Origin of the sequence: Peptostreptococcus anaerobius 653-L, from assembly GCF_000178095.1 — a bacterium.
In the GTDB taxonomy this organism is placed as follows: Bacteria; Bacillota; Clostridia; order Peptostreptococcales; family Peptostreptococcaceae; genus Peptostreptococcus; species Peptostreptococcus anaerobius.
In genome coordinates, this window is sequence record NZ_ADJN01000059.1 from 1 (window position 1) to 56,211 (window position 56,211).

The window sequence follows — 56,211 nt, forward strand, 5'->3', positions numbered from 1 at the left end:
AAATTAATATTATTTGCATAACTTTTTATTTTAGTGTTGACATTGTTAGGCTAGTAATATACAATGAATTTAAATCCTAGTATTTTACTCGGGTTTAATAAAGACAAGGAGACGACGTAAAATGAGAAATATTAAGAAAAAAATCGAATACTCAAATTCATACGGGGGAGTCTCTTCTTGTTGCTGTTGTTGCTGCTCAAGTGTATAAGTAGATAAATCTAGGCTAGACCACTTCTTTATTGTCAATATTGACAAAATCTAGGTGGTATAAATTTTTAGCCAATCGGACAACAATGATAGTAAAACAAGGGGTTTTTACTAAACTAGCATGTAAAAGACAAGGAGAATATAATAATGAAATCAAATGTAATAGATTTAATAGGAAACACACCAATAGTAAACATATCAAAAATTAATAAGAACATTTTTGTTAAACTTGAAAATAAGAATCCCGGTGGTTCTATAAAGGACCGTGCCGTTCTTGGAATGTTTTTAGGAATGGAAAAAAGAGGTCAGATAGGTCCTGGAGACAAGATTGTAGAAGCAACAAGTGGCAACACAGGTATAGCCACTGCTATGATAGGCAGGAGCAAGGGCTATGGTGTAACAATCATCATGCCTGATACAATGAGTCTTGAGAGGCGTTCTCTAATCAAGGCCTATGGAGCTGAGTTGATACTTACTCCTGGATCTTTAGGTATGCAGGGGACTATCGACAAGATGAATGAACTTCTTGCTACAGGCGACTACAAGGCCCTAGGTCAATTTGACAACAAGGACAATCCCGATTTTCACTACAAGACTACAGGACCTGAAATCTACAATGATATCAATGATGTCGATATATTTGTAGCAGGTGTAGGTACTGGTGGAACAATATCTGGTATTGGTAGATACTTAAAGGAAAAAATCCATCTGTAAAGATAGTAGCCGTTGAACCTGAAACATCACCAATGCTGACACATGGAACTGCTGGACCTCATAAGATTCAAGGAATAGGAGCTAATTTTGTGCCTAAAAATTATGCAGCTGACATAATAGATGAGGTAATACTTATCTCTAATGAAGAGGCTTTCGATGCTGTTAGAGAACTTGGTAGCAAGGAAGGTATCCTACTTGGTATATCTTCTGGAGCAAATATCGCCGCTGCTAAAAAGTTAGCAGAAAAATATCCAGACAAGAAGATAGTTACGGTAGCCCCAGACGGAGCTGAAAAGTATATGTCAATGGAGATATTTTAATTAAGAGTTAGGCGTTTAAGAGTTAAGAGTTTATTAGTTTTTATTATGTTTGACGAGGTATAAAAATGAAGTTAATAAAGAATATAGATTTTATATTGGAAAATGATGCCGCTGTTATGGGTGATGGTATAAAGTTTTTTTCTAGACTAAAGGTATTTATCATATATCCATGTGTACACGCATTGGTAGGACATTCTATTTCGCATCCACTGCACAAGGCTGGATTTAAATTTATAGCTAGGTTTATATCCCAAGTGTTTAGGTTTTTCACTGGCATAGAGATCCATCCAGGTGCACAAATTGGTCACAGTATATTTATTGACCATGGTATGGGAGTTGTCATAGGTGAAACAGCTGAAGTTGGTAATAGGGTTGTCATATACCATGGAGTAACTCTTGGTGGTACAGGCCACCACACTGGCAAGAGGCATCCTACTATAGGTAACGATGTGTTCATAGGGACTGGTGCCAAAATACTAGGTCCCATTACAATAGGAGACCACACAAAAATCGGAGCAAATTCCGTTGTCCTAAAGGATATGCCAGAAGGGGCTACAATAGTAGGTGTACCAGGTAAAGTAGTGAAAATGACACCGGTAACAGACCAAACATCTGAAACTGCTGCTATAGACGACGCCTTTAAAATAGAATACAATATTTAGTAAGTAAATTTAGGTGGTTTATCAAGCCATTTAGACCAACCTAACAGTTATTATAAATTAGCAATCAACAAATTCGATAAATATATTAAGAAGCAGGCGTTTTCGCCTGCTTCTTTACTTTTTCTATTTACTTGTGAATTTTTTCTAGCCCCTCCACGATCTTGTCCCTATCACAAGTAGATATAATACCGCAGGCAGCAAGCATCTTGGCATGAGCCTTACTCCCCATAATATCGTAGTGGTATAATTTATAATCAAAGCCTATGGAGGCAACTGAGACTATCTATACACATTAGTTGACAATTTTATTGACTCATTTGCGTTTATAGCTAGTAAAGCTGGGTAGAATATATAATATATTAAGCTACTTTACGTAAAATAGAAACTAAGCCTTTTTAAAAAAGAGAACCTGGGAAATCCCGGTTCTCTTTTTTTTAATATATTATATTTTTTATTTAGGTCTTTTTTATTTGTTTGTACTCAGCTCGTGGCTTATCTTGTGGACTAGCATCTCAAGGGCAACCTTGTTCTCTCCACCCTCTGGTATTATTATATCCGCCTTTCTCTTACTAGGCTCAACAAACTGCTCGTGCATAGGCTTTACAGTTCCTAGGTACTGGTTTATTACGCTCTCCAGGCTTCTACCACGCTCGCTTACATCCCTAGTCATCCTCCTAAGTATCCTTACATCTGCATCTGTATCTACAAAGACCTTTATGTCCATTTGATCACACAGGTCAGGCTCTGAAAATATCAAGATTCCCTCTATGATTATAACCGGAGCAGGATGGACTTCTACGACCTGGTCAGACCTTGTGTGAGTAGTAAAATCATACACAGGCATCTCTATCGTCCTACCCTCTTTTAGGTCTTCAAGATGTCTACATAGTAGGTCAGATTCAAAGGCATCTGGGTGGTCATAGTTTACATTTTCCCTCTCACTTGGTGGAAGATGAGCCTGTCCCCTGTAGTAGTTGTCGTGACGTAGTATACTTATCTCGTTTTCTTTAAATGTTTCTATCAGCTTGTTTGCAATGGTAGACTTACCACTTCCTGTCCCACCTGCAATTCCTATAATAACTGGTTTCATAAATTCTCCTCTCATAGCAAAAATATCTATTTTTTAAAAATAGTAGTTTCCATATATTGGCTAATTGATATTATAGCACAGAAATTCTTATAAAAGATACAAGAAAGTGTACAAATTGATATTGCAATTTTGGAATATTTTTTTAATATATTTTTTCTTGTGTTTATATCATTATGCATTATAAAAAGTCCTTCCACAGGTAACTTTCATTACTAAGGAAGGACTTTTCTCTAATTGCTCACTTAATCAATTACTTATTTAATTATTTATCTCTCTTAAGCTATAAACTTTCTTAGCCTCTGAGTCTATATGTCTTCTATTTACTGCAACCATAGCCTTTAGGGTATCTAGAGATGTCATAATCTCTGTCTGGAACTCTATAGCAGTTCTTCTCATCTTAAAACCGTCTCTTGTAGAGTCATTACCCTTTGTTGGAGTATTTATCACTATATCCACCTGCTTGTTTCTGATTACATCTAGGATATTTGGTCTAGGTTCTTCAACCCTGTTTACAGTGTCACACTCAACTCCTGCTGCTCTTAGGGCATCTGCTGTTCCCTGAGTTGCTATAAATGTATATCCTATCTCGTACATATCCTTGGCAAGCTCTATAAATTCTTCCTTGTCATTGTTGTTTACAGTAGCAAGTACCTTCTTATTTTCATCGGATATTCTCTGACCTGATGCCAAGAATCCCTTGTATAGGGCTTCTTCTAGAGTTTCACCTATACCTAGTACTTCACCTGTAGACTTCATTTCTGGTCCTAGGCTGACCTCAACCCTAGATAGCTTAGACATTGAGAATACTGGTACCTTTACGCATATATGCTTTGGTGTCTTGTACACTCCAGTTCCATACCCTAGGTCTTCTAGCTTTTCTCCTAGCATACACTTAGTCGCAAGGTCTACTATTGGCACACCACTAACCTTTGAAATATATGGTACTGTACGGCTGGCTCTTGGGTTTACCTCTATGATGTATAGGTCGCCCTTGTATTCTATAAACTGGATATTTACCATACCTACAACATTTAGGTTAAGGGCCATCTTCTTTGTATAATCGTATATCTTTTCCTTGATATTGTCAGATATTCTCTGGCTTGGATACATTGTTATAGAGTCTCCAGAGTGAACTCCTGCTCTTTCAAGGTGTTCCATGATACCTGGTATAAGTATGTCCTTACCGTCGCATATAGCGTCTACTTCTATTTCCCTACCTGTCAGGTACTTGTCTATCAGTACTGGGTTGATGGCATCTCTTTCAAATGCATCTTCCAGGTACTGGACTAGTCTAGTCTCGTCATATGTTATCTCCATACCCTGACCACCAAGTACATATGAAGGTCTAACTAGGACTGGGTAGCCAAGTTTAGTAGCTACTTCTACACCCTCTGCTACTGACCAAACACCCTTACCCTTAGGTCTATTGATATTTAATTTCTCTAGTAATTCCTCAAATTTTTCCCTGTCTTCTGCTGCATCTATATCCTTGAAGTCTGTTCCAAGTATCTTTACACCCTTTTCACTTAGGAACTTGGCTAGCTTGATAGCTGTCTGGCCACCGAACTGTAGGATTACACCCTCTGGCTTTTCCTTTTCTATGATGTGGTATACATCTTCTTCTGTAAGTGGCTCAAAGTATAGCTTGTCTGAAGTATCAAAGTCTGTACTTACTGTTTCTGGGTTGTTGTTTATGATTATAGTCTCTATTCCTAGTCTTCTTAGGGCCATTACTGCATGAACTGAGCAGTAGTCAAACTCTATACCCTGACCTATTCTTATAGGACCTGAACCTAGAACTATTACCTTCTTCTTGTTGCTTATTTCAACTTCATCGTATTCTTCATATGTTGAGTAGTAGTATGGAGATACTGCATCGAATTCACCTGCACAAGTGTCAACCATCTTGTATGAAGGTCTGATCTTGTATAGCTTTCTAAGCTCTACTAGGTCTTCTGTATCTATCTTCATAAGCTCACTCATACCCTTGTCTGAGAATCCCTTCTTCTTTAGCTCTAGTAGGTATTCCTTTGAAAGGTCTTCTATATTCATCACCTTTAGCTTTTCTTCCTGGTCTACAATCCACTTGAACTTGTTTAAGAACCAAGCATCAACACCAGTTATTGTAGATATCATGTCTAGCTTGTAGCCTCTTCTTATCATCTCAGCTAGGTCAAATATTCTCTCATCATCTGGCACTACTATACTAGCCTTTAACTGGGATAGAGTCTTTCCTTCTGATGCCTTGTGGACTAGTGAGAACTTGCCTGTCTCAAGAGACCTGATACCCTTTAAGAAGGCTGACTCGAAGTTTGAGCCTATACTCATGATTTCACCAGTTGCCATCATCTTTGTTCCAAGCTTTCTGTTGGCGTGCTTGAACTTGTCAAATGGCCACTTAGGAATCTTGACTACTACATAGTCTAGGGCTGGTTCAAAGCAGGCACAAGTCTTCTTTGTAACAGCGTTCTGGATTTCATCTAGGCTGTATCCTAGGGCTATCTTGGCTGCAACCTTGGCTATTGGATATCCTGTAGCCTTTGATGCTAGGGCTGATGACCTAGAAACTCTTGGATTTATCTCTATTATTGCATATTCAAGGCTCTCTGGGTTTAGGGCCATCTGAACATTACATCCACCCTCAACTCCTATTGCATCTATTATCTTTAGAGATGCACTTCTAAGCATCTGGTATTCTAAGTTTGATAGGGTCTGGCTAGGAGCAACAACTATTGAGTCTCCTGTATGAACTCCTACTGGGTCTATATTTTCCATGTTACAAACTGTTATACAGTTACCCTTAGAGTCTCTCATTACTTCATATTCTATTTCCTTCCAACCCTTGATTGATTTTTCAAGTAGGCACTGGCTAACTGGGCTCAGCTCTAGTCCGTGAGTTAGGATTTCTCTTAGCTCTATTTCATTTTCGGCTATACCACCGCCAGTTCCACCTAGTGTGTAGGCTGGTCTTACAACCACTGGATAGCCTATCTTTAGGGCGTATTCAAGTCCAGCATCAAGAGTTGTAACTATATCACTCTCTATTACTGGCTCTCCTATTTCCTTCATCACTTCTCTAAATAGGTCTCTGTCTTCACCCTTTTTGATTGACTCAACTGATGTTCCTATTATCTTGACATTGTACTTGTCTAATATACCTGCCTCATGTAACTCTATAGCTAGGTTTAGACCTGTCTGACCACCCATACCTGCCAGTATTGAGTCCGGTCTTTCTTTTTCTATTGTCTTTTCAATAAAGTCTAGTGTTAGTGGCTCTATATATATATGGTCTGCTATTTCCTGATCTGTCATGATTGTTGCAGGATTTGAATTTATAAGTACTACCTCTATGCCTTCTTCTTTTAAGGCTTGGCAGGCCTGTGTTCCAGAATAGTCAAATTCTGCAGCCTGTCCTATAATAATTGGGCCTGAACCCAAAACTAATGTTTTCTTTATTGTATCTATCTTAGGCATAATTGGTCTCCTTTACTCTGCTATTTCTAAAAACTTATCAAATACGTACTCGCTGTCAAATGGTCCTGGGCAAGCCTCTGGATGGTACTGCACACAATATATTGGCATAGTCTTGTGTCTCATACCTTCTACTGTGTCGTCGTTAAGATTTACCTGTGTTATCTCCATATCATTTGGCATCTCTGTAACATAGTAACCGTGGTTCTGAGAAGTTATAAATATCTTGTCTTCTTCAAAATCCTTTACTGGGTGGTTTCCACCTCTATGACCAAACTTTAGCTTTCCAGTCTTTCCTCCTAGGGCTATAGCCAGTATCTGATGACCTAGGCAAATACCACATATAGGTTTCTTACCTATCATCTGTCTTACATTTTCAACTATATCTTCTAGGTCTGCTGGGTCTCCAGGTCCGTTTGATAAGAATATCAGGTCTGGATCTGCTGCAAGTACCTCATCTGCCTTTGTAGTAGCTGGGAATACCTTGATATCACAGTCTCTCTTCTTGAAATTTCTGATGATATTTTCCTTTACACCGAAGTCCATGATAGCAACTTTCTTGCCGCTACCTTCATGGTGCTCTACTTCTTTTCTAGATACTATCTTAACTGCCTGGCTGATGTCATATTCATCTAACCTATTCTTTATATCTGATAACTTAGTGTGTTCTGTAGTTATTATTCCCTTCATTGTACCCTTGTTTCTAAGAATCTTTGTAAGGGCTCTTGTATCTATACCTTCAAGTCCTATTACCTTCGACTGCTTTAAGTATGTGTCTATGTCCATCTCACACCTGAAGTTTGATGGCATATCTGATTTCTCCCTAACTATAAATCCACTTACATGGACATTAGATGATTCTAAGTCCTCCAAGTTGATACCGTAGTTACCAACAAGTGGGTATGTAATTGTAACTATCTGTCCATAGTATGATGGGTCTGTAAGTATTTCCTGATAGCCTGTCATAGATGTGTTAAATACTACCTCACCTACGCTATCCTCAGTATAACCAAAGGCCTTGCCTTCAAATATTGTTCCGTCCTCTAAAATTAATCTTCCCTTCACGATTGAGCTCCTTTCAATGAGACCACGATTTTAACTACTGCTTTTCTATTTATTAGCAAGTCTTTCTTGTATGGTCAAATTAATGCAGAAATTTATTTAAAATATCATCATCTATCTTAGTCTTGACTAAACTTCTGTAGTCCTTGCTATCTCTTCTACTATCATATCCGCTGCCTTTGCTGGATCCTCTGCCCTTGTTATAGGTCTTCCAACAACCAACAACTTTGCTCCATTTTCTATCGCCTGAGCCGGAGTAACAACTCTTTTTTGGTCTCCTACTTCAGCTGTAGCTGGTCTTATACCTGGACAAACTGTGACAAAATCAGGACCACAGGCCTCTACTATATCTGCAACCTCCCTAGCTGAACAAACAACTCCGTCAAGTCCAGCCTCTTTGGCAAGTTTTGCCCTCTTAATAGCTGCTTGCCTAGTAGATAGGTTACAACCTATGCTCTCCAAATCTTCATCGCTTAGAGAAGTCAATACTGTCACACCTACTATAAGTGGCTTTTCTATTCCCAATCTCTGGGCCTCTTCCTTAGCTATGTCAGCACATTTTTTCATACCTTCATAGTCTGAAACGTGTATAGTCATCATCCATACCCCGTCCTTTATGCAGGCCTTAACAGCCGACATCATTGTATTTGGTATGTCGTGGAACTTAAGGTCCAAAAATACTCTTTTTCCCTTTGACTTTAAATAATCTAGAGTCTTACCCCTAGATGCTATATAGTTTTCAAGTCCCAACTTGAATATCTCAACACTGTCTTCTAACTTGTCTATAAGTTCTACTGCCTTTTCATAGTTGTCAGTATCAATCGCTACCATCAACTTGTCTTTACCCTTTAACATTTATATACTCCTGTCCGATTAAGGCTTTTAGATACAAAAAAAATCCTCATACCAGGCTGAGATAGCATGGTATAAGGATAATATAAACTCTATATGTCGGACTGTATGGCTACAATCCTACTGTTATTAGACCCATCAGGTCTTATCCTTACCAGTCTCTCTGGACCAGCTTAAAAGACTTAATCAATTTTTTAGTGTAATCGCATCTCTGCACGACCTTTCCTACACCTTATGGATTATAATATCACATATTCATATTCATTTCAAGAAATTTTTGACCTATTTGATATTATTTATTTGTATTTTTTAACCACCTATAGCTTACTTTTTAAATTTATTTTTTTGTGGTTTTTTCAAATCCTTTTATAGTGAATTTTTTTCACTTTTGCTTTTTAAACTAGGCTCTTTCTGCTTGGCCTTCTTCAATTTTTTGTGGAGGTCTTTTTCTCTCTTGACCCTGGATGCACTCTCAAATAGCCTGTAGACAACTCCGTACATTATCTCCCTTTTTTCAGGATCTAGCCCCTTCATATTCCTTATAAAGTTCATAGTCAACCTCAGTTTGCTCTCAGATATGTCAGAGAGTTTCTTGGCATCTGTCGTCATAAGTATGATATTGTACATTTCGTTGACAAAGAGAGCTTTTTCCATATCGTTCAAGGTAGATAACCAACACCTTATGGTATCGTCTAGAAATTGGGCTTGTTCACCACACTCTTCTTCTACAAATTCATTGCCCATGACCTCCCAATTTTGAGCATCATGTTGGATAAAGCCAGTTGAGCCTAGGGCGTTCACCCTCTTGGTTTCCTCTTCATTGTCCATCAAGATACCTACTATAGAGTCCTTTGGTATTATCTTCTTGACCTTGACCGATGTATCCTTGTAGGCCTTTGTCTCTACAAAAGCCTTGGAAAAACCAGGCCCGTCATTATTAAATATCCTTATGACCCTATCTCTTTTGTCCTCTTTTAAGCCACATACAGAGTATACGGCAAAGTTTCCTCCCTTTGAATGGCCACCTACATATACATCGCTGCCCTTGTACTTGTCCATTAGATAGTCTAGGTATTTGACAGCCTCTAGTTGGCCTTGAACATGTTGGGAATAACTCATATTAAAATCTTCCTTAAATCCTACAAAACTATTATCCGTTCCCCTAAAGGCTACAAATATACCCGTATGTCCAAGTATAAAGCACATAGCGGAAAACTGGGTCTGGTTTTTTTCGTCTAGCATATCACAGTAGTCAGACACCCATACATCCTTGAACCTATTAGTTGTGGACATCTTTTCTAAAATATCCTCTATGCCCTTTATAAACTTGCTATGGTAGTAGGAGCTCTTGGTCTTATCCATATATCTACTGTACATATTAACTAGGTCTTTTATTTTTGCACTTCCAGATACCACACTAAAATCAAGGTAAGCCAATAGTGAAAATATAGCATTGTCGACTTCATTTAAGGGATCCTGGTCAAAGGTCAAGTCCCCCCTCCAATTTAGATAATTCTTTATTGTATTCATGTCCTCACCTACCTAATCCAGTCCACAGCAGTCCTCATATTATCCAAATAAGTTCTTCCACCCTCGGCTCCTATTGTCACAGGTGTTATCTTACCTGAGTATACCCTGATGTATCTTCCATTTTCATAGTGGCCTGCATACTGGTGAACCATCTGGTGTTTACCACTTTTATCCTTGCCTATATACAGCATAACATGGCCCTTCATATAAAGAGCAGTTCCCGGCTTCATACCATCCAACTTGGCTAGCTTTAAAGCCCCCCTCATAGACATCTTATGACCAAAATTCACAGCTTCCTGGTCTTTTGAATCTCTTGGAATCATGACTCCCATAGACTTAAATACATCTTGGACTAGGGATGAACAGTCATGAGCATTCTTACTTCCACCCCAACCGTAGACCTCATTTTGGAACTTGAGAGCCTGCTTTACTATATTGGCCCTTGTAAGAGGAAGGTAACCCCTGTTCATAGACCCGGAATCAAAGTTTATCTTTCTAGTTGTAAGCTTACCATTGGCCATTCTTACAGGCAATAGGACCATATTTTTTTCCATAGGCATCCTATTCCCCATATCTATCCTTGTAGTACCATTTAAGTACTGTCTATTCTTTATTATTGAAAAAGGCATTGCTTCATAGGTCCTTATGTCCTCTTTGCTGGTTATGGCAAAAGAATCAACTGGCAACCATCCATATGAATTGTATGACTTAACATATGCCCACTGTCTATTAGGAGAATAGGACTCAATATATATGGTCTCCCATGGGTTAAGGGCTGTATTGGCAGTAGAGTCAAATGAAACATTACCCGGATAACCTGGTTTTAGTCTTGCTATTTCCCTTCTAGTCATCACTCCATAAGTCTTATTGGCAACAGATAGGGGATCTCTTAAAAGACCTGTTTTTTTAAGATTTTCTCTGTTCCATGCCCTTATCTTCTCACTTGTCATCAATATGTCATTAGAATACTTGTTGGCTTCATTCCAATAGTCAAAGCTTGCCCTATCTTTTGTACCTGTACTTGGTCTAGGCTTTTGAATTGGTCCTTCTGATGGTTTTTCTATTGGTAGGACTATATCTGTATTTCCCAACATCTGGTCAACCTGAAGATCAATTCCACCACTGATCTTAACTACCCTATCCAAACTTTCTCCTATCAAGCCCTTGGTACTTGCCTCTACATTCAAATTAGGATTTAAGAGTATTACAGGTGCAGACTCTCTAGCAGCAAGTCCTCCAATAGCAACTGAATCTATAAGTTCAGATGGATTATTTTTTCCGTCCTTGGCAATATATGCTTTTGTGAAACCTTCTGGATAAAATTCCTTTATTAGGTTTACATTTGTCCTGGTCCTATTTGATCCAGATATAAGAATCGGACTCTTAAAGTAAGATGACAAGCTAGACGCCACTCCACCTACTATATAGACCTTTGCCCTATCTAAACCATTGGCTATACTTTGGTTTAGGTTTTCTGTCTTAGATGCCATCAAGAGTGGATAGCCAAGCCTTGCTGCAATTGCACCAGCCCCAGCAGCATCAGCTAGTCCCTTGTAGCCATCAACTACCATTAGACCATCTATAGACATATTCTTTTCATCGTATACTTCCTTTATCTTATCCGCTATCTTATAGGAAGTATCGTTCCTGTTTATTCCTGCTATTCTATCAACCTTATATCCCTTGGCCTCTAAACTTAGGGCAAGAGACCTTGAAAGAGACCCCTCTCCTCCTATAAGGGTGATACTTTCTGGCTTTAACCTATCTATCTCAGCCATACTTTCACTGCCTATCCCATCCCTAGCGCTCAAAAGAACAGGAGCATCCTTAATCCTAGCTAATGGACCTACAGCTAGAGCATCTGCAACTGAATCCGAATTTACTATTATGACATCCTTACTTGTGTCCTGCCATCCATATCTAGATATGCCAATAGCTGTTCCATACCTATTCTTACCAGACAAACTCTCAATTTCTACCTTATTTTTTGCAAATGTAGATAGACAACTTGAAGACACCATAACTCCTGCTAGAAATAAACCTACGCATTTTCTCCTCATTTTTACACCTTCTTTCCTAATTAATGAGTTTAATTTTGATTGATTTATTTTATTGTTAATCGTTTTGATAATAAATACCTTATCTTTAGTACATTATACTTCATATAAGCAAATCATTCAATCTATAAGGCCAATAAGGCTTATATTACATATTCTAATCTATATATATTTTTTATTGTTAGTTGTTGTCATATTTTATTTTTCTATTTATATAAATTTTTCTAATAACCTTTACAAATTTAATAGAAAATACTATATAATAGTATGCAATAATGTTAAATATTTTATATATAACTTTTTAGGAGGATTAACATGAAATTAAAAAAATCTAAGTATTTACTAGCCGCTCTACTAATGGCTACATCAATCGGAGCAACTGCATGTTCACAGAAGCAGGAAGCTAAGCCAGAAGCTAAGCAGGAAGAAACTAAGCCAGCTGAAGTACAGGCTATGAAGGGTGAAGACCTTGCAAAGATTGAAGCTGACAAGAAGCAGAAGGAAAACTACCTAGTAGTTGACGTTCGTGCAGCTGAAGAATACAAGGCTGGACACATCAAATTTGCTATAAACATGCCTATAGACTCATTTGAAAAAGACTACAAGAAGATAGAATCTTTCAAGGACAAAGATGTAGTACTATACTGCAACTCTGGAAAGAAGAGTGGTAAGGCTGCTGAAATCCTAGTAAATAATGGATTCACTAAGGTTTACAATGCAGATGGAGTTAAGCAGTTCAAGTATGACCTAGTAACTTTCACAAACCTTATGGGTGCTGATTTTGAAAAGGATATAGCTGACGGTAAGGCTGGTCTAGTAATAGATGCTAGAGATGAAAAAGACTTCAAGGATAAGACTTTCAAGGATGCTGTAAATATAGGTCCTGACTCTTTCGAAGCTAACAAGGATAAATTACCTAAGGATAAGAACACAGCTATATATGTATTCTGCTACTCAGGAAACAAGTCAGCTACAGTTGCTGGTGAGTTAACTAAGTTAGGTTACACTAATGTATTCAATGCTTTAGATGGTAGCAAGGAATATGCATTCAAGTTCTAATTAGGACACCATAAACTTAATATTAGATAGACTAAGAGGGGTGGATTTTCGCCCCTCTATTTTTATTGGTAAATATAAAAGAGCCTAGCTTTAAGCTAGACCCTATCATAAATCATCTGCATATATTCTAATTCTTCAAATCCGCCTGCCTTATACAACTTGATGGCCCTCTTATTATTTCTGGCAACCTCTAACCTAAACCTTTTGGCTTCTGGGAATTTGTCCTTTATCCTCCTGAAATACTCCTTGGCTATACCCTTGCTCCTGTATTCCTCTTGGATAAATAAATCTTCCAACTGGATAGTAATACCTGCAACCTCTGATGCATAGTATCTAGTCATAACACCAAAGCCAACCAAGTTGTCGTTGTAATACACCTCATATCCTCTTATAGTATAGTCTCCTGTCAATATATCCTCCAACAACCTCTTAATAATATCCAAGTCTATTGGATGGTCAACCGCATCAGACCTATAAAATTCAACCATCATACTATAGAGTCTGTCATAATTTTCTTTTGAGAACTCCTTAAATCCAATCATACATACCTCCTCCGTAATCACATTGTAAATCATATAAAATTATATTAATCTTGACCTAGGCACTCCTTTTGAAGATCTTTTGATAGATCCATTATCTTTCTTATCAAGGCCTCTGCATAGTCTACATATTCCACCTTAGACACCGAGGACCTCCACTTATCTACAACTGCCTCTTCCCTATCAGGATGGAATATCTCAAGTCCATTGTCTCTTTTATAAGAGGCAACTTTCTTAGATATATCAAGCCTAGCCTCAAATAATTCAAGCATTTTTCTATCTATATCGTCAATTTCTCTCCTGTATTCTTCTAGCATAGTACCTCCTGCATATATCTATATACTATTATCATACATCAAGGAGTCCAATATGGCAATGGCAAGTCCCGCCTCCAAGACTGGTCTTACCCTGGCTATAATTATTGGATCATGCCTTCCCTTAACTTCTATACAGGTCTCTTTTCCCTTCCTAAAATCCACTGTATTTTGTAGCTTACCTATAGATGGGGTCGGTTTAAGAGCTACAGACAAGCTAAGAGGCATACCATTGGATATTCCCCCATTTATACCACCGTTATGGTTTGTCCTAGTCCTAATATTTCCATCTTCATTTATGTAAAATTCATCATTAGCCTGAGACCCATACATACTAGCAAGGTCAAAACCTGATCCAAATTCAAGTCCCTTTACAGCTGGTATTGAAAACATCATAGAAGATATACTTGACTCTAGACTGTCAAAAAACGGGTCTCCAATCCCAGCCTCAAGACCAGTCAAGCCCAGCTCTATTATACCTCCTAAAGAATCTTGGTTTTTCCTAGCATCAACTACCATATCATGGGCTTTATCTTCAAGCCTATCATCCAAAAATCCTAGCCTCTTAGACTCCAGTTGCTTAAATACTTCCCTAGTCATGTCATCTAGGCAAAACCTCCTATCTTTCAAGTCCTTTATTGACCTGACATGGCTGCCTATATATATGCCCCTGTCCTCTAAAATCTTCCTAGCTATAGATCCGGCAAACACTAGACCTGCTGTAATCCTACCAGAAAAGTGACCTCCACCCCTATAATCATTATAACCCTTGTATTTAACAAAGGCTGAATAATCTGCATGGCCTGGTCTTGCTAGGTCCTTGATGTTTGAATAGTCCCTGGATTTTTTATCTTGGTTCTCAATTATCATATAGAGTGGGGCACCAGTGGCCATTCCTTCAAATACACCGCTGATTATATTGGGTCTATCTGGCTCTTTTCTTGCTGTACTCATCAAGTCTTGGCCCGGAGACCTCCTCTTCATCTGGTCCATTATATAGTCCACATCTATCGGAGTTCCTGCTGGTATCCCGTCTATACCAACTCCTATATGGCTACCGTGAGATTCCCCAAATATAGATACCTTAAACTTTCTACCCCAAGTCGAACTCATATACTTCACCTCCAAGCTTTTTATAGTCATCCCAAAAATTTGGATATGACTTGGACACCACATGGGCATCTTTTATCACAAGGTCTTTGTCGGACACAGTAGCTGCAATCGCAAGTGTCATAGCTATCCTATGATCCTTAAAAGAATCCACCAAATAGTAGTCATCACCAGTAGATTGGTCCTTGTTGCCCCTATCCAGATTCCCATTTATAAGTAGGCTTGTTTCCTCTTTTTCACCTATTATTTCAATGTCCTTTCCCAGTATCCTCAACTGGCTACTAGTAGCTTGAAGCCTGTCCGATTCCTTTATCCTAAGCCTTTCTACTCCACTTATCTTGCTAGGATATTTATAGTTTGTAGCCAGTAAGGACATTATAGGTACAATATCCGGTATATTGGTCGCATCTATACCTATGGCTAAATCACTAGCTATACACCTGTCTCCACCCTCATTGCAATAATACTTGTCATATCTGTCTATGATATCTACTATCTCCTTGTCTAGCTGGAGACTGCCTGGATCTAGTCCCTTGATTTGGACCTTGTTACCCAGAGCATTGGCCACAAGGAAGAAGGCCGCCTGTGAGTAGTCACCCTCTACGCTTGCCTTTACTGGCTTGTAGCTTTGATTGCCCTTTATTTTAAAGGTCTTGTAGTCAATATTTTCTACCTCTATTCCGTACTTATAAAGGGCATCAAGGGTCATATCGACATAGCCCCTTGACTCTAGCCTGTTTTTTATAACTATATCAGTATCAAAGTCCATAAGAGGTAGGCTAAACAAGAGACCCGATATAAACTGTGAGCTAATTCCCCCATCAATTTCATATGAGGACTGGCTAAAGCCCTTCATGCCCCTTATATATAGGCTGGTCCCATCTATATTATAGTCTATGCCTTCTCTATCAAGTATATCAAAGTAAGGATCAAGAGGTCTTTGAAGTAGTCTTCCCCTTGTATCCAACCTGTAATTTACAAGTCCATACCTCTTGGCAAAAACGGACAAAATAGGAATAATAAACCTAAGAGTAGAACCTGATTCTCCACAATCTATAGTCAGGTAATCATCTGCTAGTCCATCATTTCTTGACCCATCTATGCCGGATACTTTCAACCTATACCTTCCACCTTCCAGTAAGTCTTTTTCTATTTCTAAGCCCAAGGACCTCATAGCACCTATGGTAGCTAAAATATCATCTGACATGGCTATATTTTCAATATTTGTATCATGGTCACAAGATAAGGTTGCTAGACTGGCACATATTATCATCCTGTGGGCCATGCTCTTTGAAGGTGGTATATTTATACTCCCACAAAGTTTCTTGGGTCTTATTCTGATATCCAAATTGCCACCTCCTATATAAATTCTATTTCCTTACAACTTACCAAGGCCTTTTTTATAGAAACACTGCCGATTTCTTCTACAAGAATCAAGTTTAAATAACCATCCAAGACCTTCTTGTCCTTGCCTATAAAGTCGACTAACTTGCCTATTGCTACTGGTGACTTGGCTTTTAGACCGTACTTGATCAGTATCTCCTCCAGCCTTTTTACTAGTCCTATATCAACCATAGCTTGAGAATATGCCAGGCTTGTAACTTCATACATACCTATAGCAACTGCCTCTCCATGGTTATAGGTCTTATAGTCATAGTAAGACTCTAAACCGTGTCCTATTGTATGCCCAAAATTAAGGACCATACGACCACCCCTATCAAACTCGTCTTCTTCTACTATGGATTTCTTTATAGAGCAAGACCTGTATACAATCTCATCCATCTTATCAAAAATAGCCTGGTCCATATGGTCATTTCCTATTTTTTCAAGACTTTCAAACAAGTCCCTATCGCTTATCATACCATACTTTATGACCTCTGCCATGCCCGACCTAAACTCCCTAACAGGTAGGGTCTTGAGCACATTAGTATCTATCAAGACTAGACTAGGATGGTAAAAAGCACCCACTAGGTTCTTGCCTGAGTCAATGTCTACTGCAGTCTTGCCACCTACACTGGAGTCTACCTGGGCTAGGAGGCTAGTAGGAACTTGAATATAGTCTATGCCTCTTAGGTAGGTTGCCGCTACAAAACCAGCAAGATCTCCAACAACTCCACCACCTAAGGCTATTATTATATCAGATCGTGTGATCCCCTTTTTAGATAGGTCATCATAAATACCAGAAAGATTTGATATATGTTTTGAAGCCTCACCCGCTTGTATAACTCTCTTGTAGACCTCATAGCCAGATTCTTTTAGGCTATACTCTAGCACCTGTGAATAGCTATATTCACTTGTAGCAAGTCCTTGTCTATCTATATTAGTATCTGTTAGTATATATATCTTACTCAATGACCTAGTCTTTAGATAGGCTATGAGATGTTCTCCTATTCCATCCCTCGATGTAGCACATCCTTTTTCTATTATTATATCATAGTCGCCTGATGACGCTCTTAAGTTAAGTCTCATAATATCACCTCGATATTTGTATTTTAAAATAAGGAGTGCAGCCAATATTTCCGTCACTCCTTATCTTTGTATTTTATATAAGTTCTATCCACCTACTAGCAATTGTAAAGGCCACAAAGGCAAACATTATAAAATCCGCTATGTAGTCTTGCCTAGTAAGTATGGACTGCTTCATCTTAGTCCTATTTTCTCCTCCCCTGTAGCACCTAGCCTCCATGGCCATAGCGAGTTCATCAGCCCTCCTAAAGGCACTGACAAATAGGGGTATTAGTAGTGGTACCATATTCTTGGCACGGTTGATGATATTGCTAGATTCAAAGTCTGCCCCCCTAGACATCTGGGCCTTCATTATCTTGTCGGTCTCGTCTAGAAGTGTAGGTATAAACCTAAGGGCTATAGTCATCATCATAGCCAGTTCATGGGCTGGAAAACCAATCTTTTTAAGTGGTCCACAGGCGTTTTCTATACCATCAGTCAGCTCTATTGGAGATGTCGTAAGTGTTAAAAGAGACGTAGCGACAACCAACAATGTCAACCTAATGGCCATAAATATAGCTGTATGTAGACCCTTATCACTTATCTTCAAAAATCCAAACTGCCAAAGTATATGGTCTCCTTGAACAAAGAAGATATTTATTACAAATGTGAACAGGATAATCCACCTAAGCGGCTTTAATCCCTTCATAATATATGAAACTGGTATTGTTGATAGCTTGGTAATAAACAGCAAGAATAAGAACAATACTGAATATGGCCAAAACTGGTTTATAGTAAATATCGCCACCATCAAAAGTAGGGTAGCCAGTAATTTTGTCCTAGCGTCTAGCCTGTGTATAACAGACTTGGAAGGGTAGAACTGGCCTATAGTAATATCTTTAAGCATTATTTCTATCCTCCTTGATACATCTTAATATTTCTTTTTCTATCTCATCTACAGTTATGACATCATCACTAATTTCAAAGCCATTTTCTCTAAGCTTCTTAGCCAACTGAAGTACTTGTGGAACATCTAGACCCATAGACTTTAGCTGGTCTGCATGGTCCCTAAATATCTCTCTTGGACTTCCCATAAGCTCTAGCCTACCCCTGTTCATAACCATAAGGGTATTGACTAGTTTGGCCATATCATCCATGCTATGAGAAGATAGGATTACCGTCATATCGTTGTTTTCATATAGGTCCTTGATCAGCTTAAATATCTCATCCCTTCCACCAGGATCAAGTCCAGCAGTAGGTTCATCCAGTATCAAGACATCGGGCTTCATAGCTATCACTCCTGCTATAGCAACCCTTCTCTTTTGCCCACCTGATAACTCGAATGGAGACTTTTGAGCATAGTCATCATAGGAAAGACCTACATCTTCCATGGCCTTTTTAACCCTTTGGCTTATCTCTGCCTCATCAAGACCTAGATTGGTAGGACCAAAGGCTATATCCTTTTCAACAGTTTCCTCAAATAGCTGGTATTCAGCATACTGAAATACTATACCAACTCTCTTTCTTATATCTGTCAAGTTCTGATTTTTCTTGGTAATCTCGTAGTCATTGATAAATATTGACCCTGAGCTAGGCTTCATAAGTCCATTTAAGTGTAAAATCAAGGTAGACTTACCTGATCCCGTATGGCCTATAAGACCTACAAAGTCCTTGTCCTTGATCTCAAAAGAAACATTGTCAAGGGCCTTGTGGGCAAATGGCATACCCTCATCGTATATATATGTTAAGTTTTCTATTTTAATCGACATAGTTCACCCACCATTTCATCAACAGTTAGAACGTCAGATTTAATATCTATACCCTGGCCAACCAACCTCTTGGCTAGGTCAGTCATATAAGGTACATCAAGCCCTATGCTTTTTAACTCATCAACATGAGAAAACACCTCTTTTGGACTTCCCTCTAGTATCTTTCTTCCCTTCTCCATTACTATCACCCTATCAGCCTCAACAGCCTCCTCCATAAAGTGAGTGATATGTAATACTGTTATATTGTATTCTTTATTTAACTTTTTAATTGTAGACATGACTTCTTTTCTACCTGATGGGTCAAGCATGGCTGTTGCCTCATCAAATATTATACACTCAGGTCTCATAGCGATTATACCCGCTATAGCTACCCTCTGCTTTTGTCCACCTGATAATAGGTGGGGCTGTCTTTCCCTGTATTCGTACATATCTACACTCTTTAATGCTTCATCTACTCTTTTTCTTATCTCACTTGATTCAATTCCTAGGTTCTCACATCCAAATGCAACGTCTTCTTCAACAATAGTAGCAACTATCTGGTTGTCTGGATTCTGAAATACCATTCCAGCTGTCTGTCTTATATCCCATAATCTATCATCATCCCTAGTATTCATGCCACCTACCAAAACATCCCCCTTAGTCGGAACTAAAATAGCATTTAGATTTTTTGATAGAGTTGACTTTCCAGAACCGTTATGCCCTATTATGGCAACAAATTCACCCTTGGTAATATCTAGGTTAAAATCGTCGATCGCACGATGGATATCCTCATCACTGGTATATTCGAATGTTAAGTTCTTTACTTCGACTATTTTATCGGTCATCCATTTCCTCCGTATTAATTGTTTAATATATTGTATAAGTCCTATTATACCCATAGACAATATTTATAAGTAGTCTCTTGTATTCTAGGATTATTTTTTATAATCTACTCTTCATTATACCATATCTAGGCCCTTTATTGACTAAATATTCCTTTATATGAGCCTTTAAAATCTATATTATTCCTAAAAATAATCTCAAAATAATTAAGAGAGACCACTAGGCATACACCTAAGCGGTCTCTCTCAAAACTTACATCATAGTTTGTCTTTCCGTTTATCTTTGGATACTTGTATATCGAGTCCATTATTGAAAACTTCCTGATCTCCTAGTATCCTCTGTTTATATCCTCGACCCAAGTCTTTGGTCTACCAGTCTCTATAAATGATTTTAAGTTTTCGTATACTATGTCTCCCAACCTCTCTATATTATTTTCAGACACCCAACTGTTGTGGGGGCTGACTATAATATTATCTAAATCCCAAAGAGGGCTATCTGCTGGTAGTGGCTCACAATCTGCAACGTCTATTACAATCCCCCTAAACTTAGGTCCATACTTGACCAAGTCCTGGTGGTTGACTAGGTTACCCCTGCCTATATTAAGGAAAGTAGTCCCTTTCTTCATCAGCTCAAATTTTGAACCATCTATTAGGCCACTCGTCTTTTCTGTAGCTGGCATCAGGCCTATAATTACATCACACTCTTTGAAAAACTCATCAGATTCTCCAAGGGAAAAAGTCCTATCAAAGCCCTCAACAGACCTACCGTTTGTATTGACTCCCCATATCTCGACATCAAAGGCCCTGAGTCTCTTGGCTGTTTGGTAGGAAATATTTCCTGTCCCCAAAAATCCTACTCTTTTTCCAGCTAGTTCTATCCAGTTAGAATCCATCTTCCATAATCTCTTGTCCTGCTTGTCAAACATAGTCCTAGTATTCTTAAAGACCTCTAGTATATACATAATTATTGATTCAGCCATGGGTACTGAGTATCCTGTAGTATTACAAGAAAGATAGCATCCCCTATCCACTACAAAATCCTTGGGTACCTGGTCTATCCCCCTACTAGTAGTGTGAATATATTTTAAGTTTGTCCACCTGTCCATATCTACCTTGGAAAATCCCTGGTAGGTAAACCAAACATCTGCATCATAATAATCATCTCTAGACTTTAAATCCTTTTCAAGTATCAACTCCACATCATAACCCAAGTCTCTTATCATATCAATCTTTTTTTGACCTAAATCCCTATTTAGTATAACTTTCATAGCAACCTCCAAATGCAATATATTTACATATTAAAATATCACTACCCTTATTTTACCAAAAATAGAATAATTTGCCTATTGGATTAACTATGACATATATTTGTGGTAAAATTATATACAGAAGAATAGGGGTGAAATTATGACTGACAAAAGACAGATGTCTGAATCCGTCCGTGTGGGTATGTTTCTGACCCTTGCTGGAGGCTTTATGGATGCCTACTCCTATATCTGTAGGGGAAAGGTCTTTGCCAATGCTCAGACCGGCAATATAGTCCTCCTGGGTCAAAATCTTGCTGAAGGAAACATCCACAGGGCACTTAACTATATACTTCCAATATTTACATTCGCACTTGGCGTATATCTGTGTCAGAGGATTCAAATAAAGTACAAATACACAAAGAAAATACACTGGAGACAAATAATACTAGCTATTGAAATACTCTTTATTATAGCTATAGGGTTTTTGTCCAAAAACTATGATAGTCCTGCAAATATGCTAATATCATTTGTATGTGGTATGCAGGTTATAGCCTTCAACAAATTTCATGGTAATTCCTATGCTACTACTATGTGTACTGGCAACCTAAGAAGTGCTACAACCCTCCTATGCAAGTATCACACAAGTGGAGACAGTGATCTCTTGATAAGAAGTCGTTACTATTTTTTAATCATATTGGTATTTTCACTTGGCGCAGGATTTGGAGCACTTATCTCAAGACATATGGGACTTCACTCTATATGGCTAGTGGCTCTACTCCTAAGTGTTGGACTTGTCATGATGTTTAAGGAAAATATAGGTTAAATAGGTACTTGCATATTCTGTACAGTATTCTATGCAGTAAATTTCTAAAAAATTTCTATAAAAGAAAAAGATGGAGCAAACAGCTATAACTGATTGCTCCATTCTTAATGAGATTATATGTTTTATGTATTAATAACCTATTAGCTAAGATCTTTTAAATAAACCTATTCAACAAGGCTTGGTGTTTCTGGATCAACTATTTCAGCAGTTGGTGATGCTGGACTAACTGGAGAAACAACTGGCTTTGATGATGCTGCAGGTGATACAGGAGACTGTACTACATCTCTTGATGCTGCAGGTGATACTGGTGATTCACCAGGTGAGTTTGGCACTACAGGATTAGTAGATTCAGCTGGCATAACGATAGCATTATTGGTCGCTACGTATGCCTGCGACACTGGTAAAACATTCGCCGCACATATACCCATAACCATAAAACCAACAATAACTAAGACCATCTTACTCTTCATCATAATACCTCCTCAATGTTTTTTAATAAGCAATAACTTTCAAATATTTAAAAGTATAATTCCTTTGCTCACATAGATTATACAACGAATAATATAAAATATCTAGGGGTTTTTACTAAATATTTTTTTATTTTTTAAATGTGAAATTACTCTTGCATAAAGTGGTCTTAGCCCTTGTTTTTCAGTGGTTTCAGACCTGTTTATTGAATCTATTTATTCATTCGTTAAAGTTTATTTTATAGTCAATATAATCACGATTACTTTAAAATATTCAATTTATAAAACTATAGCTTTTTATAGATATTTTCTATATATTGCCATATCACCTATATATAGAAATAAAAAACCGTAGCTCCCCTATATGTAGGTTGCTACGGTAATTTTATCTATTGAATATATATTATACTAATTCGATGAATGCCATTTCAGCACAGTCGCCTCTTCTTGGTCCCATCTTTATTATTCTAGTATATCCACCATTTCTTTCAGCATACTTTGGTGCTATGTTTTCAAATAGGTCAGTCACTACTGTTTCATCAAGGATGTAAGCAAGTGCCTGTCTTCTAGCGTGAAGATCTCCTCTCTTTGCAAGAGTTATCATCTTTTCAGCCATTCTTCTAGTTTCTTTAGCTCTAGTAACTGTAGTTTCTATTCTACCTTCTCTTAGTAAAGATGTTACAAGGTTTCTTAACATTAAGTTTCTATGAGCTGTTTCACGTCCTAATTTACGGTAAATTGCCATCTATTTCCCTCCTTTACAAGAATTATTCTTCGCTAGGCTTTAATCTTAGTTCAAGTTCTTCAAGCTTGTGTATTACTTCTTCAAGAGACTTCTTACCAAGGTTTCTAACCTTCATCATATCGTCTTCAGACTTGTTAGATAGCTCTTCAACTGTGTTGATACCAGCTCTCTTTAGACAGTTATATGATCTAACAGACAAGTCTAATTCTTCTATTGTCATTTCAAGGACTTTTTCTTTCTTGTCCTCTTCTTTTTCTACCATTATTTCTACATTGCCTACGTGCTCAGTTAGGTCAATGAATAACTTCAAGTGTTCATCTAATACTTTAGCAGCTAAAGATATACCTTCCTGAGGATTGATACTTCCATTTGTTAAAACTTCAAGTGTTAGTTTATCAAAGTCTGATCTTTGACCAACTCTAGTATTTTCAACATGATAGCTTACCTTTTCAACTGGAGTATAGATTGAATCAACAGGTAATACTCCTATTGGCATACTTTCCTTTTTATTTTCTTCAGCTGAAATATATCCTCTTCCCTTATTTACATAGATTTCCATGTTTAGCTTTGCACCTTCGTCAAGTGTTGCTATGTGTAAGTCTTTGCTCACTATGTTTACTTCAGGAGGACATATTATGTCTGATCCCTTGACTTCACAAGGACCAATCGCCTGAATTCTTAATACTTTAGGTTCTTCATCGTCTATTGTAGCTGATAATTCTTTTAGAGAAAGTATTATTTCTGTTACATCTTCCTTAACACCAGGAACAGTTGAGAACTCATGAAGTACTCCATCTATTCTTATAGCGTATACTGCTACACCTGGTAGAGAAGAAAGGAGGATTCTTCTAAGTGCATTACCTACTGTAATACCGAAACCTCTCTCTAAAGGTTCAACAACAAATTTTCCAAATCTATAATCTTCGCTTAATTCGACAATATCAACTTTTGGCTTTTCTATTTCTATCATGGATAAACCCTCCTATACATATATTGGTCCACTGAGGGTGAAATACCTCAAACACTACACTCTTCTTCTCTTTGGTGGTCTACAACCATTGTGTGGTATTGGAGTGACATCCTTTATCATTGTAACTTCAAGACCAGTAGCCTGAAGAGCTCTTATTGCAGCTTCTCTTCCTGAACCAGGTCCCTTTACAAATACTTCAACAGTCTTTAGACCGTGTTCCATTGCTGCCTTAGCTGCTGTTTCAGCTGCCATCTGTGAAGCAAATGGAGTAGCCTTTCTTGATCCCTTAAATCCTAACTGTCCTGAAGATGCCCAAGATATTGCATTACCATGTACATCTGTCAATGTTACTATTGTATTGTTAAAAGTAGACTGTATATGTGCATGTCCACGTTCTATATTCTTACGTTCTCTTCTTCTAACACGCTGAACGACTTTCTTATTGCCTTTTGCCATAATATTTCCCTCCTTTTACTGTAATCTATATTTACTTCTTCTTCTTACGAGATACAGTCTTTCTAGGACCTTTTCTTGTTCTTGCGTTTGTCTTAGTTTTCTGACCTCTTAGAGGTAAGCCCTTAGCATGTCTCATACCTCTGTAGCACTTTATATCTCTTAGTCTCTTTATGTTTAGTGATATTTCTCTTCTTAAATCACCTTCAACTAGATAATCTTCATCTATTATCTTTCTAAGTACGTTTACTTCATCATCAGAAAGATCTTTAATTCTAGCATCTTTGCTTATACCAGCCTTAGCTAATATTTCATTTGAAGTAGCTCTACCTATACCATATATATATGTTAAGCCTATTTCAGCTCTTTTTTCTCTAGGTAAGTCTACACCAGCTATTCTTGCCATATTCGCACCTCCTACGTTTACTTAGTATATCTAATATCTATATACCGTAACTGCTTAACCCTGCTTCTGCTTATGCTTTGGGTTTTCGCATATTACCATTACTTTACCTTTTCTCTTTATAACCTTGCACTTTTCGCATATTGGTTTTACAGATGGTCTAACCTTCATTATTTATCCCTCCTCAGACTAATAAATAGTCTACTTCTTACGCCAAGTTATTCTTCCTCTCGTAAGATCATAAGGGGAAAGCTCTATATTCACCTTATCGCCTTCGAGAATCCTTATGAAGTTCATTCTTAGCTTTCCAGAAATATGGCACAATACTTCGTGACCATTTTCTAATTTAACTTTAAACATTGCATTAGGTAGAGTTTCTGAAACTGTACCTTCTAGTTCTATTACATCTTTTTTGGCCATTAATTAACCAAACCTCCATTTCACAAGTTAAGTATCTACTTTAACTCATACAACTTTGCCCTTAAATAAGAATCTGTTATTTTATCGTTTTTAAGCAATGATTGCCTAACTTCCTCATCAATAAAGTTGCTTATATTCAAATGCTTTATCTTTTTTAGTTTTGGTTTGTCCAGCTTCCTGCTCTTACCGTTTACGATCAAGACGTATTTTTCATCCACAATCTTGGATATGAAAAATGCCTGTCCCTGGTCTCTTCCGCAAGAAGCTATGACTAACTGACCTACATTTAAATCACTTGATAGCATAACACACCTCCCGTTCGGTTTGTGAAGCCATCATAATGCTCCTCTTTTTCTTACCGTAAAAGTGATTACTTCCACGGTAAACCAATTGTCTTCAAACAGGGCCCGATTCAAATCCCACATCCTTTTGCAATTGGTGGTAAATACAAATCTTAAAGAGCCTTCGGTTTTAACTAAGCCAATGCAGCTTTAATATCTTCAAAAACCTTATTTATGTCCTGAGCACCATCTATATCAGCTATTATGCCCTTTTCAGTATAGTAGCTAACAAGTGGTTTTGTTTCAGATAAATAAACATTTATTCTATTAGAAACTGTTTCTTCGTTGTCATCCGGTCTCTGAGTAAGAGCGTTTGAACAAACATCACAAACACCTTCCTGCTTACTTGGATTGAATTTAACATGGAATGTAGCTCCACATGTCTTACAAATTCTTCTTCCACAAGCTCTCTCAACTAGTAGTTTAGGATCAACTTCAATGTTTACCACTTTATCTAAGCCTATGCCGTTTTCAGATAGATATTTGTCTAGGTATTCTGCCTGAAAAATATTTCTAGGGAAACCATCCAACATAAATCCGTCCTTACAATCTTCTTCTGAAAGCCTTGATGCTACCAAACCGCATGTTAGCTCGTCTGGAACTAGCTGTCCATTGTTGATGTATTCCTGAGCCTTCTTACCAAGCTCTGTTCCTTCTTTAATGTTCTTTCTAAAAATATCTCCTGTTGATATGTGTGGTATCTTGTAGCTGTCTACTATGTTGGCAGCCTGTGTACCCTTACCTGCACCAGGAGGTCCAAGTAAAATTATTCTCATATTTATCATCTCCAAAATTATTTTAAGAAACCTTGATAATTTTTCATTACAAGATTTGATTCTAACTGTCTCTTTAACTCAAGTGCAACACCAACAACGATTAGTAGTGATGTACCACCAAGGTTCATAGGTATCTGCATATAGTGAGTTATTAGGGCTGGAACCATGGCCATGATGCCTAGGAAGGCAGCTCCCACGATAGTTAGCTTTGAAAGTATGCCATTTAAATACGTTTCAGTTGGATTACCCGGTCTTATTCCCGGTATAAATCCACCACTATTTTTCATATTCTTTGCTATGTCTTCAGTATTGAATGATATTGTATTATAAAAGTATGAGAACAGTACTATAAGCACTATTTCTATAGATCTATATGTCCAAAATCCTCTATCTGTTGACATATTGAATAGATTATTTACAATAGCCTGCATCTTAGGTCCACCAAGAAGAGCTACAGTCTGTGGAAGCGCAAGTATTGAACTCGCGAATATGATAGGCATAACACCTGACTGGTTAACCTTCATAGGTATATGAGATGAATCTCCACCGTACATTTTTCTTCCGACAACCCTCTTTGCATACTGTACTGGAATCTTTCTAGTAGACTCATTGATGAATGTAACACCCGTTATTGTAATCAATATAACCACAACAAGAACTGCTATCGCTGGCCACTTTATGATTCCCTGTGAAGTCTTCTGTGATATTGCTATTATATCTATTGGTGTCCTTGATATGATACCAACAAATATTAAAACAGAACTTCCGTTTCCAAGTCCCTTTTCAGTAATCCTATCTCCAAGCCACATTACCATCATACTGGCAGCTACCAATGTAATGATAACAGTGAATATAAAGAATGGACTGTTTACCTTTAGGGCTCTTCTAACAATACCTAATGTTATACCTATTGCCTGTATAACTGCAAGACCTAACGCTGTAAATCTAGTGTATTTATTTATTTTCTTTTTACCTTCTTCACCAGACTTCTGTAGTTCTTTCAAACTCTCGAAACCTGCTGTAAGAAGCTGAATAATGATTGATGCTGTGATGTAAGGACCAATACCTAGAGCAAATATAGTAAAGTTACTGAATGCTCCTCCAGAAAACATGTTGTATAACCCTAGTAATGAGTTATTAGCAACCATGTTTTTGATTATAGATGTATCTATACCAGGTACTGGAATTGTTGTACCCATCCTAAACACTATAATCATCAAGAAAGTAAATACTAGTTTCTTTCTTATATCTTTTATCTGTAATGCCTGCTTAAATTTGTTTAACATAATCCAATCACCTCCACATCATTAGAAATGATTAAACTTCTTCTACTGTTCCACCAGCAGCTGTAATCTTTTCCTTAGCTGATGCAGTAAACTTTGCAGCCTTAACTGTAAGAGCCTTATCTATAGCACCATTACCTAAAATCTTAAGTCCGTCCTTTTCAATCTTAGCTATTGTCTTATTCTGCTTTAAGAATTCTGCTGTGATTTCTGTTCCAGCTTCAAACTTGTTAAGAGTTTCAACGTTGACTTCTGTGTATTCTTTCTTGAATATGTTAGTGAAACCTCTCTTAGGCAGTCTTCTTGCAAGTGGCATCTGTCCACCTTCGAATCCTACTCTAACTCCTCCGCCTGATCTTGACCACTGGCCCTTCTGTCCACGACCAGATGTCTTACCCTGACCAGTCGCAGTACCTCTACCTAGTCTTCTCTTCGCTTTAACAGCTCCCTTGGCAGGTTTTAACTCATGTAACTTCATTATGTCGCACCTCCTTCTCTTTCTATTTCTATTATTCTGCTATCTCAGTTACTTCAACAAGGTGACTAACCTTGTTTATCATTCCTCTTATCTGAGCGTTATCTTCCTTTACTACTACTGATTCTCTCTTCTTTAATCCAAGAGCTTCAACGTTCTTTCTCTGATTAGGAGTAGTTCCTATAACGCTTCTAACTAACTTTATCTGTATCTTAGACATTGTGAAACCTCCTATTTATTATCCAAGCAGTTCTTCTACTTTTTTACCTCTTAATCTTGCAATTGATTCTGCAGTCTTAAGACTCTTTAGTCCTGCTATTGTTGCGTTTACCATGTTTCTTGGGTTGTTTGAACCAGTTGACTTAGCTCTAACGTCCATTACTCCAGCAAGTTCTAGTACGGCTCTGACTGGACCACCAGCTAGGACTCCTGTACCTTCCTTAGCAGGCATTATAAGGATGTTACCTGCACCAAAGTGACCAACAACTTCGTGTGGTACTGTAGTTCCAACTCTTGGTACTACTATTAGGTTCTTCTTTGCATCTTCAACAGCCTTCTTTATAGCATCTGGAACTTCCATTGCTTTTCCTGATCCGATACCAACGTGTCCGTTTGAATCTCCAACTACAACTAGTGCTGCAAATCTGAAGTTTCTACCACCTTTTACAACCTTAGTAACACGTCTAACTTCTATTACTCTCTCTTCTAAATCGAATTGAGTTGCATCTATAGGTTTACTATGTAGCATATTCTTCCTCCTTTATTAATTAGAACTTAAGACCAGCTTCTCTTGCGCCTTCAGCTAGCTCTAAAACTCTACCGTGATAAATGTATCCACCTCTGTCGAATACAACTTCTGTTATACCCTTTTCAGCGGCTTTCTTTGCTACTAATTCTCCAACTTTTCTAGCAGCTTCTTTATTTCCTGTGTATGATACTGCACCCTTGATTGCTTCATCTAGTGAAGAAGCAGATACAAGTGTAACTCTGTTAGCATCATCTATTATCTGAGCGTATATATTCTTTGAACTTCTGAATACACAAAGTCTTGGTCTTTCAGCTGTTCCTGTTACTTTCTTTCTTACTCTCTTATGTCTAGCAACTCTGTTTGCGTTCTTATCGATTTTCTTGAACAAAGTACTCACTCCTTTCGTTAATTATTACTTCTTACCAGTTTTACCTTCCTTACGGATGATAACTTCATCAGCATACTTAAGACCCTTGCCCTTGTATGGCTCTGGCTTTCTCCATGCTCTAATCTTAGAAGCGTAATTTCCAACCTTCTGCTTGTCTATACCCTTTACGATTATTTCAAACTGGTTTGGTACTTCAACAGTTATACCTTCTGGATCTTCCATTTCTACTGGATGTGAGAAACCTAAGTTCATAACAAGTGTCTTACCCTGCTTTGCAGCTCTATATCCAACACCCTTTACTTCTAGCTTCTTTTCGTATCCTTCAGACACACCTATTACCATGTTGTTTATAAGTGTTCTTGTAAGACCGTGAAGACTCTTATGCTTCTTGTTATCAGTAGGTCTTTCAACTACTACTGTATTTTCTTCCTTCTTTATAGCCATATCCTGACTGAATGTATTTGTTAATGTTCCCTTCGGACCCTTTACAGTTACTACGTTTCCTTCACCTATAGTTACTTCAACGCCTGCAGGTATCACGATTGGCTTTAAACCTATTCTTGACATTATTACACCTCCTTACTCTACGAAATAATTACCAAACGTAGCAGATTACTTCTCCACCTACGTTATTTTCTCTTGCCTGCTTGTCAGTTAATATACCGTTTGATGTAGATATCATTGCAATACCTAGTCCGTTCAATACCTTTGGTACATCAGCTGCTGATGCATATATTCTCATTCCCGGCTTAGATATTCTCTTTAATCCTGAGATTACTCTTTCACCTTCCTGTGCATACTTAAGCTGTATTCTTATTATTCCCTGCTTACCATCTTCGATTACGTCATAACCTCTAATGAATCCTTCTTCAAGAAGTATTCTAGCTATTTCTTTCTTTATATTAGAAGCCGGAACATCAACAGTTTCATGCTTTACAGTGTTAGCATTTCTAACTCTTGTCAGCATATCTGCGATTGGATCTGTCATTGTCATAATAAAACCTCCTTCCGATTTATCTTAATCTTACCAACTTGACTTTCTTACACCAGGTATTTCACCCTTGTATGCTAGTTCTCTAAAGCATATACGGCAAATTCCGAAATCCTTTAGTACTGAATGTGGTCTACCACATATTGTGCATCTTGTGTATTCTCTTGTCTTATATTTCTGCTTTTTCTGCTGCTTTACTATCATCGCTTTTCTAGCCACGTGAATTCCTCCTTTACCTACTTAGAAAATGGCATTCCTAATAACTTTATTAGTTCACGAGCTTCTTCGTCAGTCTTAGCTGTTGTTACGAAGATTATGTCCATACCTCTAACCTTATCAACCTGATCGTAAACTATTTCTGGGAATATAAGCTGTTCCTTAACTCCTAGTGCATAGTTACCTCTTCCGTCGAATGAATTAGGGTTAACACCTCTGAAGTCTCTAACTCTTGGTAGAGATACTGAAACTAATTTATCCATGAAATAGAACATCTTGTCACCTCTTAGTGTAACTTTTGCTCCTATTGGCATACCTTCTCTTAACTTAAAGTTTGCTACTGATTTTCTTGCCCTTGTTGTTACTGGTTTCTGACCAGCTATCTTTTCTAGCTCTTCGATAGCTTTTTCTAGGGCCTTAGCGTTATCCTTAGAATCGCCAGCTCCCATGTTTATTACTATCTTATCAAGCTTAGGTATTTCCATTATATTCTTATATCCGAATTTCTCCATTAGTGCTGGAGCAACTTCTTTATTGTATCTTTCCTGTAATCTTGAAGCCATTACATGTCCTCCTTTCGTCTAGTTATTTCTATAATTCTTTACCGCTCTTAGCAGATACTCTAACTTTCTTTCCGTCTTTAACTTCGTATCTAACTCTAACGCCAACTCCTGCTTCTGCATCAAATGGCATAACATTTGATATATGTATAGGAGCTTCCTTTGTTGTTATTCCACCCTGCTGGTTTGTAGCAGATGGCTTGTTGTGCTTAGTTACAACGTTTATTCCTTCAACTAGAACCTTATCGTTCTTAGCATCTACGCTTAGTACTAGACCCTTCTTACCTTTGTCCTTACCTGCTATAACTACTACAGTGTCGCCTTTCTTTACACGCATCATTTGTCTATTGCACCTCCTCTAATTATAGTACTTCTGGAGCAAGTGATACGATCTTCATGAAGTCTGCATCTCTTAACTCTCTCGCAACAGGTCCAAATATACGAGTACCTACTGGTGTCTTATCGTCCTTTATAATAACTGCAGCATTTTCATCAAATGAAATATAGCTACCATCGTTACGTCTCATACCCTGCTTGCTTCTAACTACAACAGCTTTTACTACTTTACCTTTTTTTACAACTCCGCCTGGTGTTGCACTTTTAACTGTTGCAACTATTACATCACCTACGTTAGCGTACTTTCTCTTACTTCCGCCAAGAACACGTATGCATAATAGTTCTCTAGCACCTGAATTATCAGCTACTTTTAAACGTGATTCCTGCTGTATCATCGCAATTCCTCCTTCTTGTAAAACTATTTTACCTTTTCAACTACTTCAACAAGTCTGAATCTCTTGTCTTTTGATAAAGGTCTAGTTTCCATTATTCTTACTCTATCTCCAATGTTGCACACATTCATTTCATCATGAGCCTTGTACTTCTTTGTTCTCTTTACACGCTTATTGTAAAGTGGGTGTCTAACGAAGTCTTCACAAGCAACAACTATTGTCTTGTCCATCTTATCGCTAACAACACGGCCAACTCTAACTTTTCTTCTGTTTCTTTCTTCCATGTCTATAAAGCCTCCTTTTTCCAATATTAAGCTCTAGCTTCGTTTAACTTTCTTTCTGCAAGAACAGTCTTAACCTTTGCTATGTCTCTTCTAACAGTCTTTATTCTAGCTGTATTCTGTAACTGACCAGTAGCTAATTGGAATCTTAAGCTAAATAATTCACTCTTGAATTCGTCTAACTTTGCTAGCAACTCTTCACTTGTTAAATTTCTTAATTCTTTAGCTTTCATCCTATTCACCTACCTTCTCTAAATCTTCTTTCTTAACAAACTTACACTTGATAGGTAACTTATGAGCTGCAAGTCTCATAGCTTCTCTTGCCTTTTCTTCTGAAACTCCTGCAAGTTCAAACATTACTCTACCTGGCTTTACTATTGCTACCCAATATTCTGGAGAACCCTTACCAGCACCCATACGAGTTTCTGCAGGCTTTCTTGTTATTGGCTTGTGTGGGAAGATTTTGATCCAAACCTGACCACCTCTTTTGATATATCTTGTCATCGCGATTCTGGCTGCTTCTATCTGGTTAGAAGTTATCCATGAAGGCTCTAGGGCAACAAGTCCAAACTCTCCGTAAGTTACTTTATTACCTTTATTTGCCTTACCAGCTAAGCTTCCTCTGTGTACTCTACGACGCTTTACTCTCTTTGGCATTAACATGAGTTGTTTCCTCCTTCCGAACTAATTAGTCCTGCTTTGCTTCTCTTTTTGAAGCTCTAGGACCTCTATTGTTACCTTTTCTGTCGTTATTTCTGTTTCCTCTTCTGTCGTTTCCTCTGCCGTTTCTCTTGTTATCTCTTCCATTTCTCATTTCGGCTCTCTTTTCTTCTCTTTCAGTTGAAAGATTTCTGCCTGGAAGGATTTCACCGTTACAGATCCAAACCTTGATACCTATCTTACCATAAGTAGTGTTTGCTTCAGCAAATCCGTACTCTATATCAGATCTTAATGTCTGTAGAGGTACGTTTCCTTCTGAATATCCTTCAGTTCTAGCCATTTCAGCTCCACCTAGTCTACCAGAAGCACTAACCTTGATACCCTTAGCACCAGACTTCATTGTTCTACCAACTGCCTGCTTCATAGCTCTTCTGAAAGCAATTCTTCTTTCTATTGCCTGTGCTATGTTTTCAGCAACTAGCTGAGCATCTCTGTCTATGTTTCTTACTTCGATTATATTAAGTATAACTGTCTTACCAGTCATCTTTTCTAATTCTTTCTTTAGAGCTTCGATTCCAGCTCCTCCCTTACCTATTACAACACCTGGCTTTGCAACATGTAAGTCCATCTTTACTTTGTTAGCTGATCTTTCTATTTCTATCTTAGCAAGTCCTGCTGAGTATAATTCTTTCTTTAAATGCTTTCTAAGAACATTATCTTCCTTGATGAAAGCGCCGAACTCTTTTTTATCGTTAGCGAACCATCTTGAGTCCCAATCTTTAATTACACCAACTCTTAAGCCGTGTGGATTTACCTTCTGACCCATTTGTGTCCCTCCTTCTTATTAATTTTCTCTTTCCTTAACAACTACCTCTATGTGAGATGTTCTTTTTCTGATTGCTGTTGCTCTACCCTGTGCTCTAGGCATGAATCTCTTCATTGTAGGTCCCTGGTTTGCAACTATATGTGATATGTATAATTTATCTGCGTCCATTTCGTGGTTATTTTCAGCATTTGCAGCAGCAGACTTTACTGCCTTTGCAACTATTTCAGATGCGTATCTTGGTGTAAACTTAAGTATTGCTAATGCTTCATTCACGTTCTTTCCTCTAACTAAGTCGCATATCTGTCCAGCTTTTCTAGATGATACACGAACGTATTTAGCTGTAGCCTTTGCTTCCATTCTTATTCCTCCTTTCACCTTCAATTAGTTATTTTCTCTTTGAAGATTTTTCATCGTCCTTGTGACCTCTAAAAGTTCTTGTAGGAACGAATTCTCCTAATTTATGTCCAACCATATCTTCTGTGATATATACTGGTATATGTCTTCTTCCATCGTGAACTGCTATTGTGTGTTCTACAAACTGTGGGAATATTGTTGAAGTTCTTGACCAAGTCTTGATTACTTCTTTATTTCCGCTAGCGTTCATCGCTTCAACCTTTTTAAATAATCCTGCATGGACAAAAGGTCCCTTCTTTGTTGATCTTGACATTAATAATCCTCCTTCCTGAGTAAATTAAATCTATTACTTAGTTCTTCTAGATACTATCTGCTTATTAGAAGCCTTGTTTTTCTTTCTAGTCTTGTATCCAAGAGCTGGTTTACCCCATGGAGTAACTGGTGATGGTCTACCGATTGGAGATCTACCTTCACCACCACCGTGTGGATGGTCATTAGGGTTCATTACAGAACCTCTTACTGTAGGTCTGATACCCATGTGTCTCTTTCTACCAGCCTTACCGATTACTTCGTTAGCGTATTCTACGTTACCAACCTGTCCAACAGTTGCTCTACAGTTATCCTTAACGTATCTTACTTCGCCTGATGGTAATCTAAGAAGAGCTCTTCCGCCTTCCTTAGCCATTAACTGTGCAGATGCTCCAGCAGATCTAACTATCTGGCCACCCTTTCCAGCCTTTAACTCTATGTTATGTACTAGTGTACCTACTGGCATGTCTCTTAATTCAAGGCAGTTACCTGGCTTGATGTCAGCACCCTTACCTGATAGTACTACTGTACCAACCTTTAATCCCTGAGGAGCTAGTATATATCTCTTTTCACCATCTGCATAGTTTAGAAGAGCTATATTAGCTGTTCTGTTTGGATCGTATTCTATAGTTGCTACCTTTGCAGGTATTCCATCTTTATTTCTCTTGAAATCTATTATTCTATATTTTCTCTTATTTCCGCCACCCTTATGACGTACAGTTATTTTACCATGAACGTTTCTACCAGCGTTCTTCTTTAACTTTACAAGAAGTGATCTTTCTGGCTTGTCTGTAGTAATATCATCTGACTTGTAAACTGTCATCTGTCTTAAGGCAGGAGAAGTAGGTTTAAACTTTTTAATAGCCATTATTTATTTCCTCCTTTATCTGAATTACATTCCTGTGAAGAATTCAATATCCTTGCTTTCAGCTGTTAACTTAACAACAGCCTTCTTGAAGCTTGCAGTCTTTCCAACTGTTCTTCCCATTCTCTTAGTCTTTCCATCGTAGTTTAGCGTATTTACTGCTGCTACCTTTACTTCGAAAATCTTTTCTACTGCTTTCTTTATTTCAGTCTTGTTGGCGCTCTTTGCAACAACAAAAGTATATTTCTTATTACCCATCTCAGCCATTGACTGTTCAGTAACGACTGGCTTTATGATTATATCATGTGGATTTGTCATTACGCGTACACCTCCTCCACTTTCTTAACTGCGTCTGTTGTTATTATGAATGAATCACAGTTTAGTATATCGTAAACATTTAGTGTGCTTACGTGAGCTACGTTAGCTCCTTCTATGTTTCTTACTGACTTAACTACGTTTACGTCGTTTTCTGCAGTAACAACAAGAGTCTTCTTTGCTGCGTTTACATTCTTGAATAGATTTACTATTTCCTTAGTCTTAGGAGCCTCTAAGCTAAGTGCGTCAAGTACTATTATTTCCTTATCCTGTACCTTTGAAGATAAAGCAGACTTCATTGCAAGTCTTCTAACCTTCTTTGGTAGTGAGTAAGAGTAATCTCTTGGCTTTGGTGCGAATGCAACTCCACCGCCTACCCACTGTACTGATCTTATAGAGCCCTGTCTAGCTCTACCAGTACCTTTCTGTCTCCATGGCTTTCTACCACCACCTCTAACTTCAGCTCTAGTCTTTGCAGACTGTGTACCCTGTCTCTTATTAGCTAACTGGCACTTTACAGCTTCGTATAGAACGTGTTCGTTTACTTCTATATCAAATATTGAATCGTTTAATTCTATTTCACCAACATTCTGGCCTGATACGTTTAATACATTAATCTTTGGCATTTGTTAATCCTCCTTTCCTCTAGTGATTAGTTAGAACCCTTAATAGCTGCCTTAACAGTTACTACAGATCCCTTAGCACCTGGGATGGCACCCTTTATTAATAAAAGATTCTTTTCAGCATCTACTCTTACTACTTCTAGATTCTGAATTGTAATCTTAACACTTCCCATGTGTCCTGCAAGTTTCTTGTTCTTAAATACTCTACCCGGATATGAACAAGCACCCATTGAACCTGGTCTTCTGTGGTATCTTGAACCGTGAGATTCTGGACCTCTACTCTGTCCATGTCTCTTTATTGGCCCCTGGAATCCCTTACCCTTTGAGATACCTGTAACATCTATCTTTTCTCCAGCAGTGAATAGGTCAGCCTTTATTTCCTGTCCAACTTCATATCCTTCTACTGTGTCAACTCTAAATTCCTTTAGATGTCTCTTAAGTACACCAGCCTTAGCTAGATGTCCCTTCTGTGGCTTGTTAAGTGCCTTTTCCTTAGCATCAACATAACCAACCTGTATAGCTTCATATCCATCGTTCTCAAGAGTCTTTATCTGAGTAACTGCTACTGGACCAGCTTCTACAACTGTCACTGGTATTACAAGACCTTCTTCAGTGAATACCTGTGTCATTCCTATTTTCTTTCCTAAAATTCCCTTCATATTTACCTCCTAGTTCTTACAGCGGATTACCAACTTGGGTAATCATTCTAAGATATTTCTATCTTAGGCGGCTTATAATTTGATTTCTATATCTACACCAGCTGGCAAGTCAAGCTTCATTAATGAATCAACTGTCTTTGGTGTTGGATTAGCTATGTCGATAAGTCTCTTGTGAGTTCTTATTTCGAACTGTTCTCTAGAGTCTTTGTACTTATGTACAGCTCTTAGTATAGTCACAACCTTCTTCTCTGTTGGAAGTGGTATTGGACCTGAAACTACAGAACCTGCTTTTTTAGCAGCTTCAACTATCTTAGTAGCTGAGTAGTCTAATAACTTATGATCATATGATTTTAATCTTATTCTTATCTTTTCATTCTTAGCCATTTTAGTCCCTCCTTCTGATTTTATTTACCTGGCCAGATAAATCAAAACACCGATACACTGTTCCGGGTGTGTCGTATTTCCTTAATCGATTTTTGTTTATCCACCCAAAACTTACTCACTTGTGTGAGCGTACTAGATTATTTTAACAAAAAAGCCTGCATAATGCAAGCTTTTTTTTAAAGTTTTTCATCTAATTTTTTATTATTTTTCTTGAAATTTCAATCACTCTAGGACCGGCCTCTTGCCATCCGTTTTCACATATTTTTAGCTTGCTTCTATTATCCTAGCTAGCCTATCAAAGTAGGTATTATTCTTCATATAATCTCTTTTTATATTCAAAAAAATACTCGCTTCATCAGTTATTATACCATCAACAGGTCTTTGTAGGTACTGGTTCATCTTTCCTTCATCGTTAATGGTCCATACATATACATCCTTGCCCATCAACTTAGCCTCTTCAACATACCTATTTCTATATGAAAAATCCTCTATGACAAAGAAGTCCACGTCTTCATCGGAAAAACCACCTATCTGAAGGGGTATTACATGACCTGTCTCCATTTCTGGGGCCTTCTTATTGATCTCTTCCATCAAAGACTTTGACAATGACATATATTTATATTCTTTCCTTATACCCAACCTGTCAACCTCTTTTATAAATAAGTCTGCGTAATTCTTGGGTTCTCCACCGTTGGGCTTCAACTCAACTAGTAACTTTATATTTAGTTCTTTTGCCTTTTTCACATATTCTTCAAAGGAAACTATATTGCCAGTGAATCCCTGGTCCCTTATTTTCATACCAACTATATCCTTATAGTACATATCTTTGACATAGAGTTTTTTACCCGTCAGTCTCTTGAGGTTAAAGTCATGGACAACCACAAACTTATGGTCCTTAGTCATCTGAACATCCATCTCAGCATAGTCTACACCTACCCTCTTGGCTCCTTCAAGGGCCTCTATGGAGTTTTCCGCCCCATAACCTACGCATCCCCTGTGGGCTATAGTTTTCATATCCTTATTTATATCCCACAAGGACAATCTAAAACCATTTACCACTATAGATGATATCGACACCACTACAAGAGATGATATCAGGAGTTTTGACTTTTTCCTCTCTTCCTGACTTATAGTATCTATATCCTCTGATAGGTCTTGGCCACCACTTATAATAGATATTATTATCTCAAGTATACCTATCTTAGTCATAACCAAGAAAAAGAATATGCCTAACTTGGTAGCACTCAAAAATATAGCCTCACTGACCAGGTCCTTTCCCTGGGGATCCACCATAGATAGGACTGTTACTATACCTGCATAAAATAGCAAGTTTGCCAAAGAGAGTGGCACTTCAAATAGGACCATGGTTGTAGCCAACTTCAACTTTTTCTTACGTGTCAATTTCCAGCTTTCAAAAAGACAGGTCCTAAAATCCTTACCCTTTATAAGCAGAATAGGTATAGAGAATATGAGCCTAAAGTTAATATATATAAATACTAGGGAAATCATCGGTATAAAAAACCTTCCCCACCCCATCTTCAGTATCTCGTCAGTTATAAACTTTGGAATATATAATTTTTCTGTCAATATCGACATCATACCTGTATTTGCTGTCGGTATAGTCACCAGTAGATAGCCTATAAAGAATATAAATGAAACTCCTATCAAGCCCTTGAACCTCTTGCTAGCTATAAGGAGGGCAGACTTAATAGAATAGTACTTATTATTTTGCTTCCCATATACCATCATACACATAACAGAAAATTCTATAGTTATGAGAAGGGCAAAAAATAGAAGGTATACTGCTACCATTACAAGGCTAATGGGATTTTTTACCAGTACTCCTATATTATCCATATTTATATTTGTTTGCCTAGAACTGGCTAGGACTAGGTTGAATATTTCGGATAAGAGATAGGTCCCTATACTCGTCATTATCAGCTGGAGTACGGATGCATTTATAAGGTAATCAAATTTATTACTATAAATACTCCTCCACGTCCTCGATAATATTCTAAAAACTCCTTCTTCCACTTACATCTCCTCTAAATTTTTCCTATAAATCACTATCTAAAAAGTCTAGTGCAAACTGGGCAAACATGGCAGTTCCGTACTTCATGTAGTCCTCATCTATCTTGAACTTTTCATGGTGTGGGAAATAGATACATCCCTTTTCTGGATTTCTATAACCCATATTTATATATACTCCCTTGGCATGCTGGAAGTAATATGACATATCCTCTGATGCCATGACCCTCTTCATAGGAGCATTCTTTCCTGGTCCCATTACCTTCTCGCAAGTAGCCTTAGCAAGTTCTGTCATAGCCTCGTCATTTCTAAGACTTGGGGTAGATTCTTCTATAACAACCTCTACGCTTATTTCAAATGCATCAGCTATAGACTTGGCATGTCTCTTTATACCTTCATGTATAGCAGCCCTAGCCTCTGGATCATAGTATCTCATAGACATTTCAACTTCTGCATACTTTGATATTATATTTGGCTTTGTTCCTGCGTGGAACTGACCAACGGATACTACAACTGGCTCCTGTGGGTCAACATTCTTTGTAACAACGGACTGGATATCAGTAACGAACATACAAGCCGGATGTATAGTATCCTTAGCTAGGTGTGGAGCTGATCCATGACCTGATACTCCCTCAAACTTTACAAATATAGTATCACAACCTGTAAGTCTATAACCTGGCTCAATATTTGCATATCCTACATCTATACCTGGTAGACCGTGCATTCCAAATACACCATCCACTCCATCCATACCGCCTGCAGCTACTATCTTCTTAGCTCCTGAGAAGTTTTCTTCACCTTCTTGGAAGAAGAACCTAACCTCTCCCTTTATCTCGTCCTTCATAGATGTCAGAATCTTTGCAGCTCCTAATAGCATGGCACTGTGGGCATCATGACCACAAGCGTGCATTACTCCCTGGTTCTTTGAAGTAAAATCAACATCTGACTGCTCTATTATTGGAATAGCATCCATATCAGCCCTAAGGGCTACAGTCTTTCCTGGCTTAGAACCCTTTAGTCTTGCAATTATAGATGTATTTCCAACCTTCTCTATATCAAGTCCAAGACCTTCAAGTTCAGCAAGAATGACCTTTTGTGTATTGTACTCTTCACCACTTAACTCTGGGTTTTCGTGGAAGTACCTTCTCATTTTAACTATATAATCTTCAATTTGCTTAGCTCTATCTATCATTAGTAAACCTCCTTTCAATATTTACAATTATAACATAAATTCAATCAAAACATAAGCAATAAAAAGGGCCCCTGTCAATCTACCTGTATTAGGATTGGATAAACCTATACAAATAGAACAGGAGTCCTTTTAAAGCTATAGGCTTTGTCGCTTATAGCATTTATCATCTTCAATATCCTACTGCTTACTAGTATCTGTTTTTTCTAAAACTTCATTCTGATAGAAGAGTATCTCATTAGTATCAACCGTAAGCTTTGCTAGTCTGTCTAATCTAACATTTGCAAAGTACAAGTATTCCAAACTAAATCCAGCAGCAAATAGTCCTAGGGCAATGCCTAAGGCTAACAATAAATACATCAGAGCCACCATGAAAAATGCTCCACCAAGCCCACTATCTATGCGATTACCAAACATACTTGCATCCGGTTTTGAAAACAATATACCAAAAAATCCGATAACACCTATTACAATAGAGATGATTGCCAAAACCTTTAAAATCTTAGCAACTAAAAGTCCTCCCGAACTTACACCGGAAACACTTGACTTCATCTTATATGCACCTCTTTTAATGGCCTTGCCACCAACTCTTACTACATCTTTGCTGACCCTTCTAAACTCTTGACCTAGATCATCCTCAGGATATATATCTTCCTGATATGGCTCCTCTTCGTAATACCTTCCCATTATATACCTCCTATCTGATTGAATAATTCATAGTATTATAAGATATCCATCCTACAGTGCCACCAAAAGATACCTTACACCAAATCCTATCTGCACTCTCTACATAGGTATCTTCTACATATACAGTAGAACCCCTGTCTATAGATGTTATTATAGATGAACTCTTGCTAGGACCAGTTCTAACATTTGCAGCACCTGATGTTATAGACTGACTAGTACCTATTATGGACTGGCTGTATTCCTCGACAGCTCTTTTCCTACTTGTATCTGCTATTCTCTCTATACCCTGAGTCTTGTATACAATTGTAGTTTCATTAGGCTTATTTTCAGCTACCTTCTTTTTCTTTTCCCCTTCACTTATCTTGGTTTCTAAACCAGCATATCTAGAGTCATCTGGCATGGATGCCTTTAGGCTATCGAGATTGGACCTAGCAGTTGTGAAGTCTTCATCTCTTACATAATTGTTAATCTTGTCTATTGCCTTAGACTGAGCTATTTTAGCAGCCGCTTGGGCCTTTTCATAGTTCTTAACATCTTCACTGCTTACGCTAGCATACAGTCTAACCGCCTCTACATAGTCACCTGCATCAGCTGAATTCTTGGCAGAAACAATGATAGAGTCGTTTTCTTTACTAACCAGTACACTTTCTCTAAGTTTCTTATACTTCTGGTCACCTGTTCTCTTATAAAGGTCTGAGTATAGGTTCTCAGCTTCATCAAATTCCCCAAGTTCGAGGGCCTGACTAGCTCTTTTTTCATCACTGTATACCTTGTAGAATCTAAAACCAAAGAATGAGCCTACAACTAATAAAATAGCAAGTATAATTCCTCCTGCAAGCATCTTCTTTTGTTTAGAATCCATCTGGCTTCTAGGACTCCTATAGTTATTATAGTCGTCTTCATCAAATTCATCATCCTCTGATTCATCGTAATAATCTCTTCTAGGTGGTGGAGTCTCACTTACTGGACGCCTCTTAAGCTCAGGCTCTACTCCTCTTCTGTGAGTCTGATTATCCCTTGAAGAACCATACTTATTTCTCAATGCCTCTTTTCTTTCATCCACTGTCATATGTCCTCCTAAAGTTAATATTTTACTGCTCACTTATTTAATATTGAGCAATTTTTAAAATTTGTTATCTTAATAATAGTATAACAGGAAAACATTAACCATACAATTACTTATATCATAAATCCTATTTATTTCTTTCTATTTAATCTGGTTCTTTGTCATGTGATTTATCTGCCTTAAGCTTAGACTTTTTTGCATAAAAAAAGAGAATCCCAAATAGGAATTCTCTTTTATATCTCGTATTGTAGTTATACTCTAAAGTATAGATTATTCTATTATAGAAGCAACAACACCAGAAGCTACTGTTCTACCACCTTCTCTGATGGCGAATCTTAAACCTTCTTCAACACATATAGAGTTGATTAGGTCAACTTCGATTGTTACGTTGTCACCAGGCATAACCATTTCTGTACCTTCTGGTAGCTTACACTCACCAGTTACGTCAGTTGTTCTGAAGTAGAACTGTGGTCTGTATCCATCGAAGAATGGAGTATGTCTACCACCTTCTTCTTTCTTAAGAACGTATATTTCTGCAGTGAACTTAGTATGAGCATGAACTGTTCCTGGCTTAGCAAGAACCTGTCCTCTTTCGATTTCATCTCTCTGAACACCTCTTAGAAGTGCACCGATGTTATCTCCAGCTTCTGCCTGATCTAGTAACTTTCTGAACATTTCTACTCCTGTTACTACAACCTTTCTTGGCTGTTCTGTTAAACCAACTAGTTCAACTTCATCAGAAACCTTAAGAACACCTCTTTCAACTCTACCAGTTGCAACTGTACCTCTACCAGTGATTGAGAATACGTCTTCTACTGGCATTAGGAATGGCTTGTCAACTGCTCTTTCTGGAGCTGGTATATATTCGTCTATCTGGTTGAAGAATTCAACTATCTGATCTCCCCACTTAGAGTTTGGATCTTCAAGAGCCATAAGAGCTGAACCTCTTACTATTGGAGTATCATCTCCTGGGAATTCATATTCGTTAAGAAGTTCTCTAACTTCCATTTCAACTAGTTCAAGTAATTCTTCGTCGTCTACCATATCACACTTGTTTAGGAATACAACTATGTAAGGAACACCAACCTGTCTAGAAAGAAGGATATGTTCTCTAGTCTGAGGCATTGGACCGTCAGTAGCTGCAACAACTAGTATGGCACCGTCCATCTGAGCAGCACCAGTGATCATGTTCTTAACATAATCGGCATGGCCTGGGCAGTCAACGTGAGCGTAGTGTCTAGCTGGAGTTTCGTATTCAACGTGAGCTGTAGAGATTGTGATACCTCTTTCTCTTTCTTCTGGTGCCTTATCTATGTTAGCGAAGTCTACTGCTTCACCTAACTGATACTTGTTGAATAGAGTCTTAGTTATTGCTGCTGTTAATGTTGTTTTACCGTGGTCAACGTGACCTATTGTACCGATATTAACATGTGGCTTACTTCTTTCAAATTTAGCTTTTGCCATTTCAAATTTCCTCCCTGTTAGAAAAATAATAGTTTATTTTGTCTGGGGAACACAAGGTTCCCCTATTTTACAAAAATCTTGTAAATCTTTAATAAGTATATCACTTTTTCATTTAAATTTCAATGTTTCGTTGAAAAATCTCAACCTAATTTTGCAAAAATGAATACTTGTTTTTATATTACTTACCTTCTACTAGCTTCTTAGCAACTGATGCTGGAACCTGTGAGTAGTGGTTGAATATCATTGTGTAAGTTGCTCTACCCTGAGTGGCAGATCTAAGGTCTGTTGAATATCCAAACATTTCAGATAGTGGAACATGAGCCTTTATTACCTGTGCTCCGTTTCTAGCTTCCATACCCTGGATCATACCTCTTCTTGAGTTAAGGTCACCCATAACATCACCCATGTAGTCTTCTGGAGTAACAACTTCAACTGCGAATACTGGTTCAAGAAGAACTGAGTTACCCTTCTTCATAGCATCCTTGAATGCCATAGAAGCTGCCATCTTGAAGGCCATTTCTGATGAATCGACTTCGTGGTAAGAACCATCATATAGTTCAACGCCGACGTCAACTACTGGATAACCAGCTACGATACCTGACTGCATAGCACCCTGGATACCCTGGTCAACTGGACCAACATATTCCTTAGGAACTGAACCACCAACAGTCTTGTTTTCGAACTTATATCCTTCGCCTGGTTCAAGTGGGTTAACTCTGATCTTAACGTGACCGTACTGACCTCTACCACCTGACTGCTTAGAATACTTGTATTCTACGTCTACTGGAACTGTTATTGTTTCTCTATATGCAACCTGAGGAGCACCAACATTAGCTTCTACCTTGAATTCTCTTAGTAGTCTGTCAACGATGATTTCTAGGTGAAGCTCACCCATACCACCGATTATTGTCTGTCCTGTTTCAGCGTCAGTTCTAACTGTAAATGTAGGGTCTTCTTCTGCAAGCTTCTGAAGAGCTACACCCATCTTTTCCTGAGCTGCCTTTGATGATGGCTCAATAGCAACGAAGATAACTGGTTCTGGGAATTCCATTGATTCAAGAACTATTGGGTTAGCTGGATCACAAAGTGAATCTCCTGTAGTAGTATCCTTAAGACCTACTGCAGCAGCGATGTCTCCTGCGTAAACTTCATTTATTTCTTCTCTTGTATTGGCATGCATCTGTAGGATACGACCAATTCTTTCTCTCTTCTTCTTTGTAGCATTAAGTACATAAGAACCAGATTCTAGCTTACCTGAGTAAACTCTAAAGAATGCTAGCTTACCAACGAATGGGTCAGTCATGATCTTGAATGCAAGAGCTGAGAATGGTTCATCATCTGATGCATGTCTTTCACTTTCTTCACCATCTTCTAGAACACCCTTTATTGATTCTATATCTGTAGGAGCTGGTAGGTAGTCTATTACAGCGTCTAGTAATAGCTGAACACCCTTGTTCTTGTATGCAGTACCGCATAGAACTGGGTTCATTTCACAAGCTATTGTAGCCTTTCTGATTCCTGCCTTTAATTCATCTTCTGTTATTTCTTCACCTTCTAGGTACTTCATCATTAGTTCTTCGTCAGTTTCAGCAACTGATTCAACCAAGATTTCTCTATATTCATTAGCCTGATCTACCATATCAGCTGGTATATCAGTTATTTCTATATCAGTACCTTCATCGTTCTTGTATATATGAGCCTTCATAGTCATAAGGTTAACTATTCCTGTGAAGTTATCTTCTGCACCTATTGGTAACTGTATAGCAACAGCATTAGCCTTTAGTCTTTCCTTCATCATTTCAACAACATTTAGGAAGTCAGCACCCTGTCTATCCATCTTGTTTACGAATGCTATTCTAGGAACACCGTAAGTTTCTGCCTGTCTCCATACATTTTCTGACTGAGGTTCAACTCCTGATCTAGCACAGAAAACTGCAACAGAACCGTCAAGAACTCTAAGAGATCTTTCAACTTCAACTGTGAAGTCGACGTGTCCTGGAGTATCTATTATGTTTACTCTATGGCCATTCCACTGACAAGTAGTAGCCGCAGAAGTAATTGTGATACCTCTTTCTTTTTCCTGATCCATCCAGTCCATCTGAGATGCACCGTCATGAGTTTCACCTATTTTATGAGTACGACCAGCATAGAAAAGAATTCTTTCAGTAGTTGTTGTCTTACCTGCATCTATGTGGGCCATGATTCCTATATTTCTAGTTTTTTCCAATGGAAACTGTCTAGCCATTATTTTCCTCCTTCATTTATTGAAAGTTAAAAGCTTACCATCTATAGTGAGCAAATGCCTTATTAGCTTCTGCCATCTTATGAGTATCTTCTTTCTTTTTAACTGAAGCTCCAGTGTTGTTAGCTGCGTCCATTATTTCCTTTGCAAGCTTCTCAACCATTCCCTTTTCGCCTCTAGCTCTTGTATATCTAACTAACCATCTTAGTCCTAGTGTCTGTCTTCTATCAGCTCTAACTTCGATAGGTACCTGATAGTTTGCACCACCGACTCTTCTAGCCTTAACTTCAAGTACAGGCATGATGTTGTCCATCGCCTTACTGAATACTTCTAGAGCGTCCTCACCAGTTCTTTCCGCTATTAATGCAAATGCATCATATACTATTCTCTGTGATTTTCCTCTTTTTCCGTCATACATTAAATTGTTTATTAACTTTGTTACTACCTTACTTCCGTACATTGGATCTGGTAAAATTTCTCTCTTTGGAACATTACCTTTTCTTGGCATTTCGCTTCCCTCCTTAATTATTAAAGTTAAATCATAGGTACTCGACAATTATTGCCGTGATGCCATAAATATATATATTTAAAGCATCTAACTATAATCAATTGCTGTCAACCAGCTAACTTTTCAGGCTACTAGCCTTACAATTTTAAATTAAATTCTTACTTCTTTGCTTCCTTTGGTCTCTTAGCACCGTACTTAGATCTTGACTGTCTTCTCTTGTCAACACCTGCTGTATCTAGTGTACCTCTTAGGATATGGTATCTAACACCAGGAAGGTCCTTTACTCTACCTCCTCTGATCATAACAACACTATGTTCCTGAAGGTTGTGTCCTTCACCTGGAATATAAGCTGATACTTCTATACCGTTTGTAAGTCTTACTCTGGCAACCTTTCTAAGCGCTGAGTTAGGCTTCTTAGGTGTTACTGTCTTTACAGAAGTACAAACACCTCTCTTCTGTGGAGCACTAATATCAGTGGCCTTCTTGTATAAAGAATTGTAGCCCTTTTGTAGTGCTGGAGCTGTAGATTTCTTTTCTACTGCTTTTCTACTTTTACGTACTAATTGGTTGATTGTTGGCATCAACTGCACCTCCTTTTTTTAAAATTTTCGATCTTAATCAGTGATCGCCAACCCCATCAATATTTTCATATTGATTGATTAATTGATTGATGCTTTAGTTATTCACTAAAAAGGTATGCAATCCGTAGATTACATACCTTATAAGTTTACCATCTCACACATTGTGTGTCAACTAGTTTATGTATTTTATTTTCTATAACTTACCGATTTTTCTATGATTTTACCACAACAAATTAAATCATGCCAGTATTAGAAAGCTACTTTTATACCAAACTATTATTCCAAAAATTCCTTAGGAACAATACTGTTTACACTATTCTTATATAGTTCAATATTATATGCTCCTGCTCCCCTCATATAAAGGTGTCTGTTGGCTAACTCGACCGGATACTCATCCAACCTGTATACACTACCATCATAGCCATACTGGTTGGCCTCTAGGTGACATACTAGTGGTATAAACTTTGGATTATCTATGTACTTGTCATTTCCCTTTTTCACAAAGTCAAAGCTTGCCATACCCTCTAAATAAGTATGAGCTCCTATCATATTGGCAACAAAATTACCTGTTCCATAATAAATAAGGGTCTTTTCGCCCTTATCATTGGTCTTCCACTCAACTTTTTGAATTCTGTGAGCGTGTGTTCCTAGGACAACATCAACACCTAGATCATTAAAAAGTTGAGCATATCTCATCTGAACTGAATCTATGGCAAGTTGCCCTTCCTGTCCCCAATGTGCAGATGCTAATATAAAATCAACACCAGCTCGTCTCAGTCTGGCAATATCACTTCTTATGTCCTTCTCATTTAAGTAGCCAATCCTATAGGGAGTATCTGGACTCATACCATTAGTTCCATATGTGTATGCTATAAGACCTATCTTGATGCCCTTCTTTTCTATTATTACGGGTTTTCTTCTGCTTTCTTCTGACTCATAGGCCCCTATATGACAAAGTCCTGTCTTATCCCACAACTTGATTGAATCTACCAGTCCCTGACTTCCCCTATCTAGTGAATGGTTATTTGCCATATTTATAATATTAAATCCAGCCTTTTCTATAGAGGGTATGATTGCCTGAGGTGTATTAAATAATGGATAATTGCTCTTTCCATATTGGTCACCAGCTACTATAGACTCTTGGTTGATGTATCTTAGGTCATACTTGTCTAGACTAGGCTTGATATTTTCATATAGCTTGTCAAAATCATACTGACCATCTCCATATACACCCTTTCTCATGTCAGCTGCATTGTATATTGAGTCATGGATCAAATTATCACCAACACCTGCAAAACTGACCCTTTTAGCTGTATCCTCACTCTTTTCCTTATATGTATTTTTTTCTGTAACCTGACTAGTAACTTGGTTTTCAGCCATATTATAAGTCTTTTCCCTTACCTTATTAAAGGCTATTACAAGACCAAACAAAAGCAGACTTATCAAAATAAATACAGATATAATTATTCTCTCTTTTTTTCTACGTCTCATACCAATCTCCTTATAAATTAATAGATATACTAACTTTCATAATAACAGTATATCATGCCTGCTAGCTCTTTAGGCATTTAAATATGTATAAAAACCAATTTTTGTATGCAAAATCATGATTTTAGCCTATAATATATAGGAGGTAAAAATTATAATCATTTAAGGAGGTATTTATGACTTTAAATACTAGAATAGATAAATTCGCAGAACTAGCTATAAAAACCGGCATCAACGTACAGTCAGGTGAAAACCTGCTTATAAGAGCAGATGTTGAAGCTATAGATTTCACAAGAAGGTGCGTCAAAGAAGCCTACAAGGCTGGTGCCAAACAAGTATACGTTGAGTATTCTGACGGAGTTATAACAAGAGAAAAATATATGAGTGCTCCAAACGATGCTTTTGATGAATATCCTCAGTGGCAGGCAGACAAGTACACTCAGATAGCCAAGGAAGGTGGATCTTTCCTATCTATAATATCAGATGATCCAGACCTACTAGCAGGTGTTGACCCAGACAGGATAGCCAGGTCTCAAAAAATCGCCGGCAAGTTCCTAAAGGAATGGAGGTCATATACACTTTCAGACAAGGTTAAGTGGTCAATAGTAGCTGTTCCATCCCTAAAGTGGGCCAAGAGAATCCACCCTGACCTTGATGATGAGTATGCTGTAAGAGAGCTTTGGGAAAATATCCTAGACTGCTCTAGGGTATCAGAAGACCCAATAGGCGATTGGGCTATACACAACAAGAATCTCCACGATAAGAGGGACTTTTTAAACGAGATGAACTTCAAGGAACTTAGGTATAAATCATCAAAAACAGACCTAGTAGTAGGCCTACCTGAGGGACATATCTGGGAGTCAGGTGCATCATTTGATCCTAAGAAAAATATGTTCAATCCAAATATTCCCACAGAAGAAGTGTTCGGCATGCCACACAAGTACAAGGTTGACGGTATCGTATATTCTACAAAACCACTTATCTATGCAGGTAGCCTAATAGATGAATTTTGGATTAGGTTTGAAGAAGGTAAAATCGTAGACTACGATGCCAAAATAGGTAAGGAAAACCTAAAAAACCTAGTTGAAACAGATGAGGGATCACTTAGGTTGGGTGAAATAGCCCTAGTGCCTTATGATTCTCCTATATCAAATAGAAATATAATATTCTACTCTACCCTATTTGACGAAAATGCATCTTGCCACCTTGCAATAGGTGCAGCCTATTCTTCTTGTATAGAAAATGGAGCTTCATTTAGCGAAGAGGAAAAAGACCAAATAGGAATGAATGTAAGCATGACTCACGTTGACTTTATGATAGGCGACAAGGACATGGATATAGTAGGTATCAAGCAAGATGGAACAGAGTTTGCCATATTTAAAGACGGCAACTGGGCATTTTAATCGGGGGGTAAATAATGAATAAAAGTAAGAAAATGATCGCCTTTGCAATATTCGCCTGCTCTTTTATGAGTGCGGTTGAAATAACAATTGTAACGACAGCGATCCCCTCAATAGTAAAGGACTTGCATGGTTTTAACCTTGCCAGTCATATATTTTCTATATACCTGTTGACCTCAGCAGTGGCAACAGCAGTCTTCGGCAAGCTATCCGACCTCTATGGTAGAAAAAAACTCCTACAGATATCCATACTTATATTTTTGATAGGCTCTATACTTTGTGGTATGTCAAAAACAATGTTTATGCTGATTGTAGCTAGAGGTGTCCAAGGTATCGGATCTGGTGCAATAAATACTCTTAGTATGGCTATTATAGGTGATATCTTCGCTGTGGAAGAAAGAGCCAAAATACAGGGCTACAATTCCACAGTATGGAGTCTTGCTAGCCTTATAGCTCCAGTTATAGGTGGTGCAATACTACTAAAGCTTACGTGGAATTGGATATTCTATATCAATATCCCAATCGGTCTTTTAAGTATGTACCTGATAAAGGAAAACTACCATGCATCAGAAACAAGGTCGGATTCAAAGCTAGATGTCAAGGGCTTGGTTATACTTACCCTATTTATAATTGCCCTGATACAGGCTATGACAGCTCTTGAAAAGCACTCACTAAGTGATCCTCAGGTACTTATACCTGTTCTAATAGGACTTATACTAGCTCTTGTATTCAAGAAGGTAGAAAAAAATGTAGAACATCCTGTTCTCCCTATACAGCTATTTTCAAAGGATATATTCTTGATTATGGTGATGTCATTCTTGACATCTATGGTCCTTATTGCCATGGATGTGTATAATCCACAGTTTATGCAGAATGTGTCGGGTTATCCACCTATGTATTCTACAGTGGCTATAGTCCCTATGTCAGGAGCCTGGGTGCTGGCATCATTTTTACTATCTAAGATCATACACAAGTATACAACTAAAATCATTATGGTAGTCAGCCTAGCACTACTAGCCTTGGGTCAAGTTGCCCTAATTATCATGAAGCCTGATACAGAACTCCTACACATAGGCCTTGCCGTATTTTTGGTAGGTCTTGGTTTTGGCGGTTGCTTTAATATGCTCCTATTTATTGTCCAAGAAGCCCTAGACAAGGATGATATGGGTATGGCTTCTGGATCTGTAATGCTTGTGAGAACCCTAGGCCAGACACTTGGAATAAGTGCTTTTGGCCTTAGCCTAAATGTAGCAGTCAACAATTACTTTATGAAAAAGGGCATGAGTGTAGACACAAGCAGTCTCCTTACCAATACAAGTATTGACAAAATAGACCTAGTAAATTCCCTATTTAAGGGATACAATATAATATATATACTTTGTCTAGTGGCAACAATAGCCTGCATCCTTTGCTCGCTGATGTTGACTTCCAATAGACTTGCAAATAGCGATAAGCAATAAAGAGGAGAATGATATGAGAACAGACACTTTAAAACAACTTAGAAATTCTTGTATAGTAGGGCTTTTGTTCGGACTAATACTCAACTCAGCCCACTTTTACCAATATGGATTTGCAAAAGGTATAGGACAATTCTTATACGTCTTTATACTTATGGGCGGTACCTTCTTTTTGACAGGCATGATGTCATCAAGAAGGGGTAGACACACTACAAATATGAGGATATTTGCCAAAAAGCTCCATAACGAGGGAGACCTCATAATGGACGCCCAGGCTGATATGATAGTAGCCAATAAAAAAAATGTGACAAAGGGTTGGTTGTACCTAAATTCAAGGTTTGTAATATTCGCCAATACTCCAGATCCAAACCTAATAGAGAAAAAGGCTATTAGGATGCCCCTTTCTAAGGTCTCTAAGATAGAGAGATTCAAGCCAACACCATTTACAAATGACGGAATAGAAATATTTTTAGACAAGGGTATCAGCCACAAGGTCCTAGTTGGAAAGACAGACCAATGGCTTGCTGAAATAAATTCAGCCGTAGAGAAAAGACAAAATAAAAAATCTAGCAAAAAATCTAGTAAATAGATAAGACTTATGAATTTATACTAAGAAGGCTATACGATCAAAGACTGGCTAATCTAGCAAAAAGTCAAGTATCTATAGTCTTCTTATTGAATATTAGGAGGATATATATGATAGACCTTATACTATTGGCTGCAGGATCTGGAAAAAGAATGAAGTCTTCCACCAACAAGCAATTTCTAAAGATAGATGACAAGCCAATCCTAATCCATAGCCTAGAAAAATTCTATAACCACAAAAATATAGATAGAATTATCCTTGCAGTCAAAGAAGATGAAGAAAAGTACGTAAGGTACCTTCTGGATAAATACGGATTTGAGGGTATATACCTAGTACACGGAGGTAAGGAAAGGCAGGACTCTATATTTAACTGCCTCAACTATATAAAAGACTTAGGCCATAACCTAAGTCATAATAGGCCGAGTATAAAATCTCAAATAATAAGTTCGGATAAAGAACCAGCTCTAGGTATCAATGAAGATATACACATAGTCTTGGTCCACGATGGAGCTAGGCCTTTTGTATCTGAGTCTACTATAGATACTTGTATAAAAGAGACCCTAGTCCACAAGGCAACCTGTCTAGCAGTCCCAGCAAAGGATACTATAAAGCTAGCAGATAAGGACCTCAATATAGTAGATACACCTGATAGAAAGTACTTATGGTGTGCCCAGACACCACAGACATTTGACTTTGACCTACTACTTAGGGCCTATGAAAATGCCTACACAAACAAGCTATCAGTAACCGATGATGCAAGTATTGTAGAGGCCTACTGCCACCCAGTCAAAATCATAAAGGGTAACTACGACAATATAAAGATTACAACACCAGAAGACATAGGCTATGCAGACTACATAGCCCAAAAATATAAGTAATTATAAGAGGAGGTAACTAATGAGAATAGGAATTGGATATGACGTTCATAGGCTGGTAAATGACAGGGACCTGATTATAGGAGGTGTAAAAATAGACCATGAAACAGGTCTACTGGGACATTCTGATGCAGATGTTTTAACACACGCTATAATAGATGCAATATTTGGAGCTCTTGCAATAGGAGATCTTGGGAGACACTTCCCAGATACCGACCCAAAATACAAGGGTGCAGATAGCCTAAATCTACTTTCCTATGCCCACGACAAAATGACAGAAATGGGCTACAAGGTAGGAAATATAGACTCGACGATTATAGCCCAGGCTCCAAAAATGGCTCCCCACCTAGAATCAATGATAGACAACCTTGCAAGAGTCCTTAAAACTGACAAGTCAAGGATAAATGTCAAAGCTACTACAGAAGAAAAACTAGGCTTTACAGGTGAAAAACTAGGTATATCATCTCAGTGCGTTTGCCTGTTAGAAGAAATATAAGTTGATAAAACTTATATCTGTATTAGAGGCAAGTAGCATACATGGAGTTTATTAGCCAAAAATATAAAACAAAATAATAGAATTAAAAATCACAAAATAAAAATAGACCTCCCCAACGTTAACACTCAGCCTTAACTTCGGGGAGGTCTATTATTTAACTAGTATATAGTCGAGCTTGGATTTATAACTTGGCTAAACACTCTTCTATATATATTCTCTCATTTAGTCTAGCTGAACAATAGTCTATATCAGCATCATTTACATGGTCACCTAGTATCTTATAAACTATTAAGTTCTTTTCATCTAGCATATGAGCCTTAAATGCTTTTTCACCTATAGTTTCAGCCTTCATATGCTTGATTCCCTCTAATACCCTCATATTTATCTTACCGCAAGCCATAAAATAACCTATTATCTTACAAGAATCATCAACAAGACCTACTACATTTGCCATAGATTTTTCTCCATGGTCTGAATCTGGAAGGTGACCCATAGTACCAAATAAAAATACCTTCTTGTCCCTAATACCTGATATAAATTCACCCATCTCCTTGTTGGCAGTGGACCTATCTACCCAAAATCCGCATGCTACTATGTCATACCCGGAAATATCTGGCTTGTCCTTTAGGTTAAATAGGTCCTTTTCGTGACCTTGTATTTTATCAAATATACCCCTTGCCAATTTTTCAGTATTACCAGTCATTGAACTATATATCACAGCTACTTTCATATTTAATCCTCCTAATATTTTTTGTATTATCTTACCAGTTTATATTATCATACTTTATGAATATATAATTTTTGTATCTTTATTAAAATTTCCATTATATTTTGTTTTTATTATGATATAATAATATCATGCAATACAAAGTGATAATTATTATGTATAGATAATCAATCAGTGGTATGTATTGTAAAAGGGGGGTGAACAAAAAATGGACAAACAGCTAGATCAATTGGATTCTTTTGATATGAATGTAGACTATAGGATGCTTTGTGAGTATTTGGTAAGGGGCAACCTAGACTATGCAACAAAAGAGTTTGATGTTATAACTTTTGATTGGGTAGACAGTAACAACCTGGTCGCATACAGGGTTTTTTTGAATAGCTTAAATTCAGCAATATACTACTATGTTCTGTTCAAATACGAAAAATCCTTACTTAAGTGCTATTTTCAGTGTACTCTTCTGATGCATAAACATATAAGTAAGAGTAATTTTAGGGATACTGCTATACACATTTTAAATGACTACTACAATGTTATGTTAAAAGAAAATATAATAGTCATAAATTCATTTTTGAAGGATGTTTTGGAGTACATAGAAAACAACCTAAACAATTCAATCACACTGGAAGAAACTGCCAAAGAGATGTTCGTAAACAAGAGCTATCTTTCACATATATTCAAGCAAAAAATGGGTCAGACCTTCAGTATTTATGTGACAAATAGAAAACTCAACTATGCAAGAGAGTTGTTGATCAATACAGACCTATCAGTCGTAGCAATCAGCAATAAGTGTGGTTTTAGAAATCCTACTTATTTTTCTACTGTGTTCTCAAAACATATAGGTCTTTCTCCTGCTAAATTCAGAAAAAGCAGTTCATCATTTAGAAAGTCGTCTAATCGAGATGACTCGGGGCAAGATGGTCCGCCTAAGGGACATCCCCACCATATTAAAATATAGAACTCGTCATCTAGTAAAATAGATAATAGCAAACCACAAAAATAGCCAGCTCAAAAATAATAGAGTTGGCTATTTTTGTCATTTTAAATTTTTATGTATTCAACAATAATCAATTTTATCTATCCAATAATAATCAACTAACTTGTTAAATTAAAGGTTTTAATTCCCCATTTTTGCAAGAGTATACCCTATCACAAACTCCAAGTGTAGACTCCCTATGAGATACCAAGACTATGGTCTTTTCCTTCATTCCATCCATCATAGACTTTAGTATTACAGCCTCATTGTGGGAATCGAGATTTGATGTTGGCTCGTCAAGTAACAATAACTTAGAGTCAGTCAGAAAACACCTAGCTAGGCCAATCCTCTGCCTTTCTCCACCTGAGAAATTGTCACCTAGGTCTGATACCCTAGTATCAAGCCCATGCTCCAACTTGGCAACATGGTCATAGATAGAGGCCTTCTTAAGGGCATCATATATTTCTTCATCTGTTGCATCTAGCTTGGCAACCCTCAAATTATCCCTTATGTCTCCTGCAAATAGGATTGTGGACTGGGTCATATAGTCTATATTTTCATATAAAGAATCTGTATTTATATCCTTTATATTGACTCCATTAATAGATATCGATCCCTTTTGTGGATCCCAAAACCTCATTATCAACTTTAGGATTGTAGACTTACCACTTCCACTCTTGCCCATGATGCCAACTGTCTCCCCTAGTTCAAGATCAAAGTTAACATCCTTTAGGACATCGACATCTTCATACTTAAATCCTATATTCTCTGCACTCAAGTTCTTCATTTCTACGTCTTTTCCGTCTACTAGCCTTTCAACTATAGGCTCTTCTTCTATCAGGCTAAGAACCCTATCTCCACAAGCAAAGGTCTGTGTAAGTGTAACACCTAGGTTTGCTAGGGCTATAAAGGGTGCAAAAGTAGATATCTGAGTCAAAACTGCTATAAAGGCTTCACTTGGCCTTAGTATACCCTTTGATACCAAACTCATACAAAGTATAGCCTGAAGGACTGAGAATACTATTATTATAGTATCTGTGTTAGATTGCAGACCAGCTACCTGCATCCTTAGGTCTTCCTGGTTCTTTAGTATCTGCTCTGTAGTATCG

Annotated in this window: 66 protein-coding genes and 1 pseudogene (1 of these 67 only partly in view); 10 read left to right on the forward strand and 57 right to left on the reverse strand. The window is 37.7% G+C overall.

The annotated features are described in order from the left end of the window. Positions 1–354 precede the first annotated feature (354 nt). Together cysK and epsC are read left to right on the forward strand one after the other, a co-directional pair. Positions 355–1,241: pseudogene (gene cysK, locus HMPREF0631_RS07215) on the forward strand (cysteine synthase A). A 65-nt stretch (positions 1,242–1,306) separates the two neighbouring features. Further along, positions 1,307–1,903, forward strand: a complete 597-nt coding sequence (gene epsC, locus HMPREF0631_RS07220) for a serine O-acetyltransferase EpsC (protein WP_002844228.1) — start codon at positions 1,307–1,309, stop codon at positions 1,901–1,903. Positions 1,904–2,369: 466 nt separating this feature from the next. Here the strand turns inward: epsC and udk are convergent, their stop codons facing one another. The 6 genes from udk to HMPREF0631_RS07250 all read right to left on the reverse strand — a co-directional run bounded on the left by udk (position 2,370) and on the right by HMPREF0631_RS07250 (position 11,968). After that, positions 2,370–2,993: a uridine kinase gene (gene udk, locus HMPREF0631_RS07225; protein ID WP_002844186.1), complete on the reverse strand. Its 624-nt coding sequence runs from the start codon at positions 2,991–2,993 to the stop codon at positions 2,370–2,372. Between the two features lie 258 nt (positions 2,994–3,251). Further along, the gene (gene carB / locus HMPREF0631_RS07230) at positions 3,252–6,467 is read right to left on the reverse strand and encodes a carbamoyl-phosphate synthase large subunit (protein WP_002844223.1); all 3,216 of its coding nucleotides are present in this window, start codon (positions 6,465–6,467) and stop codon (positions 3,252–3,254) included. 12 nt (positions 6,468–6,479) lie between these two features. After that, a complete protein-coding gene (gene carA, locus HMPREF0631_RS07235; protein ID WP_002844220.1) occupies positions 6,480–7,529 on the reverse strand; it encodes a glutamine-hydrolyzing carbamoyl-phosphate synthase small subunit in 1,050 nt (349 codons plus the stop codon). Positions 7,530–7,655: 126 nt separating this feature from the next. After that, positions 7,656–8,381, reverse strand: a complete 726-nt coding sequence (gene pyrF / locus HMPREF0631_RS07240) for an orotidine-5'-phosphate decarboxylase (RefSeq protein WP_002844218.1) — start codon at positions 8,379–8,381, stop codon at positions 7,656–7,658. A gap of 363 nt (positions 8,382–8,744) precedes the next feature. After that, entirely contained in the window at positions 8,745–9,908 is a 1,164-nt protein-coding gene (locus HMPREF0631_RS07245; RefSeq protein ID WP_002844209.1) for an Mbeg1-like protein, read from the reverse strand. 8 nt (positions 9,909–9,916) lie between these two features. Further along, positions 9,917–11,968, reverse strand: a complete 2,052-nt coding sequence (locus HMPREF0631_RS07250) for a cell wall-binding repeat-containing protein (RefSeq protein WP_002844176.1) — start codon at positions 11,966–11,968, stop codon at positions 9,917–9,919. Positions 11,969–12,280: 312 nt separating this feature from the next. On the opposite strand from HMPREF0631_RS07250, the gene HMPREF0631_RS07255 reads away from it, so the two are divergent. Further along, positions 12,281–13,024: a rhodanese-like domain-containing protein gene (locus HMPREF0631_RS07255; RefSeq protein WP_002844180.1), complete on the forward strand. Its 744-nt coding sequence runs from the start codon at positions 12,281–12,283 to the stop codon at positions 13,022–13,024. 95 nt (positions 13,025–13,119) lie between these two features. Here the strand turns inward: HMPREF0631_RS07255 and HMPREF0631_RS07260 are convergent, their stop codons facing one another. The 9 genes from HMPREF0631_RS07260 to HMPREF0631_RS07300 all read right to left on the reverse strand — a co-directional run bounded on the left by HMPREF0631_RS07260 (position 13,120) and on the right by HMPREF0631_RS07300 (position 21,290). Then, positions 13,120–13,566, reverse strand: coding sequence for a GNAT family N-acetyltransferase (locus tag HMPREF0631_RS07260; RefSeq protein ID WP_002844208.1), 447 nt, complete (start codon positions 13,564–13,566; stop codon positions 13,120–13,122). Between the two features lie 44 nt (positions 13,567–13,610). Further along, positions 13,611–13,880 carry a chorismate mutase gene (locus tag HMPREF0631_RS07265; protein ID WP_002844182.1) on the reverse strand — a complete coding sequence of 90 codons (270 nt, stop codon included), beginning with the start codon at positions 13,878–13,880 and terminating at the stop codon, positions 13,611–13,613. An 18-nt stretch (positions 13,881–13,898) separates the two neighbouring features. Further along, positions 13,899–14,990, reverse strand: coding sequence for a chorismate synthase (gene aroC, locus HMPREF0631_RS07270; protein ID WP_002844229.1), 1,092 nt, complete (start codon positions 14,988–14,990; stop codon positions 13,899–13,901). Beyond that, positions 14,971–16,335 (reverse strand): 3-phosphoshikimate 1-carboxyvinyltransferase, encoded by a 1,365-nt coding sequence (locus tag HMPREF0631_RS07275; RefSeq protein ID WP_002844247.1) that lies wholly within the window; start codon positions 16,333–16,335, stop codon positions 14,971–14,973. Before HMPREF0631_RS07275 ends, aroC begins: the two co-directional genes overlap by 20 nt. 11 nt (positions 16,336–16,346) lie before the next feature. Beyond that, positions 16,347–17,456: a 3-dehydroquinate synthase gene (gene aroB, locus HMPREF0631_RS07280; RefSeq protein ID WP_002844195.1), complete on the reverse strand. Its 1,110-nt coding sequence runs from the start codon at positions 17,454–17,456 to the stop codon at positions 16,347–16,349. A 73-nt stretch (positions 17,457–17,529) separates the two neighbouring features. Further along, positions 17,530–18,339: an energy-coupling factor transporter transmembrane component T family protein gene (locus tag HMPREF0631_RS07285; protein ID WP_002844221.1), complete on the reverse strand. Its 810-nt coding sequence runs from the start codon at positions 18,337–18,339 to the stop codon at positions 17,530–17,532. After that, complete coding sequence (locus HMPREF0631_RS07290) at positions 18,332–19,201, reverse strand: energy-coupling factor transporter ATPase (protein WP_002844179.1); 870 nt, start codon at positions 19,199–19,201, stop codon at positions 18,332–18,334. The genes HMPREF0631_RS07285 and HMPREF0631_RS07290 overlap by 8 nt, the downstream gene beginning before the upstream one ends. Beyond that, positions 19,186–20,025 (reverse strand): energy-coupling factor transporter ATPase, encoded by an 840-nt coding sequence (locus tag HMPREF0631_RS07295; RefSeq protein WP_002844188.1) that lies wholly within the window; start codon positions 20,023–20,025, stop codon positions 19,186–19,188. The genes HMPREF0631_RS07290 and HMPREF0631_RS07295 overlap by 16 nt, the downstream gene beginning before the upstream one ends. A gap of 326 nt (positions 20,026–20,351) precedes the next feature. Then, entirely contained in the window at positions 20,352–21,290 is a 939-nt protein-coding gene (locus tag HMPREF0631_RS07300) for a phosphoglycerate dehydrogenase (protein WP_002844175.1), read from the reverse strand. Positions 21,291–21,429: 139 nt separating this feature from the next. Here HMPREF0631_RS07300 and HMPREF0631_RS07305 point away from each other — a divergent pair, with 139 nt between their 5' ends. Then, entirely contained in the window at positions 21,430–22,092 is a 663-nt protein-coding gene (locus HMPREF0631_RS07305) for a YoaK family protein (protein ID WP_002844173.1), read from the forward strand. A 164-nt stretch (positions 22,093–22,256) separates the two neighbouring features. Here HMPREF0631_RS07305 and HMPREF0631_RS07310 read toward each other — a convergent pair whose 3' ends face one another. The 40 genes from HMPREF0631_RS07310 to HMPREF0631_RS07505 all read right to left on the reverse strand — a co-directional run bounded on the left by HMPREF0631_RS07310 (position 22,257) and on the right by HMPREF0631_RS07505 (position 48,588). Beyond that, a complete protein-coding gene (locus HMPREF0631_RS07310; protein ID WP_039866432.1) occupies positions 22,257–22,565 on the reverse strand; it encodes a hypothetical protein in 309 nt (102 codons plus the stop codon). Between the two features lie 397 nt (positions 22,566–22,962). After that, a complete protein-coding gene (gene rplQ / locus HMPREF0631_RS07315; protein WP_002844243.1) occupies positions 22,963–23,304 on the reverse strand; it encodes a 50S ribosomal protein L17 in 342 nt (113 codons plus the stop codon). Positions 23,305–23,326: 22 nt separating this feature from the next. After that, positions 23,327–24,274 (reverse strand): DNA-directed RNA polymerase subunit alpha, encoded by a 948-nt coding sequence (locus HMPREF0631_RS07320; protein WP_002844184.1) that lies wholly within the window; start codon positions 24,272–24,274, stop codon positions 23,327–23,329. 54 nt (positions 24,275–24,328) lie between these two features. Then, a complete protein-coding gene (gene rpsK / locus HMPREF0631_RS07325; protein WP_002844204.1) occupies positions 24,329–24,730 on the reverse strand; it encodes a 30S ribosomal protein S11 in 402 nt (133 codons plus the stop codon). 31 nt (positions 24,731–24,761) lie between these two features. Next, positions 24,762–25,133 carry a 30S ribosomal protein S13 gene (gene rpsM, locus HMPREF0631_RS07330; protein ID WP_002844190.1) on the reverse strand — a complete coding sequence of 124 codons (372 nt, stop codon included), beginning with the start codon at positions 25,131–25,133 and terminating at the stop codon, positions 24,762–24,764. Between the two features lie 54 nt (positions 25,134–25,187). Then, on the reverse strand, positions 25,188–25,301 hold the full coding sequence (rpmJ, locus tag HMPREF0631_RS07335; protein ID WP_002509257.1) for a 50S ribosomal protein L36: 114 nt from the start codon (positions 25,299–25,301) through the stop codon (positions 25,188–25,190). Positions 25,302–25,331: 30 nt separating this feature from the next. Continuing rightward, complete coding sequence (gene infA / locus HMPREF0631_RS07340) at positions 25,332–25,550, reverse strand: translation initiation factor IF-1 (protein WP_002844171.1); 219 nt, start codon at positions 25,548–25,550, stop codon at positions 25,332–25,334. Between the two features lie 35 nt (positions 25,551–25,585). Then, complete coding sequence (locus HMPREF0631_RS07345; RefSeq protein WP_002844222.1) at positions 25,586–25,855, reverse strand: KOW domain-containing RNA-binding protein; 270 nt, start codon at positions 25,853–25,855, stop codon at positions 25,586–25,588. Between the two features lie 170 nt (positions 25,856–26,025). Continuing rightward, the gene (locus HMPREF0631_RS07350; RefSeq protein WP_002844174.1) at positions 26,026–26,667 is read right to left on the reverse strand and encodes an adenylate kinase; all 642 of its coding nucleotides are present in this window, start codon (positions 26,665–26,667) and stop codon (positions 26,026–26,028) included. A 17-nt stretch (positions 26,668–26,684) separates the two neighbouring features. Next, on the reverse strand, positions 26,685–27,953 hold the full coding sequence (secY, locus tag HMPREF0631_RS07355; RefSeq protein WP_002844191.1) for a preprotein translocase subunit SecY: 1,269 nt from the start codon (positions 27,951–27,953) through the stop codon (positions 26,685–26,687). A gap of 31 nt (positions 27,954–27,984) precedes the next feature. Further along, positions 27,985–28,428, reverse strand: coding sequence for a 50S ribosomal protein L15 (gene rplO, locus HMPREF0631_RS07360; RefSeq protein WP_002844181.1), 444 nt, complete (start codon positions 28,426–28,428; stop codon positions 27,985–27,987). 31 nt (positions 28,429–28,459) lie between these two features. Beyond that, the gene (gene rpmD, locus HMPREF0631_RS07365; RefSeq protein WP_002844211.1) at positions 28,460–28,645 is read right to left on the reverse strand and encodes a 50S ribosomal protein L30; all 186 of its coding nucleotides are present in this window, start codon (positions 28,643–28,645) and stop codon (positions 28,460–28,462) included. Between the two features lie 18 nt (positions 28,646–28,663). Next, on the reverse strand, positions 28,664–29,173 hold the full coding sequence (gene rpsE / locus HMPREF0631_RS07370; protein WP_002844240.1) for a 30S ribosomal protein S5: 510 nt from the start codon (positions 29,171–29,173) through the stop codon (positions 28,664–28,666). A gap of 19 nt (positions 29,174–29,192) precedes the next feature. Next, the gene (rplR, locus tag HMPREF0631_RS07375; protein ID WP_002844194.1) at positions 29,193–29,561 is read right to left on the reverse strand and encodes a 50S ribosomal protein L18; all 369 of its coding nucleotides are present in this window, start codon (positions 29,559–29,561) and stop codon (positions 29,193–29,195) included. A gap of 24 nt (positions 29,562–29,585) precedes the next feature. Continuing rightward, positions 29,586–30,128, reverse strand: a complete 543-nt coding sequence (gene rplF, locus HMPREF0631_RS07380; RefSeq protein WP_002844197.1) for a 50S ribosomal protein L6 — start codon at positions 30,126–30,128, stop codon at positions 29,586–29,588. A gap of 28 nt (positions 30,129–30,156) precedes the next feature. Next, on the reverse strand, positions 30,157–30,555 hold the full coding sequence (gene rpsH, locus HMPREF0631_RS07385; protein ID WP_002844225.1) for a 30S ribosomal protein S8: 399 nt from the start codon (positions 30,553–30,555) through the stop codon (positions 30,157–30,159). A gap of 30 nt (positions 30,556–30,585) precedes the next feature. Beyond that, complete coding sequence (locus HMPREF0631_RS07390) at positions 30,586–30,771, reverse strand: type Z 30S ribosomal protein S14 (protein WP_002844233.1); 186 nt, start codon at positions 30,769–30,771, stop codon at positions 30,586–30,588. Positions 30,772–30,788: 17 nt separating this feature from the next. Next, entirely contained in the window at positions 30,789–31,331 is a 543-nt protein-coding gene (rplE, locus tag HMPREF0631_RS07395) for a 50S ribosomal protein L5 (protein ID WP_002844238.1), read from the reverse strand. A gap of 28 nt (positions 31,332–31,359) precedes the next feature. Continuing rightward, positions 31,360–31,665, reverse strand: coding sequence for a 50S ribosomal protein L24 (gene rplX, locus HMPREF0631_RS07400; protein WP_026333326.1), 306 nt, complete (start codon positions 31,663–31,665; stop codon positions 31,360–31,362). 25 nt (positions 31,666–31,690) lie between these two features. Further along, positions 31,691–32,059, reverse strand: coding sequence for a 50S ribosomal protein L14 (rplN, locus tag HMPREF0631_RS07405; RefSeq protein WP_002844210.1), 369 nt, complete (start codon positions 32,057–32,059; stop codon positions 31,691–31,693). Between the two features lie 23 nt (positions 32,060–32,082). Then, on the reverse strand, positions 32,083–32,340 hold the full coding sequence (gene rpsQ, locus HMPREF0631_RS07410; protein ID WP_002844202.1) for a 30S ribosomal protein S17: 258 nt from the start codon (positions 32,338–32,340) through the stop codon (positions 32,083–32,085). Positions 32,341–32,366: 26 nt separating this feature from the next. Then, on the reverse strand, positions 32,367–32,570 hold the full coding sequence (gene rpmC, locus HMPREF0631_RS07415; protein WP_002844189.1) for a 50S ribosomal protein L29: 204 nt from the start codon (positions 32,568–32,570) through the stop codon (positions 32,367–32,369). Between the two features lies 1 nt (position 32,571). Beyond that, positions 32,572–33,000 (reverse strand): 50S ribosomal protein L16, encoded by a 429-nt coding sequence (rplP, locus tag HMPREF0631_RS07420; protein ID WP_002844193.1) that lies wholly within the window; start codon positions 32,998–33,000, stop codon positions 32,572–32,574. Between the two features lie 25 nt (positions 33,001–33,025). Further along, positions 33,026–33,823: a 30S ribosomal protein S3 gene (gene rpsC / locus HMPREF0631_RS07425; RefSeq protein WP_002844172.1), complete on the reverse strand. Its 798-nt coding sequence runs from the start codon at positions 33,821–33,823 to the stop codon at positions 33,026–33,028. Positions 33,824–33,841: 18 nt separating this feature from the next. Further along, positions 33,842–34,180, reverse strand: coding sequence for a 50S ribosomal protein L22 (rplV, locus tag HMPREF0631_RS07430; protein ID WP_002844245.1), 339 nt, complete (start codon positions 34,178–34,180; stop codon positions 33,842–33,844). A 28-nt stretch (positions 34,181–34,208) separates the two neighbouring features. Continuing rightward, entirely contained in the window at positions 34,209–34,490 is a 282-nt protein-coding gene (rpsS, locus tag HMPREF0631_RS07435; protein WP_002844234.1) for a 30S ribosomal protein S19, read from the reverse strand. A gap of 33 nt (positions 34,491–34,523) precedes the next feature. Beyond that, entirely contained in the window at positions 34,524–35,354 is an 831-nt protein-coding gene (gene rplB / locus HMPREF0631_RS07440) for a 50S ribosomal protein L2 (RefSeq protein WP_002844183.1), read from the reverse strand. Positions 35,355–35,378: 24 nt separating this feature from the next. Next, positions 35,379–35,669 carry a 50S ribosomal protein L23 gene (gene rplW, locus HMPREF0631_RS07445; RefSeq protein WP_002844170.1) on the reverse strand — a complete coding sequence of 97 codons (291 nt, stop codon included), beginning with the start codon at positions 35,667–35,669 and terminating at the stop codon, positions 35,379–35,381. Next, on the reverse strand, positions 35,669–36,292 hold the full coding sequence (gene rplD / locus HMPREF0631_RS07450; protein ID WP_002844246.1) for a 50S ribosomal protein L4: 624 nt from the start codon (positions 36,290–36,292) through the stop codon (positions 35,669–35,671). Before rplD ends, rplW begins: the two co-directional genes overlap by 1 nt. Before the next feature lie 26 nt (positions 36,293–36,318). Then, positions 36,319–36,948: a 50S ribosomal protein L3 gene (rplC, locus tag HMPREF0631_RS07455; RefSeq protein WP_002844235.1), complete on the reverse strand. Its 630-nt coding sequence runs from the start codon at positions 36,946–36,948 to the stop codon at positions 36,319–36,321. Positions 36,949–37,020: 72 nt separating this feature from the next. Beyond that, entirely contained in the window at positions 37,021–37,332 is a 312-nt protein-coding gene (gene rpsJ / locus HMPREF0631_RS07460; RefSeq protein ID WP_002844239.1) for a 30S ribosomal protein S10, read from the reverse strand. 264 nt (positions 37,333–37,596) lie between these two features. Next, a complete protein-coding gene (locus HMPREF0631_RS07465) occupies positions 37,597–39,366 on the reverse strand; it encodes a glycerophosphodiester phosphodiesterase (protein WP_002844241.1) in 1,770 nt (589 codons plus the stop codon). 22 nt (positions 39,367–39,388) lie between these two features. Then, positions 39,389–40,552 (reverse strand): M20 metallopeptidase family protein, encoded by a 1,164-nt coding sequence (locus HMPREF0631_RS07470; protein ID WP_002844219.1) that lies wholly within the window; start codon positions 40,550–40,552, stop codon positions 39,389–39,391. A gap of 177 nt (positions 40,553–40,729) precedes the next feature. Further along, positions 40,730–41,236, reverse strand: a complete 507-nt coding sequence (locus HMPREF0631_RS07475) for a hypothetical protein (protein ID WP_002844203.1) — start codon at positions 41,234–41,236, stop codon at positions 40,730–40,732. Between the two features lie 10 nt (positions 41,237–41,246). Continuing rightward, the gene (locus tag HMPREF0631_RS07480) at positions 41,247–42,305 is read right to left on the reverse strand and encodes a tetratricopeptide repeat protein (protein WP_002844201.1); all 1,059 of its coding nucleotides are present in this window, start codon (positions 42,303–42,305) and stop codon (positions 41,247–41,249) included. 267 nt (positions 42,306–42,572) lie between these two features. Next, entirely contained in the window at positions 42,573–43,766 is a 1,194-nt protein-coding gene (gene tuf / locus HMPREF0631_RS07485; RefSeq protein WP_002844214.1) for an elongation factor Tu, read from the reverse strand. A gap of 178 nt (positions 43,767–43,944) precedes the next feature. Further along, the gene (fusA, locus tag HMPREF0631_RS07490; protein ID WP_002844198.1) at positions 43,945–46,011 is read right to left on the reverse strand and encodes an elongation factor G; all 2,067 of its coding nucleotides are present in this window, start codon (positions 46,009–46,011) and stop codon (positions 43,945–43,947) included. Between the two features lie 34 nt (positions 46,012–46,045). Beyond that, entirely contained in the window at positions 46,046–46,516 is a 471-nt protein-coding gene (gene rpsG, locus HMPREF0631_RS07495) for a 30S ribosomal protein S7 (RefSeq protein WP_002844185.1), read from the reverse strand. Positions 46,517–46,674: 158 nt separating this feature from the next. Further along, a complete protein-coding gene (gene rpsL, locus HMPREF0631_RS07500) occupies positions 46,675–47,097 on the reverse strand; it encodes a 30S ribosomal protein S12 (RefSeq protein ID WP_002844231.1) in 423 nt (140 codons plus the stop codon). A gap of 276 nt (positions 47,098–47,373) precedes the next feature. After that, entirely contained in the window at positions 47,374–48,588 is a 1,215-nt protein-coding gene (locus HMPREF0631_RS07505; protein WP_002844217.1) for a CapA family protein, read from the reverse strand. A 173-nt stretch (positions 48,589–48,761) separates the two neighbouring features. Here HMPREF0631_RS07505 and HMPREF0631_RS07510 point away from each other — a divergent pair, with 173 nt between their 5' ends. The 5 genes from HMPREF0631_RS07510 to ispF all read left to right on the forward strand — a co-directional run bounded on the left by HMPREF0631_RS07510 (position 48,762) and on the right by ispF (position 53,399). Further along, positions 48,762–49,988 carry an aminopeptidase gene (locus HMPREF0631_RS07510; protein WP_002844232.1) on the forward strand — a complete coding sequence of 409 codons (1,227 nt, stop codon included), beginning with the start codon at positions 48,762–48,764 and terminating at the stop codon, positions 49,986–49,988. 14 nt (positions 49,989–50,002) lie between these two features. After that, positions 50,003–51,445 carry an MDR family MFS transporter gene (locus tag HMPREF0631_RS07515; protein WP_002844236.1) on the forward strand — a complete coding sequence of 481 codons (1,443 nt, stop codon included), beginning with the start codon at positions 50,003–50,005 and terminating at the stop codon, positions 51,443–51,445. A 13-nt stretch (positions 51,446–51,458) separates the two neighbouring features. Beyond that, entirely contained in the window at positions 51,459–52,031 is a 573-nt protein-coding gene (locus tag HMPREF0631_RS07520) for a hypothetical protein (RefSeq protein ID WP_002844226.1), read from the forward strand. A gap of 107 nt (positions 52,032–52,138) precedes the next feature. Next, the gene (locus HMPREF0631_RS07525; protein ID WP_002844206.1) at positions 52,139–52,906 is read left to right on the forward strand and encodes an IspD/TarI family cytidylyltransferase; all 768 of its coding nucleotides are present in this window, start codon (positions 52,139–52,141) and stop codon (positions 52,904–52,906) included. Between the two features lie 19 nt (positions 52,907–52,925). Beyond that, a complete protein-coding gene (gene ispF / locus HMPREF0631_RS07530) occupies positions 52,926–53,399 on the forward strand; it encodes a 2-C-methyl-D-erythritol 2,4-cyclodiphosphate synthase (protein ID WP_002844192.1) in 474 nt (157 codons plus the stop codon). A 181-nt stretch (positions 53,400–53,580) separates the two neighbouring features. Here the strand turns inward: ispF and HMPREF0631_RS07535 are convergent, their stop codons facing one another. Beyond that, positions 53,581–54,129, reverse strand: coding sequence for a flavodoxin family protein (locus tag HMPREF0631_RS07535; protein ID WP_002844227.1), 549 nt, complete (start codon positions 54,127–54,129; stop codon positions 53,581–53,583). A 205-nt stretch (positions 54,130–54,334) separates the two neighbouring features. Here HMPREF0631_RS07535 and HMPREF0631_RS07540 point away from each other — a divergent pair, with 205 nt between their 5' ends. Beyond that, positions 54,335–55,084, forward strand: a complete 750-nt coding sequence (locus tag HMPREF0631_RS07540; protein ID WP_002844205.1) for a helix-turn-helix transcriptional regulator — start codon at positions 54,335–54,337, stop codon at positions 55,082–55,084. 145 nt (positions 55,085–55,229) lie between these two features. On the opposite strand, the gene cydC is transcribed toward HMPREF0631_RS07540, so the two are convergent. Beyond that, positions 55,230–56,211: the 3' portion of a thiol reductant ABC exporter subunit CydC gene (gene cydC, locus HMPREF0631_RS07545; protein WP_002844237.1), read on the reverse strand. It continues 740 nt past the right edge of the window; the window shows 982 of its 1,722 coding nt (coding positions 741–1,722); its start codon lies beyond the right edge, outside the window — the gene reads right to left on this strand; its stop codon occupies positions 55,230–55,232.

What these genes read in the sequence shown, in the direction of transcription:
- epsC (WP_002844228.1), top strand. Translation starts at nt 1,307, where the DNA reads ATGAAGTTAATAAAGAATATAGATTTTATATTGGAAAATGATGCCGCT.
- udk (WP_002844186.1), bottom strand. Translation starts at nt 2,993, where the DNA reads ATGAAACCAGTTATTATAGGAATTGCAGGTGGGACAGGAAGTGGTAAG.
- carB (WP_002844223.1), bottom strand. Translation starts at nt 6,467, where the DNA reads ATGCCTAAGATAGATACAATAAAGAAAACATTAGTTTTGGGTTCAGGC.
- pyrF (WP_002844218.1), bottom strand. Translation starts at nt 8,381, where the DNA reads ATGTTAAAGGGTAAAGACAAGTTGATGGTAGCGATTGATACTGACAAC.
- HMPREF0631_RS07245 (WP_002844209.1), bottom strand. Translation starts at nt 9,908, where the DNA reads ATGAATACAATAAAGAATTATCTAAATTGGAGGGGGGACTTGACCTTT.
- HMPREF0631_RS07250 (WP_002844176.1), bottom strand. Translation starts at nt 11,968, where the DNA reads ATGAGGAGAAAATGCGTAGGTTTATTTCTAGCAGGAGTTATGGTGTCT.
- HMPREF0631_RS07255 (WP_002844180.1), top strand. Translation starts at nt 12,281, where the DNA reads ATGAAATTAAAAAAATCTAAGTATTTACTAGCCGCTCTACTAATGGCT.
- HMPREF0631_RS07260 (WP_002844208.1), bottom strand. Translation starts at nt 13,566, where the DNA reads ATGATTGGATTTAAGGAGTTCTCAAAAGAAAATTATGACAGACTCTAT.
- HMPREF0631_RS07265 (WP_002844182.1), bottom strand. Translation starts at nt 13,880, where the DNA reads ATGCTAGAAGAATACAGGAGAGAAATTGACGATATAGATAGAAAAATG.
- aroC (WP_002844229.1), bottom strand. Translation starts at nt 14,990, where the DNA reads ATGAGTTCGACTTGGGGTAGAAAGTTTAAGGTATCTATATTTGGGGAA.
- aroB (WP_002844195.1), bottom strand. Translation starts at nt 17,456, where the DNA reads ATGAGACTTAACTTAAGAGCGTCATCAGGCGACTATGATATAATAATA.
- HMPREF0631_RS07285 (WP_002844221.1), bottom strand. Translation starts at nt 18,339, where the DNA reads ATGCTTAAAGATATTACTATAGGCCAGTTCTACCCTTCCAAGTCTGTT.
- HMPREF0631_RS07290 (WP_002844179.1), bottom strand. Translation starts at nt 19,201, where the DNA reads ATGTCGATTAAAATAGAAAACTTAACATATATATACGATGAGGGTATG.
- HMPREF0631_RS07295 (WP_002844188.1), bottom strand. Translation starts at nt 20,025, where the DNA reads ATGACCGATAAAATAGTCGAAGTAAAGAACTTAACATTCGAATATACC.
- HMPREF0631_RS07300 (WP_002844175.1), bottom strand. Translation starts at nt 21,290, where the DNA reads ATGAAAGTTATACTAAATAGGGATTTAGGTCAAAAAAAGATTGATATG.
- HMPREF0631_RS07305 (WP_002844173.1), top strand. Translation starts at nt 21,430, where the DNA reads ATGACTGACAAAAGACAGATGTCTGAATCCGTCCGTGTGGGTATGTTT.
- HMPREF0631_RS07310 (WP_039866432.1), bottom strand. Translation starts at nt 22,565, where the DNA reads ATGATGAAGAGTAAGATGGTCTTAGTTATTGTTGGTTTTATGGTTATG.
- rplQ (WP_002844243.1), bottom strand. Translation starts at nt 23,304, where the DNA reads ATGGCAATTTACCGTAAATTAGGACGTGAAACAGCTCATAGAAACTTA.
- HMPREF0631_RS07320 (WP_002844184.1), bottom strand. Translation starts at nt 24,274, where the DNA reads ATGATAGAAATAGAAAAGCCAAAAGTTGATATTGTCGAATTAAGCGAA.
- rpsK (WP_002844204.1), bottom strand. Translation starts at nt 24,730, where the DNA reads ATGGCAAAAGGCAATAAGAAAGTCGTTCAGCGTGTTAGAAGAAGAGAA.
- rpsM (WP_002844190.1), bottom strand. Translation starts at nt 25,133, where the DNA reads ATGGCAAGAATAGCTGGTGTAGACTTACCTAGAGAAAAAAGAGCTGAA.
- rpmJ (WP_002509257.1), bottom strand. Translation starts at nt 25,301, where the DNA reads ATGAAGGTTAGACCATCTGTAAAACCAATATGCGAAAAGTGCAAGGTT.
- infA (WP_002844171.1), bottom strand. Translation starts at nt 25,550, where the DNA reads ATGGCCAAAAAAGATGTAATAGAACTAGAAGGTACAGTTTCAGAAACT.
- HMPREF0631_RS07345 (WP_002844222.1), bottom strand. Translation starts at nt 25,855, where the DNA reads ATGCTATCAAGTGATTTAAATGTAGGTCAGTTAGTCATAGCTTCTTGC.
- HMPREF0631_RS07350 (WP_002844174.1), bottom strand. Translation starts at nt 26,667, where the DNA reads ATGAGAATAATTTTACTTGGACCTCCTGGTGCAGGTAAGGGTACACAG.
- secY (WP_002844191.1), bottom strand. Translation starts at nt 27,953, where the DNA reads ATGTTAAACAAATTTAAGCAGGCATTACAGATAAAAGATATAAGAAAG.
- rplO (WP_002844181.1), bottom strand. Translation starts at nt 28,428, where the DNA reads ATGAAGTTACATGAGTTAAAACCTGCCAAGGGAGCTGTTAAAGCGAAG.
- rpmD (WP_002844211.1), bottom strand. Translation starts at nt 28,645, where the DNA reads ATGTCTAAGATACAGATAAAGTTAGTTAGAAGCGTTATAGGAACTACT.
- rpsE (WP_002844240.1), bottom strand. Translation starts at nt 29,173, where the DNA reads ATGCTACATAGTAAACCTATAGATGCAACTCAATTCGATTTAGAAGAG.
- rplF (WP_002844197.1), bottom strand. Translation starts at nt 30,128, where the DNA reads ATGTCAAGAATAGGTTTAAAGCCAATCGTGATACCTGCAGGCGTTGAA.
- rpsH (WP_002844225.1), bottom strand. Translation starts at nt 30,555, where the DNA reads ATGACAATGACAGATCCAATCGCAGATATGCTGACAAGAGTTAGAAAT.
- rplE (WP_002844238.1), bottom strand. Translation starts at nt 31,331, where the DNA reads ATGGCTTCAAGATTACAGGAAAGATACAATAAAGAAGTTGCTCCAGCA.
- rplX (WP_026333326.1), bottom strand. Translation starts at nt 31,665, where the DNA reads ATGCGTGTAAAGAAAGGCGACACTGTAGTAGTTATAGCAGGTAAGGAC.
- rplN (WP_002844210.1), bottom strand. Translation starts at nt 32,059, where the DNA reads ATGATACAGCAGGAATCACGTTTAAAAGTAGCTGATAATTCAGGTGCT.
- rpsQ (WP_002844202.1), bottom strand. Translation starts at nt 32,340, where the DNA reads ATGGAAGAAAGAAACAGAAGAAAAGTTAGAGTTGGCCGTGTTGTTAGC.
- rpmC (WP_002844189.1), bottom strand. Translation starts at nt 32,570, where the DNA reads ATGAAAGCTAAAGAATTAAGAAATTTAACAAGTGAAGAGTTGCTAGCA.
- rplP (WP_002844193.1), bottom strand. Translation starts at nt 33,000, where the DNA reads ATGTTAATGCCAAAGAGAGTAAAGCGTCGTAGAGTACACAGAGGAAGC.
- rpsC (WP_002844172.1), bottom strand. Translation starts at nt 33,823, where the DNA reads ATGGGTCAGAAGGTAAATCCACACGGCTTAAGAGTTGGTGTAATTAAA.
- rplV (WP_002844245.1), bottom strand. Translation starts at nt 34,180, where the DNA reads ATGGAAGCAAAGGCTACAGCTAAATACGTTCGTGTATCATCTAGAAAA.
- rpsS (WP_002844234.1), bottom strand. Translation starts at nt 34,490, where the DNA reads ATGTCAAGATCAACAAAGAAGGGACCTTTTGTCCATGCAGGATTATTT.
- rplB (WP_002844183.1), bottom strand. Translation starts at nt 35,354, where the DNA reads ATGGCTATTAAAAAGTTTAAACCTACTTCTCCTGCCTTAAGACAGATG.
- rplW (WP_002844170.1), bottom strand. Translation starts at nt 35,669, where the DNA reads ATGACAAATCCACATGATATAATCATAAAGCCAGTCGTTACTGAACAG.
- rplD (WP_002844246.1), bottom strand. Translation starts at nt 36,292, where the DNA reads ATGCCAAAGATTAATGTATTAAACGTATCAGGCCAGAATGTTGGTGAA.
- rplC (WP_002844235.1), bottom strand. Translation starts at nt 36,948, where the DNA reads ATGAAGGGAATTTTAGGAAAGAAAATAGGAATGACACAGGTATTCACT.
- rpsJ (WP_002844239.1), bottom strand. Translation starts at nt 37,332, where the DNA reads ATGGCTAAGAATGAAAAGATAAGAATAAGATTAAAATCATATGATCAT.
- HMPREF0631_RS07470 (WP_002844219.1), bottom strand. Translation starts at nt 40,552, where the DNA reads ATGATAGATAGAGCTAAGCAAATTGAAGATTATATAGTTAAAATGAGA.
- HMPREF0631_RS07475 (WP_002844203.1), bottom strand. Translation starts at nt 41,236, where the DNA reads ATGGGAAGGTATTACGAAGAGGAGCCATATCAGGAAGATATATATCCT.
- HMPREF0631_RS07480 (WP_002844201.1), bottom strand. Translation starts at nt 42,305, where the DNA reads ATGACAGTGGATGAAAGAAAAGAGGCATTGAGAAATAAGTATGGTTCT.
- tuf (WP_002844214.1), bottom strand. Translation starts at nt 43,766, where the DNA reads ATGGCAAAAGCTAAATTTGAAAGAAGTAAGCCACATGTTAATATCGGT.
- fusA (WP_002844198.1), bottom strand. Translation starts at nt 46,011, where the DNA reads ATGGCTAGACAGTTTCCATTGGAAAAAACTAGAAATATAGGAATCATG.
- rpsG (WP_002844185.1), bottom strand. Translation starts at nt 46,516, where the DNA reads ATGCCAAGAAAAGGTAATGTTCCAAAGAGAGAAATTTTACCAGATCCA.
- rpsL (WP_002844231.1), bottom strand. Translation starts at nt 47,097, where the DNA reads ATGCCAACAATCAACCAATTAGTACGTAAAAGTAGAAAAGCAGTAGAA.
- HMPREF0631_RS07505 (WP_002844217.1), bottom strand. Translation starts at nt 48,588, where the DNA reads ATGAGACGTAGAAAAAAAGAGAGAATAATTATATCTGTATTTATTTTG.
- HMPREF0631_RS07510 (WP_002844232.1), top strand. Translation starts at nt 48,762, where the DNA reads ATGACTTTAAATACTAGAATAGATAAATTCGCAGAACTAGCTATAAAA.
- HMPREF0631_RS07515 (WP_002844236.1), top strand. Translation starts at nt 50,003, where the DNA reads ATGAATAAAAGTAAGAAAATGATCGCCTTTGCAATATTCGCCTGCTCT.
- HMPREF0631_RS07520 (WP_002844226.1), top strand. Translation starts at nt 51,459, where the DNA reads ATGAGAACAGACACTTTAAAACAACTTAGAAATTCTTGTATAGTAGGG.
- HMPREF0631_RS07525 (WP_002844206.1), top strand. Translation starts at nt 52,139, where the DNA reads ATGATAGACCTTATACTATTGGCTGCAGGATCTGGAAAAAGAATGAAG.
- ispF (WP_002844192.1), top strand. Translation starts at nt 52,926, where the DNA reads ATGAGAATAGGAATTGGATATGACGTTCATAGGCTGGTAAATGACAGG.
- HMPREF0631_RS07535 (WP_002844227.1), bottom strand. Translation starts at nt 54,129, where the DNA reads ATGAAAGTAGCTGTGATATATAGTTCAATGACTGGTAATACTGAAAAA.
- HMPREF0631_RS07540 (WP_002844205.1), top strand. Translation starts at nt 54,335, where the DNA reads ATGGACAAACAGCTAGATCAATTGGATTCTTTTGATATGAATGTAGAC.